This window comes from Dysgonomonas sp., from assembly GCF_035323175.1.
Classification (GTDB): Bacteria; Bacteroidota; Bacteroidia; order Bacteroidales; family Dysgonomonadaceae; genus Dysgonomonas.
This window is the reverse complement of the sequence record NZ_DAOKYH010000003.1, coordinates 71,040-128,710: the sequence shown is the minus strand read 5'-3', so window position 1 is coordinate 128,710 and position 57,671 is coordinate 71,040. Positions and strand designations below refer to the sequence as shown.

The 57,671-nt window shown below is 39.5% G+C and carries 51 protein-coding genes and 2 tRNA genes (2 of these 53 cut by a window edge); 19 read left to right on the top strand and 34 right to left on the bottom strand.

From position 1 onward, the window contains the following. The 10 genes from ribD to dut form a co-directional block, all read right to left on the bottom strand. Positions 1 to 661, bottom strand: partial view of a bifunctional diaminohydroxyphosphoribosylaminopyrimidine deaminase/5-amino-6-(5-phosphoribosylamino)uracil reductase RibD gene (gene ribD / locus PKC55_RS06260; protein WP_291128859.1) — the 5' portion only. Its footprint begins 386 nt before the window's first position; only the first 661 of its 1,047 coding nucleotides appear in the window; its start codon is at positions 659 to 661; its stop codon lies beyond the left edge, outside the window. 74 nt (positions 662 to 735) lie between these two features. Further along, complete coding sequence (locus tag PKC55_RS06255; protein ID WP_291128862.1) at positions 736 to 1,113, bottom strand: RidA family protein; 378 nt, start codon at positions 1,111 to 1,113, stop codon at positions 736 to 738. A gap of 26 nt (positions 1,114 to 1,139) precedes the next feature. Continuing rightward, entirely contained in the window at positions 1,140 to 1,880 is a 741-nt protein-coding gene (gene rlmB / locus PKC55_RS06250; RefSeq protein ID WP_291128865.1) for a 23S rRNA (guanosine(2251)-2'-O)-methyltransferase RlmB, read from the bottom strand. A 77-nt stretch (positions 1,881 to 1,957) separates the two neighbouring features. Beyond that, a complete protein-coding gene (locus PKC55_RS06245) occupies positions 1,958 to 3,643 on the bottom strand; it encodes an amino acid permease (RefSeq protein ID WP_291128868.1) in 1,686 nt (561 codons plus the stop codon). A gap of 87 nt (positions 3,644 to 3,730) precedes the next feature. After that, the gene (locus PKC55_RS06240; RefSeq protein WP_291128871.1) at positions 3,731 to 4,666 is read right to left on the bottom strand and encodes a GNAT family N-acetyltransferase; all 936 of its coding nucleotides are present in this window, start codon (positions 4,664 to 4,666) and stop codon (positions 3,731 to 3,733) included. Further along, positions 4,656 to 5,384 (bottom strand): sugar 3,4-ketoisomerase, encoded by a 729-nt coding sequence (locus tag PKC55_RS06235; RefSeq protein WP_291128874.1) that lies wholly within the window; start codon positions 5,382 to 5,384, stop codon positions 4,656 to 4,658. Before PKC55_RS06235 ends, PKC55_RS06240 begins: the two co-directional genes overlap by 11 nt. 5 nt (positions 5,385 to 5,389) lie before the next feature. Next, positions 5,390 to 6,691, bottom strand: a complete 1,302-nt coding sequence (locus PKC55_RS06230) for a murein hydrolase activator EnvC family protein (protein WP_291128877.1) — start codon at positions 6,689 to 6,691, stop codon at positions 5,390 to 5,392. Next, positions 6,688 to 7,533, bottom strand: a complete 846-nt coding sequence (gene lolB1, locus PKC55_RS06225) for a lipoprotein insertase outer membrane protein LolB1 (protein WP_291128880.1) — start codon at positions 7,531 to 7,533, stop codon at positions 6,688 to 6,690. Before lolB1 ends, PKC55_RS06230 begins: the two co-directional genes overlap by 4 nt. Continuing rightward, the gene (locus tag PKC55_RS06220) at positions 7,530 to 9,311 is read right to left on the bottom strand and encodes a tetratricopeptide repeat protein (protein ID WP_291128883.1); all 1,782 of its coding nucleotides are present in this window, start codon (positions 9,309 to 9,311) and stop codon (positions 7,530 to 7,532) included. Before PKC55_RS06220 ends, lolB1 begins: the two co-directional genes overlap by 4 nt. Positions 9,312 to 9,330: 19 nt before the next feature. Beyond that, a complete protein-coding gene (gene dut / locus PKC55_RS06215) occupies positions 9,331 to 9,765 on the bottom strand; it encodes a dUTP diphosphatase (RefSeq protein ID WP_006843835.1) in 435 nt (144 codons plus the stop codon). Positions 9,766 to 9,965: 200 nt separating this feature from the next. Between dut and ribH the strand changes: the two genes are divergently transcribed. The 6 genes from ribH to PKC55_RS06185 all read left to right on the top strand — a co-directional run bounded on the left by ribH (position 9,966) and on the right by PKC55_RS06185 (position 12,371). Further along, positions 9,966 to 10,463: a 6,7-dimethyl-8-ribityllumazine synthase gene (gene ribH / locus PKC55_RS06210; protein WP_291128886.1), complete on the top strand. Its 498-nt coding sequence runs from the start codon at positions 9,966 to 9,968 to the stop codon at positions 10,461 to 10,463. 35 nt (positions 10,464 to 10,498) lie between these two features. Further along, positions 10,499 to 10,581: transfer RNA gene (locus PKC55_RS06205), tRNA-Tyr, on the top strand. Between the two features lie 25 nt (positions 10,582 to 10,606). Then, positions 10,607 to 10,679, top strand: a tRNA-Gly gene (locus PKC55_RS06200). Between the two features lie 605 nt (positions 10,680 to 11,284). Beyond that, positions 11,285 to 11,413 (top strand): hypothetical protein, encoded by a 129-nt coding sequence (locus tag PKC55_RS06195; RefSeq protein ID WP_324372312.1) that lies wholly within the window; start codon positions 11,285 to 11,287, stop codon positions 11,411 to 11,413. Between the two features lie 11 nt (positions 11,414 to 11,424). Then, the gene (locus PKC55_RS06190; protein WP_291128889.1) at positions 11,425 to 11,862 is read left to right on the top strand and encodes a hypothetical protein; all 438 of its coding nucleotides are present in this window, start codon (positions 11,425 to 11,427) and stop codon (positions 11,860 to 11,862) included. 167 nt (positions 11,863 to 12,029) lie between these two features. Then, positions 12,030 to 12,371 (top strand): hypothetical protein, encoded by a 342-nt coding sequence (locus tag PKC55_RS06185; RefSeq protein WP_135104594.1) that lies wholly within the window; start codon positions 12,030 to 12,032, stop codon positions 12,369 to 12,371. A gap of 95 nt (positions 12,372 to 12,466) precedes the next feature. Here PKC55_RS06185 and PKC55_RS06180 read toward each other — a convergent pair whose 3' ends face one another. Continuing rightward, positions 12,467 to 13,717 (bottom strand): SGBP N-terminal domain-containing protein, encoded by a 1,251-nt coding sequence (locus PKC55_RS06180; protein WP_291128891.1) that lies wholly within the window; start codon positions 13,715 to 13,717, stop codon positions 12,467 to 12,469. 404 nt (positions 13,718 to 14,121) lie between these two features. Between PKC55_RS06180 and PKC55_RS06175 the strand changes: the two genes are divergently transcribed. Both PKC55_RS06175 and PKC55_RS06170 read left to right on the top strand, forming a co-directional pair. Beyond that, positions 14,122 to 15,384 (top strand): ABC transporter permease, encoded by a 1,263-nt coding sequence (locus PKC55_RS06175; RefSeq protein WP_291128892.1) that lies wholly within the window; start codon positions 14,122 to 14,124, stop codon positions 15,382 to 15,384. A 13-nt stretch (positions 15,385 to 15,397) separates the two neighbouring features. Beyond that, the gene (locus PKC55_RS06170) at positions 15,398 to 16,663 is read left to right on the top strand and encodes an ABC transporter permease (protein ID WP_291128894.1); all 1,266 of its coding nucleotides are present in this window, start codon (positions 15,398 to 15,400) and stop codon (positions 16,661 to 16,663) included. A gap of 115 nt (positions 16,664 to 16,778) precedes the next feature. Here the strand turns inward: PKC55_RS06170 and PKC55_RS06165 are convergent, their stop codons facing one another. Then, a complete protein-coding gene (locus PKC55_RS06165) occupies positions 16,779 to 18,446 on the bottom strand; it encodes a nucleoside kinase (RefSeq protein ID WP_291128896.1) in 1,668 nt (555 codons plus the stop codon). 112 nt (positions 18,447 to 18,558) lie between these two features. Then, positions 18,559 to 19,596, bottom strand: coding sequence for an aspartate--ammonia ligase (gene asnA, locus PKC55_RS06160; RefSeq protein WP_291128899.1), 1,038 nt, complete (start codon positions 19,594 to 19,596; stop codon positions 18,559 to 18,561). Between the two features lie 724 nt (positions 19,597 to 20,320). Here asnA and PKC55_RS06155 point away from each other — a divergent pair. The 3 genes from PKC55_RS06155 to PKC55_RS06145 all read left to right on the top strand — a co-directional run bounded on the left by PKC55_RS06155 (position 20,321) and on the right by PKC55_RS06145 (position 27,209). Next, positions 20,321 to 23,602: a SusC/RagA family TonB-linked outer membrane protein gene (locus PKC55_RS06155; protein ID WP_283686716.1), complete on the top strand. Its 3,282-nt coding sequence runs from the start codon at positions 20,321 to 20,323 to the stop codon at positions 23,600 to 23,602. 18 nt (positions 23,603 to 23,620) lie between these two features. Beyond that, positions 23,621 to 25,321, top strand: a complete 1,701-nt coding sequence (locus PKC55_RS06150; RefSeq protein ID WP_291130214.1) for a SusD/RagB family nutrient-binding outer membrane lipoprotein — start codon at positions 23,621 to 23,623, stop codon at positions 25,319 to 25,321. A 133-nt stretch (positions 25,322 to 25,454) separates the two neighbouring features. Beyond that, entirely contained in the window at positions 25,455 to 27,209 is a 1,755-nt protein-coding gene (locus PKC55_RS06145) for a hypothetical protein (RefSeq protein WP_291130217.1), read from the top strand. 87 nt (positions 27,210 to 27,296) lie between these two features. Here PKC55_RS06145 and PKC55_RS06140 read toward each other — a convergent pair whose 3' ends face one another. The 4 genes from PKC55_RS06140 to PKC55_RS06125 form a co-directional block, all read right to left on the bottom strand. Further along, positions 27,297 to 27,731: a copper resistance protein NlpE gene (locus PKC55_RS06140; protein ID WP_303887705.1), complete on the bottom strand. Its 435-nt coding sequence runs from the start codon at positions 27,729 to 27,731 to the stop codon at positions 27,297 to 27,299. After that, entirely contained in the window at positions 27,728 to 28,057 is a 330-nt protein-coding gene (locus PKC55_RS06135; RefSeq protein ID WP_252638373.1) for a heavy-metal-associated domain-containing protein, read from the bottom strand. Before PKC55_RS06135 ends, PKC55_RS06140 begins: the two co-directional genes overlap by 4 nt. A gap of 164 nt (positions 28,058 to 28,221) precedes the next feature. Then, complete coding sequence (gene gcvP / locus PKC55_RS06130) at positions 28,222 to 31,074, bottom strand: aminomethyl-transferring glycine dehydrogenase (protein WP_324372303.1); 2,853 nt, start codon at positions 31,072 to 31,074, stop codon at positions 28,222 to 28,224. Between the two features lie 17 nt (positions 31,075 to 31,091). Beyond that, a complete protein-coding gene (locus PKC55_RS06125; RefSeq protein ID WP_135104605.1) occupies positions 31,092 to 31,733 on the bottom strand; it encodes an MBL fold metallo-hydrolase in 642 nt (213 codons plus the stop codon). Between the two features lie 512 nt (positions 31,734 to 32,245). Between PKC55_RS06125 and PKC55_RS06120 the strand changes: the two genes are divergently transcribed. Continuing rightward, positions 32,246 to 32,557 (top strand): hypothetical protein, encoded by a 312-nt coding sequence (locus tag PKC55_RS06120; protein WP_291124940.1) that lies wholly within the window; start codon positions 32,246 to 32,248, stop codon positions 32,555 to 32,557. A 183-nt stretch (positions 32,558 to 32,740) separates the two neighbouring features. After that, a complete protein-coding gene (locus PKC55_RS06115; RefSeq protein WP_291124943.1) occupies positions 32,741 to 33,790 on the top strand; it encodes a bifunctional transcriptional activator/DNA repair enzyme AdaA in 1,050 nt (349 codons plus the stop codon). 66 nt (positions 33,791 to 33,856) lie between these two features. Here PKC55_RS06115 and PKC55_RS06110 read toward each other — a convergent pair whose 3' ends face one another. The 5 genes from PKC55_RS06110 to PKC55_RS06090 all read right to left on the bottom strand — a co-directional run bounded on the left by PKC55_RS06110 (position 33,857) and on the right by PKC55_RS06090 (position 36,983). After that, positions 33,857 to 34,510 carry an NAD(P)-dependent oxidoreductase gene (locus tag PKC55_RS06110; protein WP_291124945.1) on the bottom strand — a complete coding sequence of 218 codons (654 nt, stop codon included), beginning with the start codon at positions 34,508 to 34,510 and terminating at the stop codon, positions 33,857 to 33,859. Positions 34,511 to 34,584: 74 nt separating this feature from the next. Beyond that, positions 34,585 to 34,995, bottom strand: a complete 411-nt coding sequence (locus tag PKC55_RS06105; protein WP_135104609.1) for an RrF2 family transcriptional regulator — start codon at positions 34,993 to 34,995, stop codon at positions 34,585 to 34,587. 155 nt (positions 34,996 to 35,150) lie between these two features. Beyond that, entirely contained in the window at positions 35,151 to 35,591 is a 441-nt protein-coding gene (locus tag PKC55_RS06100; RefSeq protein WP_291124948.1) for a hypothetical protein, read from the bottom strand. Positions 35,592 to 35,634: 43 nt separating this feature from the next. Continuing rightward, positions 35,635 to 36,255, bottom strand: a complete 621-nt coding sequence (gene rsmG / locus PKC55_RS06095) for a 16S rRNA (guanine(527)-N(7))-methyltransferase RsmG (RefSeq protein ID WP_291124951.1) — start codon at positions 36,253 to 36,255, stop codon at positions 35,635 to 35,637. Continuing rightward, on the bottom strand, positions 36,255 to 36,983 hold the full coding sequence (locus PKC55_RS06090) for an RsiV family protein (protein WP_324372298.1): 729 nt from the start codon (positions 36,981 to 36,983) through the stop codon (positions 36,255 to 36,257). Before PKC55_RS06090 ends, rsmG begins: the two co-directional genes overlap by 1 nt. 512 nt (positions 36,984 to 37,495) lie before the next feature. Between PKC55_RS06090 and folD the strand changes: the two genes are divergently transcribed. After that, positions 37,496 to 38,377, top strand: coding sequence for a bifunctional methylenetetrahydrofolate dehydrogenase/methenyltetrahydrofolate cyclohydrolase FolD (folD, locus tag PKC55_RS06085; protein ID WP_291124955.1), 882 nt, complete (start codon positions 37,496 to 37,498; stop codon positions 38,375 to 38,377). Positions 38,378 to 38,488: 111 nt separating this feature from the next. On the opposite strand, the gene PKC55_RS06080 is transcribed toward folD, so the two are convergent. From PKC55_RS06080 to PKC55_RS06065, 4 genes are all read right to left on the bottom strand, one after another. Beyond that, complete coding sequence (locus tag PKC55_RS06080; protein WP_291124957.1) at positions 38,489 to 40,390, bottom strand: carbohydrate-binding domain-containing protein; 1,902 nt, start codon at positions 40,388 to 40,390, stop codon at positions 38,489 to 38,491. 169 nt (positions 40,391 to 40,559) lie between these two features. Then, complete coding sequence (gene rnc / locus PKC55_RS06075) at positions 40,560 to 41,432, bottom strand: ribonuclease III (RefSeq protein WP_283686734.1); 873 nt, start codon at positions 41,430 to 41,432, stop codon at positions 40,560 to 40,562. A 5-nt stretch (positions 41,433 to 41,437) separates the two neighbouring features. Beyond that, positions 41,438 to 42,700 carry a beta-ketoacyl-ACP synthase II gene (gene fabF / locus PKC55_RS06070; protein WP_135104616.1) on the bottom strand — a complete coding sequence of 421 codons (1,263 nt, stop codon included), beginning with the start codon at positions 42,698 to 42,700 and terminating at the stop codon, positions 41,438 to 41,440. A 21-nt stretch (positions 42,701 to 42,721) separates the two neighbouring features. Beyond that, positions 42,722 to 42,958 (bottom strand): acyl carrier protein, encoded by a 237-nt coding sequence (locus PKC55_RS06065; protein ID WP_135104617.1) that lies wholly within the window; start codon positions 42,956 to 42,958, stop codon positions 42,722 to 42,724. Positions 42,959 to 43,112: 154 nt separating this feature from the next. Between PKC55_RS06065 and purN the strand changes: the two genes are divergently transcribed. Continuing rightward, positions 43,113 to 43,685: a phosphoribosylglycinamide formyltransferase gene (gene purN / locus PKC55_RS06060; RefSeq protein WP_291124959.1), complete on the top strand. Its 573-nt coding sequence runs from the start codon at positions 43,113 to 43,115 to the stop codon at positions 43,683 to 43,685. Here purN and PKC55_RS06055 read toward each other — a convergent pair. Next, entirely contained in the window at positions 43,682 to 44,689 is a 1,008-nt protein-coding gene (locus PKC55_RS06055) for a hypothetical protein (protein WP_291124961.1), read from the bottom strand. The two genes, purN and PKC55_RS06055, sit on opposite strands and share 4 nt — an antisense overlap. A 220-nt stretch (positions 44,690 to 44,909) precedes the next feature. Between PKC55_RS06055 and PKC55_RS06050 the strand changes: the two genes are divergently transcribed. Next, the gene (locus tag PKC55_RS06050) at positions 44,910 to 46,550 is read left to right on the top strand and encodes a fumarate hydratase (RefSeq protein ID WP_135104620.1); all 1,641 of its coding nucleotides are present in this window, start codon (positions 44,910 to 44,912) and stop codon (positions 46,548 to 46,550) included. A gap of 98 nt (positions 46,551 to 46,648) precedes the next feature. On the opposite strand, the gene PKC55_RS06045 is transcribed toward PKC55_RS06050, so the two are convergent. Then, positions 46,649 to 47,728, bottom strand: a complete 1,080-nt coding sequence (locus tag PKC55_RS06045) for a baeRF3 domain-containing protein (protein WP_324372291.1) — start codon at positions 47,726 to 47,728, stop codon at positions 46,649 to 46,651. A gap of 228 nt (positions 47,729 to 47,956) precedes the next feature. Between PKC55_RS06045 and PKC55_RS06040 the strand changes: the two genes are divergently transcribed. Next, the gene (locus PKC55_RS06040; RefSeq protein ID WP_252638358.1) at positions 47,957 to 48,400 is read left to right on the top strand and encodes a carboxymuconolactone decarboxylase family protein; all 444 of its coding nucleotides are present in this window, start codon (positions 47,957 to 47,959) and stop codon (positions 48,398 to 48,400) included. A gap of 82 nt (positions 48,401 to 48,482) precedes the next feature. Here the strand turns inward: PKC55_RS06040 and PKC55_RS06035 are convergent, their stop codons facing one another. Both PKC55_RS06035 and PKC55_RS06030 read right to left on the bottom strand, forming a co-directional pair. Beyond that, positions 48,483 to 50,906: a sodium-translocating pyrophosphatase gene (locus PKC55_RS06035; RefSeq protein WP_135104623.1), complete on the bottom strand. Its 2,424-nt coding sequence runs from the start codon at positions 50,904 to 50,906 to the stop codon at positions 48,483 to 48,485. Between the two features lie 425 nt (positions 50,907 to 51,331). Beyond that, positions 51,332 to 52,093 (bottom strand): amidohydrolase, encoded by a 762-nt coding sequence (locus PKC55_RS06030; protein ID WP_291127020.1) that lies wholly within the window; start codon positions 52,091 to 52,093, stop codon positions 51,332 to 51,334. 170 nt (positions 52,094 to 52,263) lie between these two features. Here PKC55_RS06030 and PKC55_RS06025 point away from each other — a divergent pair, with 170 nt between their 5' ends. Together PKC55_RS06025 and PKC55_RS06020 are read left to right on the top strand one after the other, a co-directional pair. Then, positions 52,264 to 53,136 carry an AraC family transcriptional regulator gene (locus PKC55_RS06025; protein WP_291127022.1) on the top strand — a complete coding sequence of 291 codons (873 nt, stop codon included), beginning with the start codon at positions 52,264 to 52,266 and terminating at the stop codon, positions 53,134 to 53,136. A gap of 164 nt (positions 53,137 to 53,300) precedes the next feature. Further along, positions 53,301 to 53,690, top strand: coding sequence for a YybH family protein (locus tag PKC55_RS06020; RefSeq protein ID WP_303887733.1), 390 nt, complete (start codon positions 53,301 to 53,303; stop codon positions 53,688 to 53,690). Positions 53,691 to 53,784: 94 nt separating this feature from the next. On the opposite strand, the gene PKC55_RS06015 is transcribed toward PKC55_RS06020, so the two are convergent. The 4 genes from PKC55_RS06015 to PKC55_RS06000 form a co-directional block, all read right to left on the bottom strand. Beyond that, positions 53,785 to 55,017, bottom strand: a complete 1,233-nt coding sequence (locus PKC55_RS06015; protein WP_291127026.1) for a TlpA disulfide reductase family protein — start codon at positions 55,015 to 55,017, stop codon at positions 53,785 to 53,787. A 74-nt stretch (positions 55,018 to 55,091) separates the two neighbouring features. Beyond that, positions 55,092 to 56,204, bottom strand: a complete 1,113-nt coding sequence (locus PKC55_RS06010; RefSeq protein ID WP_324372287.1) for an Mrp/NBP35 family ATP-binding protein — start codon at positions 56,202 to 56,204, stop codon at positions 55,092 to 55,094. After that, positions 56,197 to 56,958: a tRNA (guanosine(46)-N7)-methyltransferase TrmB gene (gene trmB, locus PKC55_RS06005; protein WP_324372285.1), complete on the bottom strand. Its 762-nt coding sequence runs from the start codon at positions 56,956 to 56,958 to the stop codon at positions 56,197 to 56,199. Before trmB ends, PKC55_RS06010 begins: the two co-directional genes overlap by 8 nt. 90 nt (positions 56,959 to 57,048) lie before the next feature. Further along, on the bottom strand, positions 57,049 to 57,671 hold the final stretch of the coding sequence (locus tag PKC55_RS06000; RefSeq protein WP_291127011.1) for an ABC transporter ATP-binding protein. The gene runs 1,219 nt beyond the window's last position; 623 of the gene's 1,842 nt are visible here — the last part of the coding sequence; its start codon lies off the right edge, out of view — the gene reads right to left on this strand; the stop codon is at positions 57,049 to 57,051.

Here is a 57,671-nt window from a genome sequence, read left to right as displayed (position 1 = left end):
TTTTTCCATACCAATGTCGTGTTGTGAGCGACGGATTGTCTTTTATTGCCGTATTTGTACCTATCATAATTGCAGGAACAACTGCTCTTTTCTTATGTACAAGCATTTTCGAAAACTCATTCGATATCGGCGTTGGCTGAGGAATGTCTTTCTCGTCTCTGGCTTTGTCTATAAAACCATCCTGAGTCTGTGCCCACTTGAGGTATATATATGGTCTGCCTTTTGTTTGTATGGTAAAGAACTCTTTGTTTAGCTCCCATGCTTCCCGCTCCAATATTCCTACATCAACCTTTATGCCGGCATCTTGCAGCATCTTTATTCCTCGTCCCGAAACAGCAGGGTAGGGGTCGAGGCATGCGATTACTACATGCGGAATCTGATTGTCGATAATCAGTTGTGCACATGGAGGTGTTTTTCCTTGGTGTGCACATGGTTCGAGTGATACATAGATGGTAGACTCTTTGAGTAATGATTTGTCTTTCACGCTGGCGATGGCGTTCACTTCGGCATGGGCTTTGCCATACTCACGGTGGAAGCCTTCTCCTATTATCTTATCGTTGTGAACTACCACAGCACCCACCATCGGATTGGGACTTACAAATCCTTTTCCATTGAGCGCCAGTTGCAGGCAACGATACATATATTTTTCGTCAACAGTCATTCTTTTGAGTTTCTACAACAGAGAAACGCAATTATTACGAGGTTATTTTACTGTAAAGATTTTTTTATAAAATATTATTTGGCTGCGATTACTTCTATCTCCACCAATGCTCCTTTTGGCAGGTCTTTGACAGCAAAAGCCGAACGTGCGGGGAATGTTCCCGAAAACTGTGTAGCATACACCTCGTTCATTGCCCCAAAGTGAGCTATGTCGTTTAGCAATACGGTAGTTTTTACAATATTGTCGGTTGTAAGACCTGCTTCGGCAAGGATTGCTTTAATGTTTTTGAAACATTGTTCGGTTTGTTCCTTAGCGCCACCTTCGTGAAAATCACCCGTTGCCGGATCGATAGGAAGTTGTCCCGAAAGAAATACCATCCCATTTACTTCTATAGCCTGGCTGTATGGCCCTATTGCCGCAGGTGCATTATTCGTTGAAATTATTTTTTTCATTGTACGCTGAGTTTGAATGATGAAAATTATTTTATGCCCTTCTGGCGTATCACTTCATAAATCAGTACTCCGGCTGCAACAGATACATTGAGTGAGCCTATTGTACCAAATTGAGGTATTTTTACAAGATTGTCTGCTATTCGCAAGTTGTCGTTTGATACTCCCGTGTCTTCCGCACCCATTACAAAAGCTATAGGACCCGAGTAGTCAACAGATGTATAGTCGTCAGCACCACGCTCGGTGGCTGCAACTACTTTTATTCCGCTATTTTTCAGGAACTGAATTGCATTAGTAAGGCTTTGCTCCTTGCATACAGGAATTTTGAGCAATGCTCCTGCTGATGTTTTTATGGCATCGGCATTTACAGTTACACTACCCTTTGCCGGTATAACGATTGCATCTACACCCGCTACTTCACACGTACGTGCAATGGCTCCGAAGTTGCGCACATCGGTGATTCCATCCAGCACTAGAATGAAGGGGTCTTTCCCCTGCTCGTACAAGAAAGGAATGATGTCTTCGATATGCTCGTATGTGATAGCCGAAAGGAAGGCAATTACCCCCTGGTGGTTTTTGCGTGTAAAACGGTCGAGGCGTTCGTTGGGTACACGTTGCACCGCAATGTCTCGTGATTTTAGCAAAGCAAACAATTCTTTCGAAAGGTCTCCTTGAAGTTCACGTTTTACAATTACTTTATCTATTTCTTTTCCGGCTTCTATGGCTTCTATTACAGCACGTATGCCGAAAATCATTTCTTTCTCTTTCATTCTGTTATATTTAGGGTCGCAGACCTATTTGTTATTTTTGTATATGTGGCAACTACTATTCGTTGATAATGATAATGTTATACTAAATTTTTCGGGTTGCCTACCTCTCGTCTTTGCAATGCTAATTTACTTTTTTTGTATCCATATCCAAAATATATGATCAATCCGATTGCAAGCCATATAAGGAACATTACCCAGTTAGACCATCCCAACTCTGTCATCAGATATAAATTGGTAAGGATTCCCAATACGGGTAGCAACGAAAACTTATACCTGAATGCCGCAACAGACAATCCCAACCATATAGCCCAAAAGACTATCAGTAAGGGTTTGCTGACAATAACTTCTGTATAATCGGTTTTACCAATAAACAAAGATACTCCAACTATGAATAATATAAAAATGATATATTGCCCATTTATGTAGGGAACCTTAAATTTAGCCTTTTTACTTTCTCCTTTATGATCAAGAAACAGTACTCCCGAACACACAAGGATAAATGCAAAGAATGTACCTACGCTGGTAAGGTCGACCACAAATTGCATGTCGAGAAACAATGAAGGTATACAGACTACAATCCCTGTAATAATAGTGGAGAAGGACGGAGTCTTATATTTGGGATGAATTTTCGAGAACTTAGGCCATAGCAATCCGTCGCGGCTCATTGTCATCCATATACGGGGTTGCCCGATCTGGAAGACGAGTATTGCGCTTGTGATGGCAATTATTGCTGTAAAAGATATTACCCCTGCCACAAAGTCCATATTTACCAATTGGAATACGTATGCTAAAGGGTCGTCTACACCCAAGTTTTTATAGTTTACCATTCCCGTGAGTACAAGTGCTATTGCAACATACAATATGGTACATATCCCCAAGCAGTAGAGCATTGCACGCGGCATGTCCCGTTGTGGATTTTTGCTTTCTTCGGCTGTGGTGGATATCGAATCGAAGCCGATGAAGGCAAAGAAGACAGCAGCCACACCCCCGAGAACCCCTTGTATGCCATTTGGTGCAAAAGGAGACCAGTTTTCGGGTTTTACAAAAAATGCTCCGATAAGGATTACCGCAAGTATTATTCCTATTTTGAGATATACCAATAAATTATTGAGCGTTTTAGATTCCTTTATCCCCAAGAAAACTAGAAAAGTAAGTGCGGTAACTACAAGTCCCGCAGGCAGGTTGATCAGTATTTTTGAGCCGAAAAGTTCGGGGGCATTCTGATATATTTGGGCAGCCTTTAGTATGTGTGCAGGCAGGTCTGTGCCTCCATGCAGCACTGCATTATGGGCTTTGTACGCTGTGGCGTATCCTATGGCGAGCCAGTCGGGCCACTGTATGCCAAACCCTTGCAGCAGGGTGGTAAAGTACTCCGACCACGAAATTGCTATCACCATATTCGATACGGCATATTCGAGTATCAGTGCCCAGCCTATTGTCCATGCAAATATTTCGCCTAACGACACATAAGTGTATGTGTACGCACTTCCGCTCACTGATATCATAGATGCAAACTGAGCATAACACAGTGCTGTGAAGATACAGGCTATGGCAACAAAAACAAAAAGGAGCGACACTGCCGGTCCTCCATGAAAAGCTGCACGCCCTATCGTGCTGAAAATACCTGCGCCCACAATGGCAGCAATACCGAAAAGCGTCAGGTCTCTCACACCGAGTACTCTTTTCATTCCCGAGCCGATAGAATCGCCTTCACCGGAGATACTATCGATGCTCTTTTTTCTTATAAAAGAATTTAAATTCATCTATGTAAATATTCTTTTTCTATATTATAAAGAATTTGCAGATATAACAGGAAGCTTAATATATATCGCTAATTATAATTTTGATTTTTATAAATTGATTGTATAAATGTCATATACTGTGGCTCTCGCTCCGAAGCCTTCTTTTTGTTCTATGAGCCCCTCGTTGAGATACAGTCCACTGTCTTCGGTGGAAACCCCATAGTCGAAGTATTTCTTGTCGGGATATGCTTCACTTATTATATGGTCTACCAGTAAATCTGTGGCTCCCTTTTTCTTTCCCTCGTGTGATGCTGCAATGTATTGGATATGTGCAACTGTTTTGGTTTCGAAAATAAGGCAGCCTGCAACTATATCCTTATCCGCATTTTTTACGGTAAAGAGATGTATGTTTTTCGGGAATTTCTTTTTCAATAAAAGAATTTCTTCCAATGAATGCACTGGCTGTTTGTTGTATCGTGTTTGCAGATTGTGTTCCAAGATTTTCCAAAAACCTTCCCAGTTATCAGATTTCTTTACTTTCAGATCACTTTTCTCTGCTTTTTTTATTCCTCGTTTTCGGAGTTCAGAATATTTTATTTTTTCGGAGATGAGTATCGACGATGATATATTTCGTTCTGTAAGCTCCGCTTTGTTGCGAAAGAGGGCATACAGGTCTTCTTCTGCGGGTTGCTGATGATAGATATGAGGAATAGCTTTGTAAACAATCTTCTTTATCCCTTGCCTGCGAAATGTGACGGTCAGGTATTCAAATGCAGATAATATATTTTTTGCTTTTGTATCCTTACTCATTATCATACCGCCGTATGTCAATCCCTTGTGAGAATAAAATACTTTGTTTTCGAGATGTCCAGGCAGAAGGGCAATCAGTTTCCCTTTTTCGAAGAAGAGTAGAGAATAGTCTTTAAAGCGGTTGCCGTGATATTCTATAAAATCCCGATATAGAAGAAATGTGCCATTTTTCGAATTGCGAACAAAATTATCCCATTCGAGCTTGAAGTCGGACGTGTATATCTTAATTTCCATCCTGACGGTATTTGATGAAATCTGAATAAGAATGAATGTAATTCATAGGATCATACTCGTCGGATGCTAATGCCATACATCTTGCATTCGGCGAATACCCTGTCTCTACCGCCCATATACCCGGAGGAATATGAAGCCCGTAAGAAGAGCTATCAAGGGCAACTGTTTTTTTATTTATCCCGTCATTCAACTCTACTTTGAAATTGCCATTTATGGCGATCAGTATTTCGTGACAAAGCTTATGGGCATGCATCCCTCTTCTTTCTCCTGCGGGGATATCATAGATATAGAAAACCCGCTTTACGGTAAAGGGGATATAGTTTGCTATGTTTTTATTCTCCTCTAGAGGGATAAGCGCACAATCTGACACTGTATATTTTTTTGACGAAGAAGCCTTTTTAGTCGAAGTTTTAGATTCCTTATCGGATGATATAATCAAACCTATTGCATTTTCCGATATGTATTTTATCTCGCCTTTGTCTTGAGTATAAAATGCTTGGTGAGGTTTGTCGAGTGTATATCTTTTATTGTGAACGGATATTTCTACAACGCCTTGCAACGCAATCAATATCTGTTCGTTCTTTTCTAAGTCTTGCTTTTGCGTAATCAGCGAAACACAAGAGATATCGAACGGTATATGCTGCCCTATTTCGGCAAAGGTAAGCTTGCCCCGATGGTCTGTGATGGTTGGTAATTCGATAAAACTGTCTCTCTCCATATCCATTATCTTAGCCAAGGTTCAGGATTCATCTTGTTTGTACCTTGCCAGAGTTGGAAGTGCATTTGAGAGTAGCCCGTGTCGGGATCGGTATATACTTTACCCAACGACTGACCTGTTTTTACGGTATCACCTTGTTTTACATATATGCTCTGTATATTGCCATAGAAGGTGTAATAGTTTCCATGACGGACAATGATACAGGTATTATATCCCGGAATTGCGGCTACGTAAGTTACCTCGCCATTAAATACGGATTTGGCATCGGCTCCCGCTTGAGATCGGATGTCTATACCTCCGCTTGAGGTGGTTACATTCCATTTGCTGTGCTGGTGTGTACCAAAACGTGTGGTAATGGTTGCGTTTCCAGATATAGGGTAAGGAAGTCTACCTTTATTTGCCGCAAAGTTGTTCGATAATGTTATATTTTCGGGAGTAGAAGTGGCAACAGGAGTACGTGTTGTTGTTCTGCTTTCGCTCGATCTAGTCCGAGTCTTACTCTTATTATTCGTTGTCGCATTATTATTTTTCGCTGCTTCTGCACGCGCTTTTTCTTCAGCTATTCGTTTTGCTTCACGTTCCTGACGGGCTACCTCTTCGGCGATGAGCTTCGCTATCTGTCTGTCGAGGGCTTCGGCTTGATTTCTCTTCTGAGTCAGTATTTTTTGGAGGTCTTTCTGTTTGCTTTGTGCTTCGCTAACCTCTTGCTGATAATTTGTTTCTTCTTTCTTTAGCTTGTCTTGTTCCGAAGAGCGAAGGTTGATTAGCGTCACCTTTTCGGTCTTTACTTTCTTCAACGCTTCTTTTCTTTCTTTGAGCGTTTCGCTCTTTTCTTTTATCTCGTCAGCCTGCTGGCTTCTCCACTCCGAGTATTCTCTCAGATAACGCATTCTTCGGTACGACTCGGTGAGTGATTTGCCCGATAGGATAAACAGCAATTTGTTTTCTCCTTGCCTGTTGCGCTGCATGGCATCGATGGCTTTAGCGTAATTGGCTTGCTTTGCTTTCAGTTCGGCTTCGAGGATTACAATTTCCTTCCCTATTTGTATTTCTTCGGCAGAGATACCGCTCACCTCCTGTTCGAGAAGTCCTAATACTTTTTGGCGCGAAAATATTTGGTTCGAGATCAGCTTTATTCTGTCTAGCAGGTTTGTTGTCGTTTTCTTTGTTTCACGCAGTAGCTTGTCTGTGTTTGAAATCTCACGCAGGGCATCTTTCCTTTGCTGCTCCAGTTCTTTTATTTTGGCTGTTTGAGCAAAAGAAGAAATACTAATGACGAGTGTGAGTAAGAGAAGTGTTTTTCTCATTTCAATTTTATGTAAGCTCCTATAATATCTGAAAATCCAACTTTTTTATATTTAGAAGGAATCGATGTATCTACACTAAAGTCTTTATCTATATCCAGATTGTCGTATGAAATATTGATGTTGGCTTGTTTTTTTGCAAAGCTAACCTTTGCTTCCATATTTGTCGGGTATACATGGTTGTTGTCTTTGATAAAGTTGCTGTAATCCCATTGAATGGAAACATTCTTTTTCTCCTGACTGATAAGGGTAGATATAATTCTGTCGGACGCATCAACCTCGAAGTTATACAACAAATCGCTTTTACCTTTTGTTTGCATCAGGTACGTATCGTTTGTTGAGGTAACTTTAAACTTTCCGAAGTCTTTATTTACGACCTCTTTATATCCGGGAATAAATAACCTGTTGGTAAACAGTGCCTGAAGGTTGTAGTAATTGAAGTCGAAGCCTGCAACGACTTTCGAGTCTTTGTATCGTTCGGCCATGTATTGTTTTTTTAGGCGGTCTATGATAACTATACTGTCGGGCGTGAAGTTGATACGCATAGCCTCTCCTCCTATAAACGGTATTCGTACCGAAGCCTGAAGTATACTATCTTTTATTATTTTAAATACCGCAGGAACTTTTTGAGACGATTTGCCCGATTTGAACTCGATGCTGCCCTTTGTGGTCAGCGTTTTATAATCGAGCTCCGATTTCAGGGCGTCGGCAATCACTTCATTGTTGTTCTTCTCGGCCAATGTGCCTCCTGTAGTCAGTGTCTTTTTCGATCCGCAACTGCTGATTGCAAAAGGTATTGCCAGAGTGACAAATGCTATAAGTATATATCTGTTGGATAGTTTCATTTTTCGACAAAGTAAGTTTTTGTTTCAATTTTTTTGTCCAGCGTTTTCGATTTGCTGTCACCTTTCTCTTTTGCCTTTATCCAGTATTCCAGTGCTTTTTCGGTCTCTCCGGTTTTGTATAGTACATCGCCGTAATGCTCGAGTACTTCACTGCTGATTTCTGTCTTTTTTTCTTCGCTATACTTTATGGCGTTTTCGATATATATTTTTGCCATTGTGTAAGCTCCTTGCTCAAACAATACCCATCCGTAGGTATCCAAATAGGTAGGGTTTGTTGGTTCTGCTTTTACTGTAACGCTACTCATTCTCTCTGCCTTGTCCAAGTTTTTTCTGGCTACGGAAAGGAAATAGCTATAATTATTGAGCACACCCATGTTGTTAGGGTTATACTCTATCGCTTTGTCGTAGGTAAGGAATGCACTGTCGAGCTTGTTTAGGTGGTAATACAAGTCACCTATTTGCCCGTAGAAGTCGGATAGAAGAGATACGTTTTCTTCGTCTACATATACCACTCCTTTTTGCAGTGTTTCCAGCGCAGTATTATAATCATCTTTCATATACTCCGAAATACCCAAGTAGAAGTAAAACTGAGGTTGTTCGGGGTTGTATGATATGGCTTGCTTACAAACTCTGATTGTCATGTCTAAGCTATCAGGAAATGCTGTGCTCAGCAGTTGTTCCCATCCTACAGGATTGGTGGGGTTGGCTTCTGCAAATAGCTGATATTGGAATCGTGCTTCGTCTTTTTTGTTTTGCATCATCAGCAGATTGCCATACATAAGGTTCAGCTTCGGCTCTTGCGGATGTTGTACCATCAACGAGTCGAACAGTTGATTGGCTACCTTTGTGTCCTGTCTGTTTTGCTGCAAAGTGCCTACATACTGAGCCAGAATAGCTAACTTGGTGTCGATTTCCATCTTGCGGCTCATAAGGGCTGTATGAAGTTCTTCTTCGGCTGCCTCTTTGTTGTTTGTTCTTTCGTAATATTCAGCAAGTGACGATATCAGATAAGGATCTTCGGGGTCGATGGATTTTGCTTTGCTGTAGACCATGTACGCCTCATTATTTTTCCCCGCTTGTAAGTATAAGTTGGCAAGCAATATCTGATATTTTATTTCGTACGGATATTTGTCTATATACTTTTGTATTTCTGCAAAAGCCTTGCTCTCTTGTTTTATTGCTGTATACAGTTGGTACTTATGCAGGCTGATCTTTTCGTTCAGTCCTACTATTTGCTCCAGCTTGTCGAGGGTCGATATCGCCTTGTGTATGTTTCCATCCTGGCGATAGGCTTCCGACAGATATACATATAAGTCCGAGTTGTCGGGGTTGGATACAAGAAGCTTTTCGAACTGTTCTATAGCGTCGCTATATTGCTTAAACTCTAAGCAAAGGCTTGCATAGGCCATGTTGTAATAGAAGTTGCTTCCGTCGTAGCTTGTAGCCTTACGATAAAAATCCAACGCCTTATTTTTATTATCCAGCGAATTGTAATAGTTACCCAATTCGTAATACACATTGGCATTGGTAGAGTCGATAGCCAAGCAGTATCCCAAAAGGTCGAATGCCGAATCAAATTTACTTGTCGCTTTGGCATTCATAGCCTCGTGAAAGTAATAGTCAAATTTACGCTTGTCATCTTCCGACAGTTTAGCCATCGGCAGGTCTTGAGCTTGAGATACGACACTGTTTTTGACAGTCTTCTTCTGTGCCGATAGATCGGAGAATGCTGAGACAACAAATAAGAAGAGAAGGACGCTGTATATAGTTCTTTTCATATAAGAATATAGTTCTTTTTTATTTTTTTCCTGTGTGCCCAAATCCTCCGTCGCCACGCTCAGTCTCACTGATTGAGTCCACTTCTTCCCATACTACTTGCGCATGCTGGGCTATAACCATCTGGCAAATTCGTTCACCATTGTTTATAACAAAGTTGTCGTTGGATAAGTTGACTAAGATAACGCGGATTTCGCCCCGATAGTCGGCATCTATTGTTCCCGGAGAGTTAAGTACGGTCAATCCGTGTTTAGCTGCCAATCCGCTGCGAGGGCGTATTTGCGCTTCGTAGCCCTGTGGGAGCTCCAGATAGAGCCCTGTAGGAACCATCGTTCTTTCGAGGGGTTTTAGTGTGATCGGATTTTCTATATTAGCCCTGAGGTCTACTCCTGCTGAATAAGGGGTGGCATACTCGGGAAGGGGATGTTGCGATTTATTTATGATTTTTACTTTCATTGCAATGATTTGTAATACCTTATTATATAGTGTGCGAAATTAGTTAAATCTTTGCAATCTACTTCGCTAATTGATAAAAATTAAGAATTAAAGAAGTTGTTTAAAGTTTTTAGATAAAGCTTTTGATGGATAAAGCTTTTTTGAGTTTTGGATATTTGTTTACAATCGGTATCTTTGCAGCCTAACAAAATATATAAAAAATGGCAACAGCATACCATAATTTATCATCGTACGATCCGGCTACAGTGCCCAGTGGAGCAGAAATGACAGTCGGTATCGTGGTATCGGAATGGAACGAGAATATAACAAAGCCTTTGCTTGACGGAGCGTATAGCACATTGAAGAAGCATGGGGTGAAAGAAGAAAATATTCTGATCGACTTTGTTCCGGGAAGTTTTGAGCTTGTTTTTGGCGCAAAACATCTGGCAGAAAATAAGCCGGTGGATGCCGTTATCGTTATCGGATGCGTAGTAAGAGGAGATACTCCACATTTTGACTATGTATGCAGTGGCGTAACTCAAGGTATCGCAGATATGAATATTCGCTATGATATTCCATTCATATTCGGACTTTTAACTACCGACGACATGCAGCAGGCTATAGACCGTGCCGGAGGCAAGCATGGTAACAAAGGGGATGAATGCGCAATAACTGCGATAAAAATGATAGATTTTTACCGCAGAAATTTGGAGGAATAAATAAAAGTATTACCTTTGTATCCGCAAAGCAAAAAGGGCAGTTACCAAAGCGGCCAACTGGGGCTGACTGTAACTCAGCTGACTTACGTCTTCGGAGGTTCGAATCCTTCACTGCCCACTTTTTGAGATGCAAATTATACATTGCGGAAGTAGCTCAGTTGATAGAGCATTAGCCTTCCAAGCTGAGGGTCGCGGGTTTGAGCCCCGTCTTCCGCTCTGATAACAGAAAAGCAATTACAGAAATGTAGTTGCTTTTTTTGTCCTAAAAAAATACTGCTTTTAGGTGTAAAGTTAGCAGGGTATTGTAAGAACGTTAACACAACCACGATTATGGGTATTGAGATTGTACATGAATTTTACAAAAAGCAGATCGCTTACTACAGAAGTGTGAATAAAGTTGTCAATGGTTCTGTCTACAGAAATTCTTCCAATATATCAAATTCAGTATTTAAATAAGGGGGGGGGTATGTCTTCTGTTTGGAGATGTGACTTTTTGTGTGAAATTGCAAGCAAAATAAAGAATTATAAGGAAGCGTATAGCCAACTATTTGTTCATTAGTGAATATTGATATGATAATTTAACAAATTCGTTTTTTATCGAAACTATTGATTTGAAATATTTTGAAGGGTCGCGCATTTCGTCTAAATTTGTGTTAATTCTAATCTGTCAGCGGATTGTATTGGGATTATATAGATTTTAAACGAGAAGTGTTAAGGTATTATCCCATATTCGGAAAATCGCCAAATTTTAATCGCATAGGGGTAGTAGCAATTGGCTCTCACGTTCATTTGGTTTATACGTTTTTTAGTATGAATTATATATGAGCGTGGGGTTAGTTGTCTATCTATGCGATGGGTGTTTGGCGATACCTCTGAATGTGATAGTACGGCTGATTCCCACGCTTCCATATATATTTATCCTGTCTTTCGAAGGGAACAGAAAGGCGTAAATAAAATAAAAATGGACATTAAAAATGAATTCTACAATTGTTTACAAGAGAGAGGTTTATTTCCTGAGTGTCATGTTGATCGCTTTATCACTTTTATTTATAACGGAAATACATTTAGTATTCGTCCGCTTCATAATGTTGTTGGAGCCGATATCGAGAATGTAGTTTGTATACCTTTAGAGACTGAAATGTTCAGCCTGATCCTTTATAACCTGCATAGCTACGAACTACCCGAAGACAAGAGAGAGGAGATGCTTAATATTGCAGCAAATATTAATTTGAAATATAAAGGTATTAAAACAATTCTGGGTATCGATGACGATTGTCATGTTGAAATTCATCTGCAATTATTGAATAGTTTTTCGCGAGAATTGAAGAATAATTTGGAGAAAATTCTTGATAACATGATATTGGCGAATAATGAAATTTCCGGATTGTTAGAATCATAATAATATAATCCCAAGAGGGTTTGTTATATCTTATAAGAATCAAAACAAACTGAAAGGATAAATTCTTGTTTGTTATTTTTCTTACTATATTTTTAAAACTTTTACATTTAAACCTTTTCTTCGTATTTTTGTCTTAATAACAAGGATACATCATAAAAATACATGCTATGAAAAGGATACTACTGAATAAATTCTTCCTGTTTATTTTATTCTGTACGGTTGCTCTATGTTCTTGTGGAGTGTGGAGTTTAGACTCGAAAGTAAAACAACTCAGATTGGGTATGACCAAGCAAGAGGTTGTGAATGTGTTGGGTACGAGCTATACACACCTTGAGGCTGTTGCGGTTCCCGAGGGTGACTTGGAGACAATTGCATACTCCGACAACTTGTATGGAAATAGCTATACAATTCGTTTTCTGAATGATAAATTAGTAGAATGGTTTGCCGGTACTCCCAATAGGACTCCTGTACCTGTTGTTGTGCCTGTGCCTCATTCCGGGCATAATTAATTGTATGCGATGCGGACTTAGCTTCAATAGCTAAGTGTTAAGGACATATCAAAAGCGATTACATTTTTGGTTTGCAATCGCTTTTGTTGTATTTATTATTCGTAGAAGAAACTGACGCTTGTTTTTACACCTTCACTTGTATAAGAATAGTGGTAGAGGTTGTATGTGATGTTGTATTGATTTTTATAATTTATTGTTTCTTTGAGTTGTCCGTCTTTGGTGTATGTAGTTACAGAGGTAATCTGCTGAGGATTTGCCTTGGCTGGTGATACTGTAAACAGAGATAACCATTGTTGCTTGAAACTGTCTTTAAATGCACCGTTTCTGTTTTCGAAAGTCATTGTTTCGAAGTCTCCGTTTGCGTGCGTATACTTTATTATATTCCCCTGTTTGTCATATTCAAATTTTTCGGTATCTCCATTGCTTTTTGTATACTCGGTTACTTTTCCCCAATCATTCAATTTTATTTTAGATACCGCATTTGTTGCTTTATCAGTGAGGTTAACCGTCTTATTGTCGGGATAGGTAACATTCAGATCGGATATAACACTTATTACTTCCGGCTCGTTTTCTTCAGTAATGAGTATCTCACTTACTTTTCCCTTGTCGTAGATAAATTTGGTTATAAGTCGTGGTGCTGAATGCCCGGTGGCATACTCTTGTATTTCTCTTGCCCAGTTGTATGAAAAATAATAGCGGGTTGACTCTTTATCCACTGTTTCTATCATTGTAGCTACTGCAACGGGGGTGGCTCTTGAAATAGCATCATATATTGTAACCACATACTCAACCTTGCTGCCGTCTTCTGCTGTAACAGTATATTTTACAGGATTCGTAAAGTCAACTTCTGTTCCCGAAGCAGGATATATTGTTGCACCTTCCGACACGGTTATTGTAGGCGTTATTTTAGCCCAATCTGTATCCACAGGAACTTCGGCGTCTACCGTGTTTTTTTGCCAATCCACGTCGCCTGAGTTCTGACCGATCTTGAAAACAAGGATGTATTTATCTGATGATTTTGCCGTGGTTATCGTCACAAGATACTCTTGCTGAGAGCCATCCTCTGCCGTTACTGTGTATTTTACAGGATTGGTGAAATCCAGTTCCATATCTGAATTCGGGCTGACGGATGATTTGGGCGATACTTTAATCGTTGGCTTTATCTTTTTTAAGTCATTTCCCTTCGGCAGTGTTAGACTTACAGTTTTATTTGTTTGGTCTATTGTAGCTTCTATAGCGTTTACACTAAAAGCTCGGATCTCTTTAATGTTACTTTGGGTATCGTCATCGCAGGCTGTAGCTGTTGCAATCAATAATATCAGATACAAGATTTTTTTTAGTCCCATGATTAGAAAATTTAAATTTTAGAGGTATTAGGCTCTGCTAATTTCTATATGCTTAATTCTCAATTAGCGGTTAGGTTGTCGGGTACTTTTGTGTATCTGACATGAACGATGGTTATGCAAATTTAAAACTTTAAGGTTGTTTAGCGAACTATTTGTATGTTTATTTTTATTGTAATTTTCGAATTTGATAAAGCATAATCGTACAAAGTGTCCGAAATCGAACACTGATTTATCGTTTATTTATTTGTTTATTAGGTGTTTATATTTTTGGCAGGACGTTTGATTGTATACTTTGAAATAAATATATCGACCGATGATTAAGTAATAATGTATGAGGATAAATATAAGCAACTCTATTTTGTTGTTCGTTTTACAGAGCAGTAATAAAATAAAAAGCATTGAGTATGTATAAGCAGTATTTTAAACAAGCAATCGCCGGGCTGAGGGAAAATCCTCTAGTAGGCTTTTTTACTATTTTGGGTACTGTTTTAGCTGTAGCCACAATGATGATTTTGGTCTTGACTTATCAGATAAAAACGGCTTCTTTTTCACCGGTTTCGGAACGAGATAGAATGCTTTATATAGACGTAATAGAAGGTCTTAATAAAGATAATGTAGGGTATAGTGGAGGCGGAATGGGATATAATATCGTGCAGCAGTGTTTTTATAAAATGACAACTCCGGAGCTAGTGACAGCTGTTACCTCTAGTGTGACACAAAAGCAAGCCTCGGTTCAGGGCAATAAAAAGATCAGGGAATGTGATGTAAGAGGAACGGATGTAAACTTTTGGAAAGTATTCGATTTCCATTTTATAAACGGAACCTCTTATACAGAGTCAATGTTTGCTTCGGCTATGCCGGTAGCCGTGATAAGCGATAAAGTGGCACGAGAATTTTTCGGAACAACAGATGTTGCCGGTAAAACCATACAATTAGACTATGTCGATTATAAAGTCTTAGGAGTTGTAGCTTCTGTAAGTGATGCCGTAAGTGAAGCCTATGGTGAAATCTGGACTCCTTATTCGCTGAATGATGAGGTGATGAAAGCTGACTTTGCCGAAGGGATAGGTGGTGAGTTTCACGTATTTATGTTAGCTAAATCTAAGAGTGATTTTGATGCCATACGCCAAGAAGCCCAAAGTAGGGTGGCTACTTTTAATTCGGGACAGAAAGAATTCAAAGCCAATATATGGAAGCAACCTATTACGAGTATTCAGCGCATGTTTTACTATGTGCAGGGCGACCATCTGGATGGCAATTTCTCGGGAATGCTCTCGCTTGCTGCTTTATTTCTTTTCTTGCCTATATTTAACCTCTTGGGTATTATGTTTTCTCAAATAAAAAAGCGAAGCCCCGAGATTGGGTTGAGAAAGGCTTTTGGTGCAACATCTACAAAGATTATCGGGCAACTTATTATAGAGAATTTTGCAATCACCTTTATCGGAAGTGTTATTGGGGTGGGGGTGTCTATCTTATTCTTATATATGGCAAAAGATAGTTTGTTGGGGTATCCCGATGTTAACGTGCATTGGTCTATGATTCTGAAACCTACTCTTTTTTTTGCCGCCATATTAGTTTGTCTGCTCATTAATATCCTGTCTACCATCTTGCCTGCATGGAGAATAGCCAAAGCAGAAATCGTAGAGTCATTAAATACTGAGAATTAAAAAACAATTAACGATGATAAAGAATCTTTTTAAACAAATATGGATAGAGCGTCGGCATAATGGTTGGCTGATATTGGAGTTGATTGTTGTGTTTCTCTTTCTGCTGCTTATGTCCGACTTTTTGTATGTCAGGGCTAAAAACTATCTGGAACCTAAAGGCTTTGATATAGATAATACTTATGTGCTGAAACTAAAAGCACTATCCCCTATTGCCCCTAATTATGTTGCGCCCGAGCAGATTACACAAACCCCAACGGAATCATTACTCAGCTTGCTGGATAGGATAAAATTATATCCCGATGTAGAAGCTACGGCAATATCTTTTCATTCGGCGCCTTACTCGATGGGAGGTGTGTGGGCCTCGTTGAAAGTGGATTCTGTTATCACAAAAGCTATTCGCAATAGGTATGTCACTCCTTCTTACTTTGATGTATTTCGTATCCGTACAGCTGATGGTAAGCCTATTCGGGTTCAAGAAAGCGGGCAGAATCAAATTATTCTGACACAGGATATTGCAGAGCAGCTCTATGGGAGCGCAAATGCTGCCATAGGAAGGGATGTTTTTTTTCCCGAAGAGGGAGGTCGAGGAACGAATCCCAACCGGGTTATAGCTGTTAGTAGCATAATGAAGCGTCAGGAGTTTTTCCCATACGAGGGGGCTTTCTTTGAGATTATAACAAATTCAAGGCTCGAAGATTGGAGCAAAGACAATGATGTAACCAGAGTTGATATTTCTATTCGTGTTAAGTCGGGAAGTGCTCAGCATTTTCAGGATAATTTTCAGAATGAGATGGGCGACCGTCTGCGAGAAAATAATCTTTATGTAGCGTCTGTTACACCTTCTTCTAAGTTTAGAGAGGATGTTGTAGGAAAAGAAATCAGGGAGTCTATCCTGCCTATGGTTTATGTCGTCGTTTTTGTGCTTATTACTGTGTTTCTGGGTGTTTTCGGAACATTCTGGTTGCGAACATATCAGCGTCGAAGTGAGATTGGTATCCGTATGGTGGTAGGAGCAGATAAGGGAAAAGTGCGTCTCCATATGATATTGGAGGGGTTGTGCCTGATGTCTTTGTCTATCCTTCCCGCATTTATTGTGTATATAAATATGCTTATCGGTGATGTGTTAGACGTTTGGCGAGTTCCTGTTTCTATCGAGCGTATATTGATTGCGTTGGTAGTTGCGCTGATGGTGATGATATTAATTATTGTAGCGGGGATATTGTGGCCCGCCAATCGGGCAGCTTCTATACAGCCTGTTGAGGCTTTGAGAGCTGACTAGGTATTGGAATTTAGATTGCATTGATCATAAAAATAGTCGCAAAAGAGAATGTATTCATTTAAAATGACAAAGTAAGTAATACTATTCTTCCTTTTGCGACTCTTTATTTTATATCCTAATACTTGAAGCTGCTTCCTCCAAGAAACTCCCTCAATAAAGATGTAGGAGGTAATTCTTTGTCGTTGATGTAGTTGAAGTATCTCAGGAATTTAAGTAGCCGGTGGGCTTCCGCATATTCGGGTGCGCTGTTGGGTACTTGCATCAATACAGGTTCTGCATGACGGCGCAGTGCTGCCAGTTCGTACATCATAGCCGAATTGAACATTACATCAGCATTTTCCTGATATGGGAAAATCCATTTATCCTCACCTCTGCGTACGCTCTGCCAACGCGAAATCGTGTCGATTGCCGAATAGCTTCGGTATTTGTAGTCGCGTATGAGTCTGCGCAATAGTCGGTTATCTGCCGTTGGTATCCAGTTGTGGTTGTCTAACGAAATGGTAGTGAGGGCAGATACATATATCTTATATTTCTGGTTGTCAGGTATATCTCTTGTCAGTTCGGGGTTAAGTCCGTGAATGCCTTCGATTACAAGGATTGAGTTTTCTTCAAGCAGGAGTTTGTCTCCTTTATACTCTCGTTTTCCCGTTGTGAAGTTGAATGTCGGTAAATCTATTTCCTCCCCTTTCAGTAATTTCTGAAGGTCTTCATTAAACTTAGCTATATCCAACGCATATAGCGATTCGAAGTCATAATCTCCATCTTCGTCCAAAGGGGTTAATTCCCTATCTACAAAATAATTGTCGAGCGATAGTCCTACCGGCTTTAAGAGATTTACCATCAACTGTACTTCCAGCCGCATTCGGAATGTTGTTTTTCCCGACGATGAAGGACCGGATATAAGTGCTACCTTGACACCCTCTTTTGCCCGTGCAGCTATTTCGGTAGCAATATTTGCTATCTTCTTCTCCTGATAGGCTTCCGATACCTTTATGATATTAGGCATTGTACCCATCTTATTCGCTTTGTTCATATCGCCCACATTGTCGAGCCCAATGATATTCAGAAACTTGAGATGCTCTTTGTATACATTGTACATTTTATCTTGCGAAATGACAGGTTCTAGTTCAATCGGGTTGCTTCGGTTTGGTACACGTAGCAACAAGCCATCATTGTAGAGTTCGAGCCCGAAGAGGTGAATATATTTTGTAGAAGGTACGAGGCATCCGTAAAAATAGTCGACCGATCCGTTGAGCCTATAATATTTGGAGTATAATTCTCCCGAACTTTCGAGAAGTAAGGCTTTGTCTTCAAATCCCCTGTTTCGGAACATTTTTACTACCTTATCGGTTTCTTCCTCAACGGCTTCGAAGCGCATATCGGCCTCGATATATTGTTGCATTTTTGTCTTTATGGCCACTATTGCTTTTTCGTCGATCGTACCCCGGTCACTGATCTTGCAAAAGTAACCCAGCGATATGGGATGCTCGATATAAAGCTGAGCTTCGGGGAAAGTTTCGGAAACAGCTTTTGCCAGCAGAAAGCAAAGCGAGCGTACATAAGCCCGCATGCCCGATGGGCTTGTTAGGTCTACAAAGGTTACCGTTTTGTTGTGATACACGCAATAGTCTAGAGGCTCGGTTTTATTATTGACTTTTGCGTTTACGATGGTAGATTCTGACTTGACGTCAAAGCCTTCCAGTATTTTTATAAGATTGCTTCCTGCAGGAAAGTCCTCATATGTATTTGTGTTTGTACAAAAAATCGTTACTTTTTTCTCCATAATCTGAATGTAAGTTATAAACATATCGAAGGATGTTCTTCGTTATAAAAAACATCCTCCAGATTATAAAGTTAAGTAAAAATATTTATTTAAAAAACATGCCTGTGCAGAACTATATTAATGGCATGCCCAGCTTTAGTGCTTCAGAGCACATTTCTTTAGGCCATAGTCCGGCTTGTATCTCTCCGATATGCCCTTTTCTGAGGTAGAACATACATAGTCGCGATTGTCCTATTCCTCCACCTATCGATTGTGGAAGCTCTCCGTTTAGCAAACGCTTGTGGAAATAAAGTTCTTTTCTCGATTCCTGACCTGATATTTCAAGTTGCTCCAATAGTACTTCTCTATTTACACGTATTCCCATCGATGACAGCTCCATGCCTTGTTCCAAAACAGGATTCCATACGATAAGATCTCCGTTCAGTCCTTTATATCCGTTTTCGGATTTGGTAGTCCAGTCGTCATAGTCGGGAGCTCGCCCATCGTGTGGTTTTCCGTTGCTTAGTGCTCCACCAATACCAATGATGAATACGGCTCCGTATTCTTTTGCTATTTTGTTTTCTCTCTCTTTTACAAGGAGATCCGGATACATTTGCAATAACTCTTCTGCATGTATGAACTTTATGTTGCAAGGCAAAATAGGAGTGATAGTAGGGAATATTTCATATACTAAATACTCTGTTCTTACCAATGCAGCATATATTCTGTTTACAATTTGTTTCAAGAATTCTAAGTTTCGGTTTTCGGGAGACATAACCATTTCCCAATCCCACTGATCTACATATAGTGAATGCAGATTGCCCAGCTCTTCGTCTGCCCTGATGGCGTTCATGTCTGTATATATGCCAAAGCCTTCATTTATATTGTAGTCGGCTAGGGTCAATCGTTTCCATTTGGCTAATGAATGAACTATTTCGGCACGCTCGTCACCCATGTCTTTTATCGGGAAATTTACAGCTCTTTCTACGCCGTTGAGGTCATCGTTGATGCCCATCCCTTTGAGAACGAACAAAGGAGCTGTAACCCTTCTTAAGCGTAATTCGGAAGATAGATTTTGTTGGAAAAAATCTTTAATCTGCTTGATGCCCATCTCTGTTTGCTGTAAATCTAAGAGAGCATGATAGTGTTTGGGTTTAATTAAGTAGCTCATTTTTATTAATTTGCCTATTTACGTGTTAAATGATTTGCAAAGTTAGGCTTTTTGTGTTAATGTGAAAATTTTATGGGCTTAAAATATGCATTTTGATCGTTTTGATGGTCTGTTATTATTTTCTTTGTGAAGAGTTTATCGTTAAATTATCTTACACTATTTTCTATATATTCTTAATATTGCGTCGAATAGACAATTCTGTCTTATGTCGATATTGTCTTTGTTTTTGCTTGTTCACTTACTTTATATATTATGCGTTAGTAATCTCGTGTATATTTGTTGTTTGAACTTTATTTAGATAAATTTGTTTAATTTTTGTACTATATACGAAGTCGATATAGTGCTATCAACTTGTCGAAATCTTGTCAGTTTTAATGAAATTTAACTTCTATTTTTGTGTTTGTAAGTTGATCTTAAATAATTGTCTCAAAATGTTAAGATGCTTTATTTTGATAATTAGCTGTTGTATTGTTTTTATACAGGAATAAGCATTGGAGAGGTGGTTTAAGAAAGTTGTACCAAATGTAGTATAGCTTTATTCTTAAGAAGACATTGTGACTAGTAGTTTTATTAAATATGAAAACAGCATGTGGGTGAAATTGTTTTCGTTAAATAAAATCGGATAACCTTTTTGTATTGCTTATTTAGAAGCTTACTCAGAGCTTTTGAGCAATCAATTTTATTACTTCTTTATTATTAGTGAGGAACTTTAATTTTTTTTATTATGAATGATTACCTAAAGGAAAGGAAAGTTGGTAAGGGCATATTCAGAATATTGCTTTTGTGCAGTATTTTACTTTGTTCTTTTACCATTGTTCAAGCTCAGACAATTACGGGTGTCGTAAAAGATGCTAACAATGAGCCTATTATTGGAGCGAGTGTTGCCGTGAAAGGTACTACTACAGGTACTTTGACCGACACAGAAGGGAACTATAAAATATCAGCAGGGTCTAACTCTGTTTTGGTATTTTCATTTATTGGTTATACTTCGAAAGAGGTGTCGGTAGGTTCTCAAAAAGTTATAAATGTAACTTTAGAGGAAAGTAGTCAGCAATTGGATGAGGTTGTTGTAACGGCTTTAGGAATGAGCCGCGATAAAAAAGCTCTAGGGTATGCTGTAACAGAATTGAAAGGAGACGAAATATCTCGTACCAACTCTGTTAGCCCGGTAGCTGCTTTGCAAGGAAAAGTTGCAGGGGTTCAGATTAATATGGGTTCTAGCGGTCCACAGTCTTCAAGTAGAATATTAATTCGTGGTAACTCATCTTTGGGTAAGAACAATCAGCCTATTTTTGTTATCGATGGAGTAATTATAGACAATGATATCACTGATGGTGTAGAGTGGGGGCCAGGTATGGACTTTGGTAATGACCTGAAAAACTTAAACTCAGACGATTTTGAATCGGTTTCGGTTCTAAAAGGTGCTGCCGCAACAGCTCTTTATGGATCTCGTGCCGCAAATGGTGTTGTGTTGATTACAACTAAAAAAGGTAAGCAAGGGGAAGGTTTAGGTATATCCGTTTCTCAATCTATGATGTGGGATAAGGCTTATAGCTTTCCTAAATACCAAAATGTTTTTGGCCCGGGTATTAATTCGGCTTGGGGTTTGAAGTCTGATGGCTCAGAAGATCGTACAGCTAATGATAATGGCATGAACTTTGGTCCAAAGTATGATAATCTCCCTTATACACATGAAGGATATGAGACTTTGTATACAGCACGTCCAAATAACGTGAAGCAAATGTATCAGACCGGTAACTATTCTAATACTAACGTCGCTATACAAGGGGGAGATGCTAAAAGTTCTTTCCGTACATCGTATTCTCATCTAGCTTCTGAAGGTATTACTTTCAATAATAACTACAAGAGAAACAGTTTTAGTATAAATGCTAGCAGAGAGATTAGTAAATATGTAAAAGCTGAAGGAGGTGTATCTTGGGTTCAATCAGATACTAAAAACCCTACTTATCAGGGAGGTAATAAGTCTCCTCTATATGACTTTATGTACAGAGTAAACCGCGATTTTGATACAAAATATTGGCTTCAAAATTATCGCAACTCGAAGGGTGACGGATACAATTCTACAGACCCTTACGGATATAATGGTTATCTATGGGATATGCTTGAAAACGAATATCGTCAGAAAGAAGATAATATAAGAGGAAATTTAAAATTTGACTTTAAAATAACAAGTTGGTTAACGGCAAAGCTATCCGGAGATTTTAACAAGTTATTAACTACCAGAGAAAATAAGATATTAGCTTTGGGTAGTAAAAATTACGAAGGTGCTGAGTATAGACTAAATCAAAACAGAAAAGATCAGTACTCATTGACTGCAATGTTATCGGCTACTAAGAATTTCGGTGATTTTGGATTCAACGGATCTGCAGCTGTAGAACAATGGGATACCAGAGGTTCTTATTCTAAAGGTGTGACAAATGGAGGTTTGCGTGTGCCAGGAAAATTTGATATTACGAACACTGTAAATCCTGCAACCCAATCATCAAGATCAAACTATAATAGAAAAAGGATTAATAGTGTGTACGGTTTTGTAAATATGGACTGGAAAAATCAGGTGTATCTTGATATTACAGGACGTAATGACTGGTCTTCAGCTCTTATGTATCCTGACGGATCTGGAAACGTATCATATTTTTATCCATCGGTAAGTGCTTCTTGGTTGGCTACAGAGTCTCTTAAAGGTATTCTGCCAACAGCAGTGTCGTTTGCAAAATTAAGAGCTTCTTATGCTATTGTGGGTAATGATACAGATCCTTATGCAACAAGCAAAGGTTATTATATGATAAACGAAGGTTATCCTGTATATACTTTAGGTGGTACTAAGATTAATAATCCATACTATGTGTTTGATACAAATGTTCTTCCAAATCCTGATTTGAAACCGGAAAAACAACACTCTATAGAATTAGGTGCAGATATCAAATTTATAAATAACCGTTTTGGAATTGATATTACTTGGTATAAAACGAATACAAAGAATCAGATTTTACCAATTAATACAGCACTAGAAACAGGTATGACTGATAAGCTTATCAATGCCGGTAATATTCAAAACTCTGGTTTTGAAATCGCATTGAGTGCAACACCAATAGAGTCAAAAGATCTAAAATGGGATATGACTGCTACCTTTACCAGAAATAAAAATAAAATAGTTGAATTAGCTCCTAATGTACCTATTTTCCCAATTGAATATAATGGTATGGATGCTCATGCTTATGCGAGTGTAGGTGGATCTTATGGTGATATATATACAGATTATGCATTTAAACGTAATGATAAGGGAGAGAAGGTTTTAAATGAGAGTGGAGCATGGCAGAGAGCTGGCGTACGTACAAAAATAGGATCTTTACAACCTAAGTTCTTAGCAAGCTTTAGTACTACAGTTCAATATAAGAGTATTGTATTGAATGTATTACTTGATGCACGTTATGGTGGTGATATTCTTTCAGCTACTTATAACTATGGTATGGCTTCTGGAGCTATCGCTTCTTCTTTGAACGGACGTAGTGAAGAATACGGAGGTTTGGCTCGCAAATTGGCTGATGGACGTACAGTATATGATGGAATGATTCCTGATGGAGTTTTTGCTGCAGGTATTACTAAAAATGGACAAGATGTCGGTGGCATGTCTTACCGTGAAGCTTACGAGAAAGGATTAGTCGGACCGATTGCTGCACATCAATACTACGATAATCTTTATAGCTGGGGAACTGGAATACGTGAAGCTTCTCGTTTCGAATGTTCTTATGTAGCAGTACGTGAAATATCCATTAGTTGGGATATTCCAAGAAAATGGTTGCAAAAAGTTTATGTAAAAAATGCAGCATTTAGCTTAGTCGGACGTAACTTAGGCTACATCTATAATAGTTTACCTGACAATATTAATCCGGATGTAACGTCTACAAACCGCAGTACTCAGTTTGTAGAACTAGGTGGTTCTCCTCTTACAAGAAGCCTAGGGTTTAAGCTTAATATTGGTTTTTAATGATAAAAAATGACAATTATGAATAAATATATTAAACCGTTTTTTGTATTATTGATTTCAGGACTTGTACTCTTTAGCAGTTGTACAGATGGTTTCCTTGAAACAAATACAAATGTGGAAACAACAAAAGACGTTGAACCCGAAAGATTCTTATACAATGTACAAGTAAGCACAAAATCTAGTTCTTGGGAATGGTATTATGATTACTATGCTGCACAAATGAGATGGATGCAGTATGGGGTACGTATTATAGGAAATACACGTACAACTTACACTATTTTCAATTCCAATATTGGAGAACAACGTTATAGATTGTGTTGGTTGAATACAGGTTCTTATGCTCGTCACTTGGAATATTATGTGAACAAAAATATGCCGGATAAAGCAGCTCAATATTCTAATGTAATAGAAGCAGCCCGTGTGACTCTTATATATCAAGGGATTATTACTTCAGATTTCCATGGGTCTTTAGCATATACTGAAGGATGGGGATTTAGAAGTGGAAGTAATATTGAAGAGCCTAAATTCGAAACCCAAAAAGAATTATATGATATTTGGGATGCAGAGCTGAAAGCTGCGATAGCAAAGTTTAAATCAAATCAAGATCAGGTGTCTTTTGCTAACTATGACTTAGCGTTTAGAGGTGATGTGACTAAATGGATTAAAACTGCGAACGCTCTTCGTTTGCGTATTGCTAATCGTTTAATGAAAAGAGATCTAGCTAAAGCAAAAGCTATTGCAACAGAGGTATTAGCTAGTCCAGATGCAGAGCTTCCTACATCATATACAGATTCGTTTGTTTTCTGGTTAGAGATGAAATACTCAGATAATGGAGATTATCAAGCTGTTGAAGACCTTATCCGTGCTTCAAATGGTATGATGAATTATTTGAATAAGTATAATGATCCACGTAGACGCATGTTCTTTAGAATAAATAATTTGACCCCTGAATATGTTGCAGAGTACAATACACAAAATCCAGATAACAAAATATCGGCTGAATTGATAGGGCAAAGATGGTTGGGAGGAACTGCGAACTATGATTTAGTAAGTACTAGCGATTACGAGAAAATTAAGTTTGATCGTAAAACTCTTGACCCATCTAATAGAGCCATAAATATGCAAGCAGTGAATCGTCCTCAAACTAGACTTTTCTCAGGATCATATGATGGAGGAAATGGAGGAACTTGGTTTCCTAATATCACTCAGGCAGATTTCAGCTTTATGGCTGCAGAGTTTGTGTTAGAGGGTGTTGCTAGCTCTAAAACTGCAGAGCAATGGTATACTGCCGGAGTTGAAGGTTCTTTGAGACTGTGGAACTATGTAGGTAACTACTGTGAGATACATGATTACACAGCGATGACTGATGATGAGATTTCTACATTCATGAATCAACCTGATATCAAGTGGAATCCTGCAAAAGGAAAAGAACAAATATATGTACAAACATATATTGAAGACTTTAAAAATTCAAACGAAGGTTGGGCTTTATGGAAACGTACTGGATATCCTTCTACAAACTCTTCAATATTAGCTTTAGAAGAATGTACAGTAGATAATGTTAAACAGACACCTCCGAGAAGATATCGTTTTGCTATACCTTTGGAAGGAACTCCTAACTATGCAAACCAAAAAGAAAAATTGGAAACAATGATGGCTGATCCTGACTTTGGAGATCCAGCTAGTGAATTTGGTCGTATATGGTGGGATAAAAAATAATCAATTATCTCATCCTCGAATGTGGAGATGATAAAAAGTACTAATGTCTAAAAAATACCTCCTGATAATTTCAGGGGGTATTTCTTTTAAATAATCTTATGTATAATAGTATTAACCCGTAAATTATTAAGCCATGAAAAAGCGTATTAAGATTTATTCGTTATTTTTTATTGTTTTGTTTATCGCTGCAAGTTTCAGTAGCTGCTCTGATCAAATTGATGATTATTCAAGTGAGAGTTTAAAAATCTCACCTGTACTAAAATCTTCTTTTGATGGATATTTTGAGTGGGATAGAGTCAATAGCATACAAACAAAAAATCCCTACACTTCAACTCCGATAACATTAACTCTGCCTTGGACAAAAGGTAGCACCCAAAATATTGGGATACCTTCAAACTGGCTGGATGCCAATGCCGAAGATGTAACATATAGTAAAAGGTATTATTCAAGAGAAAAAGGATGGGAGTTGGTTTATAGTAATTTGCATTTAAACACTTCTTCTAAATACTTTGCTATATATAATAAATATACGGGCATTTTAAGATTTTTTCTATATGAAATATCAAATGGGTCGGGATATGGGACTACTGCTTCCTTCTGGGGTATTGCAACAGATAAGCCGACTAGTTTATTTAATTTTACAACTGGTTTTGCTACAGGTCAAAGTTTACTTGTTCAGGGACCATCTCAAATTATTACACCCAAAGGGACTTTCACTGGTACTAATTATTCAGGGATAGGTTATAAAGATAATAATTGGTATGGAATAGAACTAGAGTGTGCATATGATCCAAGTATTACGCAAAATAGCGGACATAATTTTTATATTAAAGGCTGGGGTGTTAATAAAATAACACTTACTGGTAATGCTACAACTACAGGCTCAATAACAGGTACATTGAAAACAACCGCTCCTAATTCTTCTGGACTCAATTTGAGCTTGAGTGACATGTTTAATAAATCAGCTTCTGTATCCTCAATGATAATTGATGATAAAGCATTACCGGAGCAAGTAGGTAAAAAATTAGATGAAGGTATCAAGAAGAATGACTCTTTTTCTAAAGGACTATGGAATAATATTAAGAGTAATGCATCTAAGTGGATCTCTACAGGCTTACAAGCTGGTGCTGAAAAAGGTATTGCTGCAATTTTATCTGGCGGTGGCTCAGCTATAGGTGACGCTATTGGTGGATTTGTTAATTCTTTGATCGGAGGAAAAAGCCAAGAGTCCATAACAAAAGTAGACTTATCTATAAATTCTACAACAAAGATCTCCTTAGAAGGAGAAACTCCGTTAGTCGGTTGGGGAGCTATATCTGCTCTTCCTGTACCTGGTAGCACATCTAATGTAAATGATATGCCGCTATATAATAAAAATTTAGGAGTTTGGAATCTGCAAGAAACACCTGTTGTTACTGTTAATATGTATACTGCGACTACATGGCTGCCTATTAGTTATTATTGTCAATATAAATACGTATTGAATACTCCTAAAATAGTCTTAAATCCGGAAATAGCATCTAAATTTGATATAAAGAATACAAAATTTGATTTAGCTATGACATCCTCTGTTGTTTCTACTTGGGGAGTAACATCTGTTGAACCTGCTGCTTTGATTAACAATATCGAATATTATAAAACAATGAATAACTCTTATAGTTTTAAATCTAAAATAATGAAAGCAGAAACCGCTAGCTATGAGTATGGAATTTACACTTGTAAAAATGTAACTGTAAGAGTTTCTTTTGACTTAGTAGATAAGAATAATTCAAATATCGTATATTCTTTTTCCAAATATTTTAGCGTACAACCCCAAAAAGGGATTGATTATCAAAGAAATGACGTTTATCCAGAAGGAAATGGAAATATAATACCATTCCCTATCTGATAATAAGATAGCGATAATCGCTTGAAAAAAAAGGAGACGTCTCTAACGAGAGACGTCTCTTTTTTATAATTTGATTTTATATTTACATTATTGTTTTTTCAGTACATACAGCTCTGCCATGTCTCCTGTTATTTTTTTACCCTCCATATCCAATTGGGTCAAGGTATTTTCACCAACAAAATATTTGCTCGGAGCATCCTTTATTCCTTCCAAGATTACAGTATTGCCTTCATTATTCCAGCTATACTTGCCTTTTTCTTCAAAAGTTTCTTTCTTTCCGACATATTGAGTCTTCTTAACGAAGGTGCTGTCACCCAGTTCTATAGTGATATTCATGCCTTCTCCGCTGGCAGTAGGAAGTTTACCTGTGTATGAGCCCATATAGTCTAACGAGGTTCTTGCATTGTGTGTATCAGCTATCAGCGTACTGTCAGCTTTAGGCTCTTCCTGTGGTTTTGGGGAGCTGCCTCCACAACTGTACATTAGTCCCACTACTGCAATGGCTATTAATAACTTTTTCATTTTTTCGCTTCTATTTTCTTATCCGTCTTTACTGCTACTTCATATCCCAGCTTCTCGATAGCTGCCTTCAGTTTATCAACAGTGGTTTGGCTATTTTTAAATTCGATAGTCACCGTTTTGTCATCAAGGTTTACCTTCATATCGGTTACACCTTTTTCAAAAGCAATATTCTTTTCGATACGCTTCTGGCAGTTTTCGCAAGTCATCGACACCGTGAAAACTACTGTTTCTTTGTCACTCTTCAAACCTTTCTTATCTTGTGCATTTAGTGTAAAACCGGCACTAAGCATCAATATAAAAGAGATTACAAAAATTTTAGCATTCATAGTTCTAAGTTTAGTACTCTGTTATAAAACAGATGTTTATTTATAAAGTTTAAAATAATAATACTTTTTAGAGTCTGTTAAAATTTATACAGACTCTTCGTCGCTGATAAATACATTATCTTCTTTGCCTATGCAGCAACTACAAAAAGTATTTCAAATATCTTTTATCCCATGTCGCAAAGACATGTCACCAGATTTCTATCACCATACGCATTGTCTACGCGTGCCACGTTGATCCAGAATTTGTTTTGTTTTACAAATTCGAGCGGATAAGCAGCTTTAGAACGTGGATAAGCATGTTTCCATTCGTCGGCACATACTTCATATTCGGGGTGAGGTGCATTCACAAGAACATTGTCTTCTTTCGAGTATGTTCCGTTTTCTACCTCCTTGATTTCTTCCCATATCTGGTTCATTGTATCCACAAAACGGTTTAGCTCCGATAAGCTTTCACTTTCGGTAGGCTCTATCATCAATGTGCCATGCACAGGGAACGAAAGAGTAGGAGCATGGTAACCATAATCCATCAATCGTTTTGCGATATCCGATTCTGTAATACCTGATGTTTCCTTCAATTTGCGGCATTCAAGGATAAGCTCGTGGCCTACTCTGCCTGTTGTACCTCTGTACACTATTCCATACGTATCTTTTAGGCATTCTGCCAGATAATTGGCATTCAATATAGCAATTTTTGTGGCATGCGTCAAACCTTCTCCACCCATCATGCGGATATAGCCGTAGGTAATAGGTAATATTCCTGCGCTTCCGTATGGTGCAGATGCTACCGTATTAACGGTGCTGCCATCCACTTCGGGATGATGAGGAAGGAATGGTATAAGGTGTTCTGCAACGCAGATAGGGCCTTCGCCCGGGCCGCCTCCACCGTGAGGAATGGCAAATGTTTTATGCAGGTTCAGGTGACAAACATCGGCTCCGATAAAGCCCGGATTGGTAAGTCCTACCTGTGCATTCATATTCGCTCCGTCCATATACACCTGTCCGCCTTTTTCGTGTACAATCTTGCACATCTCTCTGATCTCTTTTTCGAAGATACCATGAGTAGACGGATATGTGATCATACAACCCGCCAGATGATCTTTATGTTGATCAGCCTTTGCTTGCAGGTCTTCTACTGCTATATTTCCGTGGCTATCGCACTCTATCGTTACGGTTTCGTATCCTGCCTGAATTGCTGATGCCGGGTTTGTACCGTGCGCCGATGCCGGGATAAGAATAATATTACGATGCCCTTGTCCGATGCTTTCCAGATATTTGCGGATTGTCATCAATCCTGCATATTCTCCTGCTGCACCCGAATTAGGCTGGAAGCTTACGCCTGCAAAACCTGTGATTTCTTTCAGATATTCGCCGAGTTCTTCTATCAATTCGTTGTATCCCTGAGTCTGCGACTTAGGAGCTAGAGGGTGAATGTTTTGAAATCCGCCCAACGAAAGAGGGAGAAGTTCAGAGGCTGCATTCAGCTTCATTGTACACGACCCCAGAGAGATCATCGAATGAGCCAAAGAAATATCTTTTCTATCGAGGCGTTTGATGTAACGCATCAATTCTGTTTCGGTATGATAAGAGTTGAAAACCTCATGTTGAAGGAATTCGCTCTTACGAAGGAACTGATCATTTATTGTTATTTTTTTAGGAAGATCGTCTATCATAAACACTTCCATACGTCCTGCTGCCATAGAGAATACGGCAAGTAATTCGTGAGCCTTGTACTCTGTTATTGTTTCGTCTATGCTGATACCTACTTCTCCTGCTTCGTAATAGCGCAGGTTGATGTCACGCATCTCGGCAAACTCACGAACAGTATATTGCGATACTCCGCTCGGTAAGCCTATTTTGAGTGTGTCGAAATATTGTTCGTTCAGTATTGTATATCCCAGTTCTTTCAGCTCGTCTGCAATAAGTGCTGTAGCCGAATGTATCTGAGTAGCTATGTTCTTTAAGCCTTTTGGTCCGTGATATACAGCATAGAATCCTGCCATTGTGGCCAACAGTGCTTGTGCTGTACAGATATTGGATGTCGCTTTTTCACGTTTGATATGTTGTTCACGAGTTTGTAGAGCCATGCGATAGGCCGGTTTGCCATAGGCATCTTTCGATACGCCGATGATACGTCCCGGAACATTGCGCTTAAACTCCTCCTTTGTTGCAAAGAACCCTGCCGAAGGACCTCCGTAAAACATAGGAATACCAAAACGCTGGCTGCTGCCGAATGCAATATCTGCACCCCATTCTCCCGGAGGAACAAGCAGCGTAAGTGCCATCAGGTCTGTAGCTACAGATACCTTGCAGTCGATGCTGTGTGCCTTTTCGGCAAATGCTTTGTAATCTACAATATTCCCGTTTGAGTTAGGATATTGGATAATTGCACCAAAAAATCCGTCTGAAAGATCGACCGTATTATAATCACCAACTACCACCTCAATGCCCTGTGGTTCCATGCGTGTGCTAATCACAGCCAAGGTTTGCGGGAATATATTTTTATCAACAAAAAGTTTATTTACATTATTCTTTATCTGGTCGCGTGTGCGGAGATTAAACATCATTGTGGCAGACTCAGCTCCGGCTGTGGCTTCGTCAAGTAGCGAACAGTTAGAAAGAGGCAATCCGGTAAGATCGCTTACAGTGGTCTGGAAGTTCATCAACGCTTCGAGTCTTCCCTGCGAAATCTCCGCCTGATATGGAGTATATGAAGTGTACCATACCGGGTTTTCGAATACGTTACGGAAGATAGGGGCAGGGCATACGGTATCGTACCATCCCATGCCGATGTACGATGCGCAAATACGATTCTTCGACGCCATCAGAGCCATTTCCTCAGCATATTCGTGTTCGCTTAATGCTTCCGGCAGATTAAGACCGTTCTGCAATCTTATATTTGCAGGGATGGTTTGATCTATCAGTTCATCCAGCGAATTGACGCCGATTTTAGACAACATTTTTTTTTCATCTTCTGCATTGATGCCGATGTGGCGGTGTTGAAATTTTTGGGTCTCCATGGATTCTAAGTATCGTTTTATTGTAAATAAAAATTGTTTCTAGCTTCTTCTCTGATTGTGGTCAACGGCCCGTGACCCGAATATACCACTGTGTCGGGTGGTAGTTTCATCAATTTCTCTTTTATGCCGTCTATCAGTTGTTTGTGGTTGCCTCCCGCCAGGTCGGTACGTCCTACACTACCTCTGAACAATACATCGCCTACAAAAACACAACCGGCTTCCTGATTGTAGAAAACAATGCTGCCCGGCGAGTGTCCCGGTATTTGCATTACTATCAGCCTTTGATTGCCAAAGGTTACAACATCATTTTCGTTCAGATATTTTCCCACCTTGGGTATTCTCGTGTCTTCATTTGTGAAGCCAAACATTTGTAATTGGGTAGGGAGTTGTTCGAGTAAGAACTCATCACCCTTGTTGGCCATTGTTTCCAGTTTGAATTGTTCGTAAATAAAATTATTTCCGAATACGTGATCGAAGTGTAAGTGTGTATTTAGTAGATGTTTTACAACTAACTCATTGTCTAAGATGAAGTTCAGCAAAAGCTCTTTCTCATCTTGAAAAAAACAACCCGGATCAATGATAACGCACTCTTTTGTTTCATCATATGCAATATATGTATTCTCACTGATGGGGTTAAATTCAAATATTTTTACTTCCATATATATATTAGTAACTGTCTGTTAAAAAAGATTCTACAATGTATAGTCATTGCTCTCGCAAAGTTACCAGTTTTTACTCAGAACTAATATTGTAGGCTTGACTTTTTATCAGTTTGATAGGAAGTTTACAAGTTGTTAACTAATTTATTATCGTCATTCCTGAAATTAGATGTTATGACAAATGGTTTAGGTGTAAAATGTTTATATTCATTTGTTTAAATCAATTGTAATTAAGTGCTGTCTTTTAGAGCTTATCCTTATCCCTTTTATGAAGGTGTAGTATATTCTTTTGGTATTATTTTGTATGCAATGGCAGCGATTATTGTATTAATAGCTGTCTGGTTGTACGCCCTTATACCTAAAAAAAAGAATGTTCTATAAGCATTAGATAAATGCGTAATGTGAATTTTGTTTAAAAGGAATAATTTCTTAAAATATTTTTAAGCCTCAGTAGTCTATATAAATAGAGCGCTCTTAATAAATAGATTGTAAAATGTAAAACTGAATAAATTATGAGAACAAGAGGTTTTGGAATGGGGTTCTTTGGTGGAAACCCTTTCGATAAAGATGCAAGAAAAGAATTTAAAGAATCATGGTCTAAAATGACAGATAGTGAAAAGTTGGAGCTTATGAACAAGCGTATGGAAGGTCTTGATAATCACGAAGACCATTTCTCTGTTGAGGCAATAGACTCCCGTTGTGAAAAATGGATGAGTATGTCGAGCGATGAAAAACAAGCATTTGTTGACGAAAAGAAAAAAGCTTTCGAATGTCGTATGCATGGTATGCACGGAATGCACGGACATTTTGGTTTTGGACAATAATCAATAATTATATCAGAGAATCGGTTGTGATGGTATCATTGCAACCGATTTTTTTGAAGACTAACTTCGATATGGAAACAATTTCAAAGTATTTGAATCGGTAAGGTTTTAATTAAAAATACATGTAAATTTATCGGTTGTAAAGAAATATATCTATTATTAGCTTTGCTATAAAAATAGGATATGAAAAAAGACGATATATTTTATGAGGCATTGGTCGCCAAAGACCCTTCATTCGAAGGAACATTCTTTGCGGGAATAAAGACGACAGGTATATTTTGTCGTCCTACATGCACTGCCCGCAAGCCAAAAAGGGAGAATGTAGAGTTCTTCGCTTCTGCAAAAGACGCCATACTCAAAGGTTACAGAGCCTGTAAAGTTTGTCATCCGATGGAGAAAGCAGGTAGCACTCCAGAATATGTAGACCATGTATTAAGGCTTTTGGACGAAGACCCATCTTTGAAGCTCAAAGATTACGACCTGTTGAAGTTGGATATAGAGCCAAGTAAGATTCGTCGTTGGTTTCTCAAGAATCATGGTATCACTTTTCATGCCTATCAACGTATGTACAGGATAAATACTGCATTCAAAAAATTGCAGACCGGCACATCTGTCACCGATATTGCTTTCGATTCGGGCTATGAGTCTCTCAGTGGCTTCAACGATTCGTTTAAGAAGGTGTTTGGTGTATCTCCCAAAAATAGCAAAGAAAAGCACGTCATAGACTTCACTCGTATAGAAACAGATTTGGGAACAATGGTAGTTTGTGCTACGGATAAAGGAGTCTGTTTACTCGAGTTTTCGGATCGGAAGGGATTGGAAACTGAACTGAAACAATTAGCCAAGTATCATAATGCTAATATTGTACAGGGGCAGAACAAATATTTCAAACAACTGAAAGAAGAATTGGACGCCTACTTTGAAGGGAGACTGAAGGAATTTAAAGTTCCGTTGGATATATCCGGCACAGATTTTCAGAAACAAGTATGGCAAGCACTTGTTGAAATTCCCTATGGCACTACTTCTTCTTATCTCAGACAGGCGGAAGTCCTAGGTAAGCCATCGTCAGTAAGGGCTGTGGCTAATGCAAACGGGATGAATAAAATTGCAATTATCATTCCTTGTCATCGGGTTGTAGGTTCCGACGGGTCGTTGACTGGCTATGCGGGAGGATTGTGGCGCAAGCGGAAGCTTATTGATCTGGAAAAAGATAATAAACAAAAATTATCCTGAACGAAAAGGAATGTCTCTTTAGCGAGAGAGTCCTCAGTACGCTCAGGATAATGAAATTATATAGGATTAATATGCTGCGGTAAAGCGTTGGCGGGAAAATTTGTGGTTCTCAATTTCGTCAACAATAGCTACAGACAGATCCTCAACAGACAGGATAGATTCTCCGTCTTTGTCGAATACAGGTTCGTCTGTTCCCAATCGATACTTGCCTGTCCGTCCTGTTTTGATGCCTTGGTGCATATTGATGGCAGGCGAAAACATTGTCCAATCCAGTTCAGTTTCTTTTTTCAAGATATTCAGATAGTCTCTTGCTGCGGTAGCTCCAGGTTTTATTTCTTCGGGAAAACCTTCACCGTCTACAAGTTGTTTGCCGTCTATGTAGAGGCTGCCTGCTCCTCCGATTGTGATATAACGTTTTACACCTGCTTCTTTTACAGCTTTCTGTATTGCTTCCGATCCTTTAATAAAATCGTCGTATATATTCGGGTTAGTCCATCCGGGATTAAATGCGCTTAGCACAAGATCGTTGCCTTTAAGAGCCTCTACCAATGCTTTCGTATTTGTAACATCTAAAGCAACTGTCTTAGGGTTTCCGTTTTTTACCGGAATTTTATCTGTAGAGCGTGCAAATGCTGTTACTTCATAACCTCTGTTTACTAACTCTGTCAACAAGTGTGAACCTACGAAGCCTGTGGCTCCTATTAATGCTATTTTCTTCATGACTTTCTTTTTTATTGATTAATTAATTTCTTTTATACTGTATGTTTCCGTGTTACAGTTATGTTTAAATTTTTTTATTCAAATCTATTACTGAAATCAGCTAACGTTTGGTTAGCCAATCGGCTTATCATTATATCTTCAGCTTCTTTATTCAGGTCGTACAAATGCTCATTTATTTGTTTGCCAACAGGGCACTTCGGGTTGGGCGATGCCAGTTCGTTGCCCAGAATGGAATGTGTGCTTACAATCTTATATACGTCCGAGATGAATATTTCGTTGGCAGGTCTGGCAAGCATACACCCTCCGTTTTTACCCTCCTTACTTATAACAATATTATGCTTGCGAAGGTTTGATAGCTCTTTCCTTACCAATACAGGATTGATATTCATACTCCCCGCTAAAAAATCGGAAGAGAGCAGCTCGTCCGGAAACTTGGAGAGTAATACTAATATATGCATTGATATGACAAATCTGCGATCGTTCATTCTGTAATTATATTTATTACAGTACAAAGGTAGATAAAAATTTTACACTACAATATAAAAGTCAAGAAAAATATACTTTTTTCTTATAGGGAAGAGATGTTTCCTTTGTCGGTATGACAGGCAACGATCATTCGTGTAAATATTGCAGAAAACGCTTAAAATATTTTAATTGCACGGGTCTCTTGCAATTCCATCTTTACTATTTTCTCATTTAGGAATGTAATTACAAAATCTTTGGTAGGTGAATTTGTTCCGTCTGTATATGGATATATTACGGCGATAAACTCTTGTGTGCCTCCGATACTTTTACTTACGGTCTTTGATACTCTGATATTCGATTTGTCGGGAAAAATATACTGGTTGAATGTGGGTTTCCATATTTTTATAAAGGGCTTAATCGCTTTTTCACTCACATTCGCACTCTTGTCAAACAGGGTTAATAAACTATCAATCTGATCTGATTCTGCAAAGCGTAAAGCTTTTCTGCCTATTTCCACTTCATTTCCCGGAGCAGAGTCAATACCTCTTGTTGTAGTCTGATTGAATTGGCATCCGACAAAAAAGAGGCATAGAAAAACAACGAGTAGATTTTTCATCGCCGATAAATTTAAGGTTAGTAATAAGAAGTATTTTCTTATCTCAGATCAGCACATAAACGATCTTCTTTGTCTTAAAGTACTCTTCTTCGAAGTACATCGACAAGTCGTCAGCCTCGGCAGTTTTCTTGAATGGTTTTAGTTCCCCTTCCAAGTTTCCCCCTTTGAGACATATCAGTCCGTTTGGCAGAGCATTTTGCTGTTCTTTCGATACGTTTTTCCGTATGATTTTCACCAAATCGGGTAGAGGCATTACTGCGCGGCTTACTACAAAGTCGAATTGTTCTTTTACCTCTTCGGCACGACAATGGCGAAATTGAATATTTTCTAATCCGATAGCGCTCGAAACTTCTGTGGCAACCCTAATCTTCTTCCCAATGCTGTCTACCAACAGGAAGCTACACTTAGGAAACAATATGGCGAGCGGTACTCCCGGAAAGCCACCTCCTGTACCTACATCCATAATCTTCGAGCCGTCTTTGAACTGAATCAGTTTGGCTATTCCCAACGAGTGAAGTACATGGTGAGTATACAGATTTTCGATGTCTTTGCGTGAAATTACATTTATTTTAGAATTCCAATCCGCATACAGATCGTATAGAGCAGCAAATTGTTGTTTTTGCTTTTCTGTAATATTAGGGAAGTATTTAAGAATTATATCCATTATTTTCCTGAGAAGCTAGAAATTGGAGAATTATCTTTTAATATCGGGTACAACTCACTGTATGTAAACGGAACTTTTATCGTGCCCAGCGATGGTGCTGAGTATTCGCCCTGATTGAATAGGTAAGTTATTCCTTTATCGTCGATCGAAAAATTATTGTTGGCTGCTATGTCTTCTATTCCCCAATATCCGAATTCAAGAAGGTCTTCGGCTGTTTTCACATTGTTCTGTGCTATGATCTTATCGGTAAGCATTGTGTTGAGCAGCTTTTTATATTCGGGGATAAATATGTCTTTCTCTGTAATTACATTTCCTGTCTTCAGGTCTATATTCACATTTTTGTAGAATGTAGACGAATTAGCACCACCTTTAAAGTCCATCGATGATGTTTGGTACGATATGATACCCCCTCTATCGAATATCACTTGAGAGTTTAGCGTTTTATAGAACGAAAAATAATCTTCACTATCTTCCGAGCTTTCCCAGTCGGGGAACTGCACTTGTGCCGCCTCCTTGTAGTTCGCAATGTAATTGGTTACATATTTATCTACCGCATTTGCCGGCGAGAGTGATTCCGAAGACTCGTCTTCAAACAGAGCATAGTTAAACTCTTTTTGTATCTTGGCGAGCATAATACTGTCTTCATATTTTGCAGGGAAGATATAATTTATTTTTATAGAACACGAAGGCTTAGTGGAGTCGTTATCCAAATGGTAAATCTTTGACACACTAATAGAATCGTACACTATATTGTTTACTGTATCCGTTTTTTTGTTTTCGCATGAAAAAAATAAAATGGAAAATATAAATAATAAACTGATATGTGTAGAGGTAAATTTCATATGAACATCATTTAGTTTCTACTGCTGTATATACTACTAACGTTAAATCTGTGCTAATAGTTTTTTATTTCTTTTCATGAAGCAAATATACGACAAAAAGGAAAAGGGATACCTTTTTTTGTTAATCTTTTATGAAGTAATTTTTCAATAGAGTGCCTCTAAGACATATTTATATTAACTTTTTGGTAGTATGAAGTTTCTGTCAATTAACAGCTATTTGCTCCTATTTTTATATCTTTGTGGCATCTAGTAGTCAGTAATAATTATTGACGTATCTTGTAGGGGTAGCCCTTGTGGTTACCTACTATTGGTCGGGCAGGGACAAGCCCAGCCACTACATATAGATAAATATGGCTGTAAATTTTACAACTTAATAATTCTTATCTAAAGCAATTTATATGCAATTAATCGATGGTAAAGCCATATCGGCTCAAATGAAAAAAGAAATAGCCGAAGAGGTCGCAAAAATAAAAGCCGCAGGAGGTAAAACGCCTCATCTGGCAGCAGTATTGGTGGGGCACGACGGCGGAAGCGAAACTTATGTTGCCAGCAAAGTGCGTACATGCGAAGAGGTAGGCTTTAAGTCGTCTCTTATACGTTTCGAGGATAACGTAAGCGAACAAGAACTTTTGGCTTGTGTAGATAAGCTCAACAAAGATGCCGACGTTGACGGGTTTATCGTTCAATTACCATTGCCAAAACATATATCGGAACAGAAAGTAATAGAAGCGATTGACTACCGCAAAGATGTAGACGGATTTCATCCGATCAATGTGGGGCGTATGTCTATCGGTTTGCCCTGCTTTGTGTCGGCAACACCGGCGGGGATACTCGAATTGCTGAAACGATACGATATTCCTACTCAGGGTAAACACTGCGTAGTGCTCGGTCGTAGCAATATTGTAGGAAAACCGGTTGCGAACCTGATGATGCAAAAAGGCTATCCGGGCGATGCCACAGTAACCGTATGCCATAGCCACACACCAAATATAAAAGAAGTTTGCCAAAGTGCCGATATTATTATTGCTGCATTGGGCGTTCCCGAGTTTCTGAAAGGAGACATGGTGAAAGATGGCGTTGTAGTGATCGATGTAGGTACTACCCGTGTGCCTTCTGCTGAAACTAAATCAGGATTTAAGCTCAAAGGGGATGTTGCCTTCGATGAGGTAGCCGCTAAAGCATCGTTTATCACACCTGTACCGGGTGGGGTAGGGCCTATGACAATTATTTCCCTGATGAGAAATACATTGCTGGCAGGAAAAAACGAAATATACAAGTAATATTTTTCTGAGAAGAATGATCTTATAGAGTGGGGCGATCGTTTCACTTATAAAAAAATAAAGGCTGCTTTTCACAAAGCGGCCTTTACGATTATTTATCCAATAGTAAAATCACGGACGACCTCCGTTCCCTCCTGTTGAGGTTCCGATGCTGGTAACCATCGAACTTGGTGTGAAAGTTATAGCTGTCGTTCCTTTTGAATATGTTGCCGATGAATACAGTCCGTGGAAATTGCTGCCGCCTGACACACTGCCCCCTTTGTAAACCGTATACGTTACATCCGACTTCATATCGGGAGAGCTGAATAATAATGTCATTTGGTTGTATGTTCTAGGTACTTTGTAAGTTAATATTCCCGTACCATCGGACGCCTCTATATGTATCAGATCGCCCGAAGTCCCCGTTGTTCCGTAAATAACAGATCGCTGAGTACTTACACCTGACGTAGGAGTACTGGTTGCTCCACCCGTACCAACAAGAATACCACCTGTGATTTTGAACGTATTGTTGTCGCAGTCGAAGCCTTCTTCCGGTGCAGTTGTCCCCGAGGATATGATGGTGCCACCAGTTATAGTCATTGTTCCGTTCGAGTCTATACCATCATTTGAGGTGCTGTAACAATATATGTTTCCTCCGTTGATGGCTATGTGATTGGAGGCATTGATACAATCGTCATAGGCTTCAATTTCGATTGTACCATTATTGATTGTCAGAATTTTCTTGCTTTCCAATCCCTCGGCTTCTTCTTTGGTTGTTTTGATGATTATAGAACCACCGTTTACGGTAACATTGCCGTCGCTTTTTATGGCTTTGGCTGCCGTATCGTCCGAGCCGTATTTGAATAGATCCCCGGTAGTAGATACATTTATAGTTCCATCGTTGATGATGAGGTCTCCATCTACACTGATGCCTTTTCCCCCTGCGCCGGAGGCTGTTATATTTATTACACCTTTATCTATTGTGAGGGCGCCATCGCATTTTATGCCCGCCGCAGATGATATGTCTTTGTCGTCGGTATCGTAATACGCACTGCCTGTTGTTGCCAGTGTAAGCTCACCGCCTCCGATGGTCATATTGCCTCCGGCATTAAAAGCTTTTGCCGCAAGCCCCGAAGTGCTGATGTTTATTGTACCTCCTGTGACGCCGATTGTACCGATGTCACTTTTTATGCCTGCTGCTTTCTGTCCTGTGGTAGTGATATTTATAGTGCCTCCACTGATGGCTATAGACGAGTCTATCGATGTATCTGTGTCTTCGTAAGAAGCTACAATGGCATCGTCGTCGCTTTTTATAGTGATATTTCCATCATAAATTTTGATGTAGCCTTCGTCGCAGTCTATACCATCGCTCGAGGCTTTGATGTTGAGTGTACCTCCATCCATTCTGAAATAATCTTTGGCGTGGATACCGTCACTTACTGCGCCGGATATGGTGATGTTACCTCCTTTTATACGGATGTAGTCGTCACTGCTGATTGCGTGCTTGTATCGTCCTATAACAAGTAGGTTTCCATTTCCCTGAAAATTGAGCTGTCCCTCGCTAAAGAAAGCGCCTTTCATGTCTTCGTCGTTGTAGGCTGTGTAAGTGCTGCTGTCTACCAGTCGGTTAGACGTTCCTCCCACTAGCATTACGGTCACTTTTTTACCCGATTGTACGTTCAGCGCAGGGCCGTCTGTGCTTATTATACTGACTCCATTGAGTCCCAACCCGAACTTGTAATCGCTATAAATTTTGAAAGAACCACTATTTATCGTTCCCGAAAGTACATAGTTGATTTCTGTGGTTGTATTTGTAGATGTTACCACCACATTTCCGTTCGATTGGGTTATGCTTACCCCTTCATTCTCGTAAGGGTTTGTAATCGTTACAATGTTGTCGGTATAGGCAATAGTTACGGCATCCACAAAGGTTGTATCCTTTGTGTTGGTGGCGAAGTCTTCATCAATAAGGATTTCTTCATCATCATCCTCATTAACAGGATCATTGTCGTTACTACACGCTATTAGAAGCATGCAACATGTTGTAAAAAATAAAATAAAGATTTTTCTAGAATTCATATTATTGGTCTTATGTGAATTAAGACAATAATATTATAATCTTTACGAAGAAAATACAAGCAAGTTCGACAAACAAGGCCATTTGTTCGATGAATATTGCTAAAATGAAGGATGAAATATAGAGTTACTTTTCCGAAACCGCTTCGGATTCGGTTTTGGCTTCCGTCTCCACTTCCGTTTCCGCTTTGTCTTGCATATTCACATATACTTCATTTTGCAATTGTTGTTGTTTCTCGTACAGTTGCAGTATGTGGTTGCGGAAATTGTTGTCACGTTGAAGCTTGTTGAAAGCTTCTTTTGCTGCCTTTTGTTGCGATTCTTTCTTCGAGTAGCCTGTACCCAATCCGGCTTGCTCGCCGAGTATCACAACGGCAGTTTTGAAAATAGGGGTGTTATTTTCGTCTACAAAGCTGTCGACGAGATCGAAGCTGACTGATATTTTTTGCTTTTGGCTCCATTCTATCAGTCGCGACTTGTAGTTTGCCTCCTGTTCGGCTACTGTATCAATATTCAGGTGTTCTTTGATGAGTCGTTCGAGAACAAACTTCTTTGACACCCTATATCCCTGATCTAAATAGATAGCACCTATCAATGCCTCCAGTGCATTACCATACATGTGGGTATTGGGTGTTGTATTGCGGGCAGATGTTTTTATTAGCTTGTCGATACCCAGTTCGAGTGCTAATTTGTTTAAAGTTTCACGTTGGACGATCTTCGAACGCATATTGGTAAGGAATCCCTCCTTCTTATATTCAAACTCCTTGAATACAATATCGGCAACAATAGCATCGAGGATGGCATCGCCCAAAAACTCGAGCCGCTCGTTGTTGATCCATTTGCCGTCTTTCAACTTTATAGAAGACGATTTGTGCAAAAGAGCTTGCTCATAGAGCGTTATGTTGTATGGATAGAACCCAAATATTTTGTAAAAAGAAACATAAGGCTCCTTCCCTCTTTTAGGAAGAAGCCTTATTCCACGATATATCTTTCTAAGCACGCGACTTATTTCTTGAACTTCTTTACTATTATACAAGCATTATGTCCTCCAAAACCGAATGTGTTTGAGAGTGCTGCGTTTACAGTCCTTTTCTCAGCCTTATTAAATGTTAGGTTCAGCTTATAATCAATTTCAGTATCTTCGTCTCCTTCGGTGAAATTGATTGTTGGCGGAATTATATCATTCTGTACCGACAGTACGCAGAAGATTGCTTCCAATGCTCCCGCAGCACCTAAAAGGTGACCTGTCATGGATTTTGTAGAACTGATATTCAGGTTATAAGCATGCTCACCAAATACCTCTTTGATTGCTTTGATTTCTGATGGGTCGCCAACCGGAGTTGATGTTCCATGTACGTTTACGTAATCAAGCTCACTTGGGTTCATGTGGGCATCTTCAAGCGCATTTTTCATTACTAGTTTCGCTCCCAGTCCTTCGGGGTGTGACGCTGTGAGGTGATAAGCGTCGGCAGACATTCCGCCTCCTACAACTTCAGCATATATTTTTGCTCCACGTGCAAGTGCATGCTCCAATTCTTCGAAAATAAGACATGCCGAACCTTCTCCTATTACAAACCCGTCGCGGCTCTTGCTGAACGGACGAGATGCTGTTTGAGGAGAATCGTTACGTGTAGACAAAGCTGTCATTGCATTAAAACCACCAACACCCGCTGGAGTGATTGCTGCTTCTGCTCCTCCGACTACCATTACATCTGCCTTGCCCAAACGGATTTGGTCGAATGCGATGATAGAACTATGTGTAGATGAAGCACAGGCAGAAACAGTTCCAAAGTTAGGTCCACGAAGACCGTGACGTATCGAAATCAATCCGGCTGCAATATCCGAAATCATCTTAGGGATAAAGAACGGGTTGAACTTAGGTCCCATATCTTCGTGAGTATAGTAATATGCAACTTCTTCTTCAAAAGTCTTGATACCACCTATACCTGCCGAAAATATAACACCGATTCTGTCACAGTTTTCATTTTCAAAATCAAGTTTTGAATCTTTTATGGCTTCTTCGGACGAACCGATAGCCAGTAATGTATATCTGTCACACTTGCGGATTTCTTTTCTATCCATCAATCCTGACGGATCGAAATCTTTAACTTCGCAAGCAAACTGTGTTTTAAATTTTGACGCATCAAAATGAGTAATAGGTCCAGCCCCACTCATTCCTTTCAAAGCATTCTCCCAAGTAGTTGGGACATCGTTGCCTAACGGAGTTACCGAGCCTAGACCTGTTACTACTACTCTTTTAAATTCCATAAATGACTATTGGAAAAAAGATTATTTTGCATTTGCTTCAATGTAAGAGATAGCATCTCCCACTGTAGCGATTTTTTCAGTCTGATCATCTGGAATAGAAATACCGAATTCTTTTTCAAATTCCATGATTAATTCTACTGTGTCAAGTGAATCTGCTCCCAAGTCATTTGTAAAGCTAGCAGTATCAGTAACTTCAGACTCTTCAACACCTAACTTATCAACAATGATTGCTTTCACTTTTGATGCTACTTCTGACATAATTTTTAGTTTTGATTAATAATAAATTTTTTATTTTTAATTTTGTCGATGCAAAGTAACAGTTTTTTATCTATATGTTACAAATATTTTATGGATAAAATAGTTAAAATTGCACATATTTTTTACTTGTGTGCATAATCGCTAAAAAACACTCATGATTAAAATCGCTATTTTTGCCTCAGGTTCAGGGTCTAATGCCGAGAACATAGCAAACTACTTCGCAGAGAGTAATACTGTTTCCATTCCGCTTATAATATCAAATAAGAAAGATGCTTATGTGCACGAGCGTGCAAAGAAGCTGGGAATACAATCGGTTACCTTCTCCAAAAACGAGTTCGAAACATCTGATAATGTGATCGATTTCCTGAAAGAGAATAAAATAGACTTTATTGTTCTCGCAGGTTTCTTGCTCAAAGTTCCCGACAATATATTAGAAGCATATCCCGGTAAGATAGTGAATGTCCATCCCGCGCTTTTACCCAAATTCGGCGGTAAAGGGATGTATGGCGACAATGTTCATAAGGCTGTGGTAGAAGCCGGAGAGGCTGAGTCAGGCATCACGATACATTATGTGAATGAGAATTACGATGAGGGGGCTATTATTTTTCAGGCAAAATGCCCTGTGCTGAAAAGCGATACCTATGAAGATGTCGCAAAAAAAGTGCATACACTTGAGTATACGCACTTTCCTGTTGTTATTTCCAGTGTCTTAGATCAGACCTTCTAATTCGATTGGTTTTCTGTATTGCCTTCAGGCTCGTTTACTTTCACCTCCTCGTTGTTCACCGTTCTGGCTCTTACGATAGTCCGGCGGTCGCCACTAAGTACTGAGGTGTTATCTTTCTTTGTTTTAATATTCTTATCTCCTGCACCTTGTGTCGGTTGCTGAGCGGGATTGTTCGTTTTTTGCTCTGTCGTTGTCGGTTCGGGCTGATATACAGGCGATGTTACAGTCTGTTGATTGTCGTTATATTGCTCTGCCCTGTCTGCCTTTATTCTTCTTACAGAACGTTTAGGTGCTTTTTCCTCTTTTCTGTCTGTTGTTTTGGTATTCACCGTTGGCGTTATCGGTGACGGATACACATAATTGTCGGAGCTCTTTTCGGTTGCCCACAGATTGAGCTTGCTGATTGCCTTGTCGGTAACGGTAATCCATACTTCGCCATTCGGATTGCCCGATGCTGCATTTTGTATTATAAAATCACGCTTAATTACATCGTTAGGTGATAGTCGATCTACAACTTCGGACTGTACCCTTGTACCATTGATAAAGTATAAAGGTTTGTTGCCGTACTTAACATATTCCTGAGCCAATTCGTCGGCAGATTTTTTCAGCATTTCCTGCTGGATGCTATCCGCTATTATGCGTGCTCTCTTTTCTTTGTCGCGGCTATCTATATTTGCTCTCGATAGGCGATAAGCTAAGCTTGTGTTGCCCGTTTTCAACAGAATCTGGTCTTTTTCTATTTGTCCTATCAGCCTGTCGATATCCATAAGTGCACCTTCCAGCGAGTTATAGTCTGACTTTAGGATAGCTGAAACGGAATCTGCATCCGCTCCCATTTTATTAAACAAAAATTTGTTCTGGGGGTCTTTTTCGCCTCTGTTGCTAACGATCAGCGTTGTGTCTTTTGTAGTCACTATATATTTGTTTCCTTTTTTCTGGGCATAAGCTAAAAAAGGAAGTAATGATGTTATCAAAACGAGTATGATATATTTGCTTAAATTCATTTGTTTGTGTTCGCTTTTGAAATTTATATATACGTCAATATTCTTTTACTTAAGTATATAATGCGCAAATATACAAGATTTTTCGTGAATGATAATGGGTCTTACATTTTTTAGTATAAATAAGGTGGCTTTTTAATTTTTTATAAACTTCTTATGCTTGAAACACTGCCTTTATTTTCGTACTTTTGCGTAAAATAAATCAACTATTAAAATATTAATCATGGCAACACCATCATTTAAGTACCAAGAGACGTTTCCATTAGAGAAGGATACCACAGAGTATTATTTACTCTCGAAAGATCATGTTTCTACAGCTAATTTTGAAGGACAAGAGATATTGAAAGTACAACCTGAAGCTCTTACTTTACTGGCACAACATGCTTTTCACGATGTAGAATTCTTATTACGCCCCGAGCATCAAGAGCAAGTGGCAAAGATATTGTCTGATCCCGATGCCAGCGACAATGATAAATTTGTGGCGCTTACATTCCTGCGCAACTCCGAGATTTCGGCAAAAGGGGTGCTCCCTTTCTGTCAGGATACAGGGACAGCCATCATTATGGGTAAGAAAGGACAAAATGTGTGGACAGGCGGCAACGACGAGGAAGCCTTGTCGAAGGGTGTGTACAATACATTTACCGAAGACAACCTGCGCTATTCGCAAAATGCGCCTCTGGATATGTACAATGAGGTGAATACAGGAACGAACCTGCCTGCGCAAATAGACCTGTATGCCGTAAACGGAAATGAATATAAATTCCTTTTTGTAGCTAAAGGTGGTGGTTCTGCAAACAAAACATATCTCTATCAGGAAACAAAAGCATTGCTTACGCCTGAGAAACTAGAGCCGTTCCTGATCGAAAAAATGAAATCGTTGGGTACAGCAGCATGCCCTCCTTACCATATCGCATTTGTTATTGGCGGTACATCAGCCGAAACCAATCTTAAAACCGTTAAGTTGGCTTCTACTAAATATTATGATGGTCTTCCTACTTCGGGTAACGAGGGCGGACGTGCGTTCCGTGATTTGGAAATGGAAGCCAAATTATTGAAGGCTGCTCAGGAGCTTGGACTTGGAGCGCAATTTGGCGGTAAATTCTTTGCTCACGATATCCGTGTGGTTCGTTTGCCTCGTCACGGTGCATCTTGTCCTGTGGGCATGGGTGTTTCTTGTTCGGCCGACAGAAATATAAAAGGAAAGATCAACAAAGACGGTATATGGCTCGAAAAAATGGAAGATAATCCAACAAGGCTTATTCCCGAAGAATTGCGTAATGCCGGCGAAGCAGGAGGTGTGAAAATAGACCTCAACCGTCCGATGAAAGAAATACTTGAAGAGCTGTCTAAATATCCTGTTTCTACACGTTTGTCACTCACCGGTACAATCATCGTAGGACGTGATATTGCCCATGCTAAACTTCAGGAGCGTATCGATAAGGGCGAAGGGCTTCCTCAATACATCAAAGATCATCCGATCTACTATGCAGGGCCTGCAAAAACGCCTAAAGGATATGCAAGCGGTTCGATGGGACCAACTACAGCGGGACGTATGGACTCGTATGTAGACGCATTCCAAGCTAATGGCGGCAGCATGATAATGATTGCTAAAGGTAACCGTAGCCAACAGGTAACAGACGCTTGTCACAAGCACGGCGGATTCTATCTGGGAAGTATCGGCGGTCCGGCTGCAATACTTGCTCAGAATAGCATAAAGAGCCTTGAGTGCCTCGAATATCCTGAATTGGGAATGGAAGCGATATGGAAAATAGAAGTAGAAGATTTCCCTGCATTCATCTTGGTAGACGACAAGGGTAACGACTTCTTCAAACAATTGAAACCGATTAACTGCTCTATGAGCTAATATATACTATAAGCAAGCAGTCTATGTGTATGAATAAGCGGATATCATTCATTTGATATCCGCTTATTTTTTTAGGGAAGATGCCACTTTTACATAACTTAATATCTTGTTTTAAGGGCTATCTTGTCCAATTCCTTTATTTCGTCTTGCATGGTGAAAAATACTTTTCCGCCTTTCGATATCACTTCCCATGCTATATCGCTCACAATATCATCGATTACGTCCGGCTGATTCGCCTCTTTTGCCAGTTCGAAGTTTCGCTCATCTATCATTCTTACGGGTTGCGAAAACTTGTCGTATACGATCAACATCTCGCCATTTCCATCTATTGCAGCCCTGTAGATTTCCTGCAAATCGGTAAGAACTTTATGCTTCGATATTGCTTCTTTCATTTCTACAATGGCTTCCGACCTGTGTTCATGCATATACTGCTTCATTATCTCCCAGCCGGGTTTGACTACATCGTGCGGCTTCGAGTTGTTGTAGTCTATCGATGTGTATCCTATATAGATGTCGGGCTTATCGGCTACTTGCATCAGTCTACTGAAATTCTCTTCGGTAGAAACAACAACACACTCCAGCTCGGTTTCCTGATTCACTTTCACCACTGCTTTATCAACCTGATTGAAGAACTCACGGATGAGGTCGTCTACACGTTTAGCATTGCTTCTCTCTGCCCTGTTGGGTATGTAATACGGCGATCCTTCAAACGGAAATCCATCGCTCTTTACTTCTTCTTCAATTCCGTCTCCTAATGCTTTATATAGCTGTACCCCTCCTTGCGATAATACAAGTATCAGGTACTCTTTGCTGCGGTTGTATGCTTTTATTAGGGGGCGCAGATTGAACGTGCTTCGAATGTTTAGCCTATCTTCGGGTACAGTCCACGACGTTCTGATGATTTCCTCCGTATCGTTCGATAAGAATACATGAAGGCTATCGAGATTGTTGTTCTCGTTCACTCTATTTTCTACAGTCGCTATCTTCTCCAGAAGGGGAGCTACTGTTCTTTTTCCATATTCGGCAACTATTTGCTTTTCTGCTTGCGAAAGCAGGTTTTTCAACAATATTTTATCTTTATCGCTGGCAGGGCGTGTTCTGTGTGTATTAAGAGAGATACTAACACAAGGCCCTGCTTTTACAGTTGCCAGTTTTTTTATCTTTTCTTTTAATGCCATAATATATTTATTTTTTAATCACGCTAGTAATATACGAAAAAAAGCCGTTTTTTTCAATCTGTGAGATTGAGAACCCCTTTGAAATAGCTTCTTTTTCATAAGATTATGTTTTTTTAATCTCTTTTTCTGTCGATGGATAGAGAAAGATCTCTTTCTTAAACCAGTTTAAGATTCTAGTCTATCGGAATGGCTAATTTTGTATTACTAATTCAAAAAAAGATATCGAAAATGGAAAATAAAAGATTGAATATGTACAAAGCTGCTCCCGAACTATACAAAGCAATGATGTCTCTGGAAAATGCTTTACAACAAACATCTCTGACTCCTATCGAAAAGGAGTTGATTAAAATAAGAGCTTCGCAAATCAATGGTTGTGCCTTTTGCCTGAACATGCATACCCGTGATGCTCGTAAAATCGGGGAAACCGAACAACGTATCTATTTGTTGAACGCATGGCATGAAGCAGGTAACTTATATTCTGAAAGCGAGAAGGCAATACTTCGCCTGACAGAAGAGGTTACCCTTATCAGCAAAGGCGGTGTTTCGGCTGAAACATATCAACAAGCAGAAAAGATATTGGGAGTGTCTAAACTTGCTGAGGTAATAATGGCTGCGGTAGTTATCAATGGCTGGAACAGGATTGCCATATCCACAGAACTGCCGATAGACTAATCGCCTAAACAAACAATAGGGACAATCTTTACCGATTATCCCTATTTATTATATACAAACTTCAATATTTTACATCAAATTGTTATGCAGTCTTTATCGGAATCCTCATCCGATAGAATGAGCGCCAAACAAATACCAAGCCCAGAATTAAGAATGGTATAGCGATAAATATAGAATAATCGCTGTCAGGGTTGGAGCGCATTTCTATACAGATTTCTGTTGCCAACAGACCAAATAGGGTAGAGAACTTGATGATAGGGTTCAACGATACGGACGAGGTATCTTTAAATGGGTCGCCCACTGTATCTCCTATTACTGCCGCTTCGTGCAGAGGGGTATTCTTTTCTTTCAGGTCTACTTCTACTACTTTCTTAGCATTATCCCAGCTACCTCCCGCATTTGCCATGTAGATGGCTTGGAACAATCCGAATACGGCGATAGACACAAGGTAAGCCACAAAGAAGTTCGGATCGAGGAATGCAAACGCCAATGTAAGCGAAATAAGGGCAATAAATATGTTCCACATTCCTTTTTGTGCATATTGGGTACAAATCTTCACCACGGCGATAGAGTCCTTTATATCGGCTTCTTTTTTTGTGATGTCGAATGTGCGTTTGATGAACTCTACAGCACGGTAAGCTCCTGTGGTAACGGCTTGCATAGAAGCACCGCTAAACCAAAAGATAACAGCACCACCACAGATCAGCCCGAGAAGTACCGGAGCATCGGTTAGGGACAGTTTCAATAAACCTACTTTTTCGAGCAGTAGAATAATGGAGAATATCATCGTTGTAGCACCTACTACGGCTGTTCCGATCAATACCGGTTTAGCTGTAGCTTTAAAGGTATTACCTGCCGAGTCATTTGCTTCGAGAAAATGTTTTCCGTTTTCGAAATTAGGCGTAAAACCATATTCATTCTTTATCTCTTCAGATATATTCGGAATGCTTTCTATTTGCGACAATTCGAATACCGATTGGGCATTGTCTGTTACAGGGCCATAGCTGTCTACGGCAATGGTTACAGGGCCCATACATAAGAAACCGAATGCAACCAACCCGAATGCGAAGATAGAGGCGTGAGGGCCTAATATGGCATCCAATCCCATCTGTGCGGTAAAGAATGCACCTGTCATCAGAGCTGCGATGAGCAATCCTGTCCAGAATGCTCCGAAATAACCGGCTACAATACCCGATAGGATATTCAGTGACGGGCCTCCTTCGCGAGAAGCGGTTACAATTTCTTTCACATGTTTCGATTTGGAACTGGTAAAGAACTTCGTAAACTCAGGAATCAATACCGCAGCAAGTGTACCGCAGCTGATAATAATTGCCAATTTCCACCAAAGGCTGCCATTTGCCGGGTTGCCTGTGATTTCTACCATATCGCCTAGCAATAGGTGGCTCATAAAGAAGCTCGCAGAGATACAAAGAACAGCAGCGATAATGATGAGGCGCATTAAAGGAGATTCGAAGTCGAATTCCTTTTTATTTCCGTATAGTCTTTTCGATATAGCCTGATTGATAAAGAATGCACAGCCTGACAAGAAGTCCATCAAGAAACGCATTCCGAATATCCATACTATCAGTTTAGCCTGAATATGCGGATCTTCTACGGCTAATGTGATAAATGCAATCAGAGCAACCCCTGTTACACCGTATGTTTCGAATCCGTCGGCTGTAGGGCCTACACTGTCACCGGCATTGTCGCCCGTACAGTCGGCTATCACACCCGGATTACGAGGATCGTCTTCTTTCACCTTGAAAACAACCTTCATCAAGTCAGAACCGATGTCGGCAATCTTAGTAAAGATACCTCCGGCAATACGCAAGGCACTTGCTGCAAGCGATTCGCCAATAGCAAATCCCAAGAAACAGATACCTACTATTTCGCGAGGCACAAAAAGAAGAATAATAACCATAAGTACCAGCTCAAGAGAGATGAGGAACAGACCGACGCTCATGCCGGCCTTCAACGGTATATTAACGACATCCAACGGACGTCCTTTTAACGAAGCAAATGCGGTGCGTGCATTGGCATAGGTATTTACGCGAATACCAAACCATGCTACAGTATAAGACCCTGCCATACCCACAACCGAGAATAACAAGACTTGGATAACAACTCCGAAAGACTGCCCGATCAATCCGAAGAAGTAGATGCATAGCACAAGGGCAATCAATGCAAACAACATCAGAAGGAATTTACCTTGCTGGATCAGATATGTCCGGCAAGTGGCGTAAATAGTAGCAGCAACTTTGAGCATAGAGTCGTGAGCAGGTAATCTCTTGACCTGACGGAACAAGAGAAGACTGAAACATAATGTTCCAGCAATGATCAGTGCACCATAAAATAAAAAATCCCATGAAGTAATCGCAGTTCCAAAGATGTGGAAGGTGCCCTCATGGAGATCAGGAATCGCCAGGTCGGCTTCGCTTGCAAACGTAGATAGGTTAACACCAAGAAGCAGACCAATCAGTAGACCAACATTTTTTAGTTTTTTCATGATAAAAAATTGTATTTAGATAGACAATAACAAACATACTCTCTCCCTAAAATACCAACTGAAAATATGTTTGTTTATCAGTTTCCGCTCCGAACTAAAAATTGTTTTGAATTTACAAAATTTAATCCTTTTACTATCTATTTTTTGTTGATTTTCTTACCGTTAAAAAAACGTTTTAAGTAAAAATAACAATGGAGGAGTTAAATTAACATTTGGCTCGCCTCCATGCTTGTTTTGTGATGTTTTTTATATGTTAAACAACATATTTTGCTTAGTAATAAGCTAATTACCTTGATGAGGTGATGAATGCCTTCAAAAATTATTGTTGCTTGAGATTGTTTCGATTTAACAAATTGCAGTTGTAAGAAATAAGGATTTCTTGCGATAAACGGATGAGATGCTTCGTCTCTCCGTTTGACAAAATCTTATATTAGTTTAAATTGATCTGCGTCTTGTAACGCAGGAAATTTACTTCTAAACCTGATTAAATCCTGCATATCGATTGTTCCGCTTACAATACCTTCTTCTGCTCCGGCTTCGGCGATGGTTTTTCCCATAAAGTTATAAAGGGCTGTTCCTCCGCTGTATTGTACATAAGGGTCACTTCCCGTACGGTTTACGGCTGCTACATAACAAACGTTTTCTATGGCACGGGCTCGCACTAGGGTATTCCATGCATCCAAACGTACGGTAGGCCAGTTGGCTACATATATTATCATATCATAGTCACCCCTGTTGCGCGAATAAACAGGAAAGCGCACATCATAACATATCTGCAACAGAATGCGGAAACCGAGGTATTCTACAACGACTCTTTCTTCTCCGGCGGTGTATTCTTTATGCTCTCCCGCAAAGGTAAACAGATGGCGTTTGTTGTATGTCACATAGCTTCCGTCGGGTTTGACGAAATAAAGACGGTTGTAGTATTTTCCATTCTCTTCGGTGGCTACACTTCCTGCCAAAGCCATATTGCGGCGTAAGGCAATGGATTGCATCCACAGCAGTGTGTCTGTATCAGCCTTTTCGGCAGCACCTTTGGGCGATGTGCAAAAACCGGTGGTGAACATTTCGGGTAAAACGACAAGGTCTGTAGAATCTGATAACGAATCTATCAAATTCTCGACATGATCTCTGTTGGCTTCAGGCTTCTGCCATAGGATGTCGGTTTGCAGCAATTTAATGTTCATGTATATCAGATATTTATTTGATGATATTAGCTTCGAAGTTAAAGATTTTCTATAAAAGAAAAAAGTTACATTTTGTAAAAGTCTATTTTAATTTCAGGCAGAAATGAATTTTGCTTTTGCTTCGTATCATCTGTAACGATTTTTTGTAGATTTGTATATTGTTAAAACGAATGAAATCAATACCTCTATATAATTTTCATAAAACAAAATACGGAGAAGAACTCCTTATCGATGTTGTCAGGCTTGCGGATATACAGAAGTATATACAAAAAGATCCTGTACACACATTATCTTATTATGACATTACTTTTATAGAGAGTGATAATGTGGAGTTTGGTCTCAACAATAGCAAATACACGTTGGATCGTGGCGATGTCGTTTTCTCAAAGCCGGGAGATGTGCGTGCATGGATAAAAAGCGAAAATACGCCGGATGGCTATGCACTAATCTTTGAAGGTGAATTTCTACTTTCTTTTTTCAATGATCCGCTCTTTCTGCAAAGCCTTTCGTATTTCGGAACACAAAGAAAGATTCATAAGGTAGATATTACTGCTATAAAGGAGCGGATAGCATATCTAGTTGGCAATATAACAGCCGAAATACAAGACTATCAGTCGAAAGACAAACATATATTAAGGGCATTGCTTTATGAAATACTCATGCTCCTCGACCGTGAATACAAAAAGCAAAATGAAGTTGAAGGCGAAATGCAAGTAACGCCGAGCAGGCATGTCGACTCTTTTGTAGAAGCGGTAGATAAAGATTTCAGGGAGTTTCACGACACAGCGTATTATGCCGACAAGCTGTGTATAACACCCAATTATCTGAATGCAATCGTGAAAAAGGCGATGGGTGTAAATGCAAAGCTTTATATTCAGAATAAGATACTTGCGGAAGCAAAAAAGAAGCTGGCCTATTCCAGTTTGTCTGTATCTGAAATAGCCGAGCATCTTAATTTTGAGACATCTTCTTATTTTATTCGCTTTTTTAGAAAATATACCCACTCTACACCGCTGCAATATCGCAATAGTGAAAAACGTTGAAAAGTGCTATTTTCTCCGTAGTTTATATCCTGATAAATAGGTAAACGATCTCTATTTTTGTCTAATAAATATCTCTTTTATTAAAATGAGTCGGGAGTCTTTCTTACACTCAGAATGACAGAGAAGCGAAATGATAAAGAATACATAATCTAATAATAAAAAACATGGATAAAGAAATCATCAAGAACAAGATCATCGAAATGGAAGTTGCTGCTTTGGAATTGTGGAACAAAGGGAACCCTGACGGTTATCTGGCTATTTACTCTCCTGACTTTACTTATTTTGATCCGTATCAAGAAAAAAGGCTTGACGGCTTTGAGAGAATAAAAGAGTTGTATGAGAGTATGAGAAATAATTTTCAGGTAGAGCGTTACGAAATGATAGACCCTGTGGTGCAAGTATATCCGCAAACGGCTGTACTGACATATAATCTGATTTCTTATTCCGGCGAAGAGCTTTACCGATGGAATTGTACCGAAGTGTATCAATTGAACGACAAGGCTGAGTGGAAAATAATCCATAACCACTGGTCGCTGATAAAACCGTTGGGGTAATAATATTTCTAGTCCTCCTGAGTGTAGCGATAATCTTTGAGATTCTTCGCTCCGCTCAGGAAGACAAAGAAGATAGACTTTTTATAGTTTACGTTTATTTTTTTAGTAAGAGTTTTTCCAGCATTGCACTTATCTCCTTATCATTTTCCTCACTCGTTCCTTTCCATTTTCCTATTATTATTCCATTCTGGTCGATAAGTAAATAGGTTGGAAAAGAGTCAATATAATATTTGTTTTTTACATCTTCTTTATTTGTATTCCCTTTTGCTGATTCTTCGAGATTTTGTACATCTAATATTTGAGGCCAGTCTTTCAAATTATGCTTTTCTACTGCATCTAGATAGGGCTCTTTTTTTGATTCTGATGCTATACCAATGATGGTAAGGCCTTTTTTATTGTATTTTTTGTGTATCTCTTTCAGAAACGGAATACCTTGCAGGCAAGGCCTGCACCAGCTACCCCAAAAATCGAGTAGCACATAAGATTTTCCTCTATAATCGGACAATCTTACCGTATCCCCACTAATAAGACTATAAGTAGAAAAGTCTACGGCTTTTTGCCCAATATTTGTTGTTTCTTTCAGAGCTTTTTCATCATCAATATCTTGTATCTGTTTCAGGGCGAGGAGTCCGAGTTGCGATTTTTTTACCTTGGCAGAGAGTTCATTATACAATAGTTTTGCACTGTCCGTAGGAGAATCATAGACTTCGGCTCGCTTTATAATGTAAAGCAGTTGTCCCGCCGCTATAAATGAATTAGGATGATTTTTTATATATTCTATATTTATCTTCTCTAATTTATTATTGAGAAGCAGTCTGATTGGATCTAGTTTCTCTCTCTCTTCTTGAAATACTTTGAAATTCTCTTCATTTGGGTTCTTCTCAAGCTGTCGCACCAATGGTTCAATCTTGTCATAGACTAAAACTCTGAGGCTGTCTTCCAAACTAGCTATTTGCTGTTTCAAAGGTTGGTATTCTTTTTCCGAATCGGTTCCTGTCAGCTTATAATCGAATAAGTTTTTGGCAGATAGGGATAATTCCATCTGTTTGGGTTCTATGTATATAGATATGGCATGAAATGTATTAAATATAAGATCGGCTTTAGTCAAATCATTTATATGCAAATCGAATGAAAACTTTCCGTCAATTATAGAACAGGTATCCTCGATATGCCTCCATTTGTCATTCTCAAGAGTCCAGTATGAAATGGTAACAATATCGGAGATTGGATTGTCAATTTTGCCTACCAAAGTAGCTTCTTGCTTAGAAGAGGTGCAGGCGGAAAAAAATAGTCCGCAAAAAAAGATAAGGTATAAGAGTTTTCTCATGATAATAAATAATTAAAGCCTTACATAGCTCTAAATGTAAGGCTTTATTTGAAAATAAATAAATATTTCTTTTTTTATCTATTATGTATTTCTACTTTTTGAGTAGGGGCTTTTTCTACATTACGTTTCTCTACCGAGCTGATAAAGTTATCGGCAAGATGCGCAAATGCCATTCCCGTGATCGTATTTTCGTTCAATGCTACAGGCACACCCTTGTCACCACCTTCGCAAATGCTTTGTACGATAGGTATTTGTCCTAGTAATGGTACATTCATTTCTTCCGCCAGATTTTTTGCACCTTCTTTGCCGAAGATGAAATACTTGTTTTCAGGCAGTTCGGCAGGAGTAAACCATGCCATGTTCTCTACCAGCCCGAGGATAGGCACATCTACCTTTTCGTTGGTAAACATATTGATTCCCTTGCGGGCATCAGCAAGCGCAACTTGCTGAGGGGTGCTGACCACTACCGCACCGGTTATTGCAAGCGTTTGCACCAGTGTGAGGTGAATGTCGCTTGTTCCGGGTGGGAAGTCGATAAGGAAATAATCGAGTTCGCCCCAGTTGCCGTCGTTTATCAATTGCTTCAATGCATTCCCTGCCATTGCTCCACGCCATACCACAGCGTCGTCTCTGTTGACAAAGAAACCTATCGAAAGCATTTTTACGCCATACTTTTCTATCGGAACGATGTATTCTTTTCCATCAATCGGTTCAAGAAACGGGCGAGCTTCTTCTTCGTCAAACATTTTGGGTAACGAAGGCCCGAAGATATCGGCATCGAGCAAGCCCACTTTGTAGCCTTTCTTGGCAAGGGCAACCGCCAGATTTACCGATACGGTGCTTTTGCCTACACCGCCTTTCCCGGACGATATGGCAATTATATTTTTTACCTGAGGCAGAGCTTTCACCGGTTTGGGTGCTTCTACCTGTTGGGTTTTTACTTCAATATTTCCTTTTATGTCGACATTGGGGTCGACGTAAGTCAGGATAGCTGTTTCGGCAGCTTTCACTATCGATTTGATAAACGGGTCATTCGCTTTTTCGAAAAGTAGAGAAAAGCTTACTTTCATTCCGTCGATGTGGATATCGTCAGACACAAATCCCATTTCTACGATATCCTTCCCTGTGCCGGGATAACGCACATTGCGCAGTGCGTCGATAATTAATTTAGGATATATATTAGCCATTTTTAGTTGATTGATTTAATATATTACTTCGCCCAAAGCTGCGATAGTCGTCTTTTTCGATCTCTATGTCGGGTTCTATCCAGTGGTCGCGATGTTGACATTCAAATTTTATATACTTGATATTTAAACCCCTTGCCAGCCATTGTTGTTCATAGTAGGTTTGTATTTTAAGTATATCGTCCACAAGCTGAGAGTGATACAGATCGTCCGTTTCGAACAGTACAGGCAAAGCGTTTACTTTCACCATCTCGCTGGTGTAGGTATACATAAAGTTGCTGTCTGTTTTGAGATGTACAATACCCTTGTCGGACAAAATCTCACGGTACAGCTTCATAAAGCGGGTAGAGGTCATCCGCTTGTTTACCTTGCTCATTTGTGGGTCGGGGAAGGTGATCCATATTTCCGATACTTCGCCCGCTGCAAAGAAGTGCGTTATCAGTTCGATGTGCGTGCGCAAGAATGCTACATTCTGCATACCGACTTCGATAGACTGCTTTGCCCCTGTCCACATGCGTGCACCTTTTATATCTACTCCTATGAAATTCTTATTTGGATACAGCTTTGCAAGCCCTACGGTGTATTCGCCTTTGCCACAGCCCAGTTCGAGGACTATCGGGTTATCGTTTTTGAAGAAAAGCGAGTTCCACTTTCCTTTCATCTCAAATCCTTTTTCCTGCAAAACGGCAAACGGATATTGGAATACGTGCGGGTATTCCTCCATGTTGGCAAATTTGGCAAGCTTATTTTTTCCCATTGATTATTAATTAATAATTGATAAATGTGCCGATGTGCCAATGGTATAAGAAATCAAAATTGGCAATAGGCATATTTTCACATTGGCATATCAAAACTGCTGCATGTCGCACAGTTTACGGTAGTAGCCATTCTTTTCGAAAAGCTCGTCGTGATGTCCACGTTCTACAATTTCGCCTTCGTGCATCACACATATTTCGTCCGCATTCTTTATTGTAGAAAGGCGGTGAGCGATAACCAGCGTGGTGCGGTTCTTCATCAGGTTGTCGAGAGCATCCTGCACCAGACGTTCCGATTCGGTGTCGAGTGCCGATGTGGCTTCGTCGAGAATCAGTATCTGAGGGTTCTTTAGGATGGCACGAGCTATACTGATGCGTTGGCGTTGACCGCCCGACAGTTTGCTGCCCCGGTCGCCTATATTTGTGTTGTATCCATCTTCGGTGGCAATGATAAAGTCGTGGGCATTGGCTATTTTGGCTGCCTCTACCACTCTTTCCATTGTGGCATCATCTACGCCAAAAGCAATGTTGTTGTAGAATGTATCGTTGAAAAGGATTGCTTCCTGATTTACATTACCCATCAGCGAGCGGAGGTCGTGTATATCGGCATCCTTGATGTTTACATCGTCGATATAGATACCTCCCTTGTTTACGTCATAAAAACGGGGTAGGAGGTCTGCCATCGTCGATTTGCCCGAGCCCGATTGTCCCACAA

Coding starts and splice junctions, on each gene's coding strand:
- PKC55_RS06255 (WP_291128862.1), bottom strand. CDS start 1,113: ATGAAAAAAATAATTTCAACGAATAATGCACCTGCGGCAATAGGGCCA.
- rlmB (WP_291128865.1), bottom strand. CDS start 1,880: ATGAAAGAGAAAGAAATGATTTTCGGCATACGTGCTGTAATAGAAGCC.
- PKC55_RS06245 (WP_291128868.1), bottom strand. CDS start 3,643: ATGAATTTAAATTCTTTTATAAGAAAAAAGAGCATCGATAGTATCTCC.
- PKC55_RS06240 (WP_291128871.1), bottom strand. CDS start 4,666: ATGGAAATTAAGATATACACGTCCGACTTCAAGCTCGAATGGGATAAT.
- PKC55_RS06235 (WP_291128874.1), bottom strand. CDS start 5,384: ATGGAGAGAGACAGTTTTATCGAATTACCAACCATCACAGACCATCGG.
- PKC55_RS06230 (WP_291128877.1), bottom strand. CDS start 6,691: ATGAGAAAAACACTTCTCTTACTCACACTCGTCATTAGTATTTCTTCT.
- lolB1 (WP_291128880.1), bottom strand. CDS start 7,533: ATGAAACTATCCAACAGATATATACTTATAGCATTTGTCACTCTGGCA.
- PKC55_RS06220 (WP_291128883.1), bottom strand. CDS start 9,311: ATGAAAAGAACTATATACAGCGTCCTTCTCTTCTTATTTGTTGTCTCA.
- dut (WP_006843835.1), bottom strand. CDS start 9,765: ATGAAAGTAAAAATCATAAATAAATCGCAACATCCCCTTCCCGAGTAT.
- ribH (WP_291128886.1), top strand. CDS start 9,966: ATGGCAACAGCATACCATAATTTATCATCGTACGATCCGGCTACAGTG.
- PKC55_RS06195 (WP_324372312.1), top strand. CDS start 11,285: ATGAGCGTGGGGTTAGTTGTCTATCTATGCGATGGGTGTTTGGCGATA.
- PKC55_RS06190 (WP_291128889.1), top strand. CDS start 11,425: ATGGACATTAAAAATGAATTCTACAATTGTTTACAAGAGAGAGGTTTA.
- PKC55_RS06185 (WP_135104594.1), top strand. CDS start 12,030: ATGAAAAGGATACTACTGAATAAATTCTTCCTGTTTATTTTATTCTGT.
- PKC55_RS06180 (WP_291128891.1), bottom strand. CDS start 13,717: ATGGGACTAAAAAAAATCTTGTATCTGATATTATTGATTGCAACAGCT.
- PKC55_RS06175 (WP_291128892.1), top strand. CDS start 14,122: ATGTATAAGCAGTATTTTAAACAAGCAATCGCCGGGCTGAGGGAAAAT.
- PKC55_RS06170 (WP_291128894.1), top strand. CDS start 15,398: ATGATAAAGAATCTTTTTAAACAAATATGGATAGAGCGTCGGCATAAT.
- PKC55_RS06165 (WP_291128896.1), bottom strand. CDS start 18,446: ATGGAGAAAAAAGTAACGATTTTTTGTACAAACACAAATACATATGAG.
- asnA (WP_291128899.1), bottom strand. CDS start 19,596: ATGAGCTACTTAATTAAACCCAAACACTATCATGCTCTCTTAGATTTA.
- PKC55_RS06155 (WP_283686716.1), top strand. CDS start 20,321: ATGAATGATTACCTAAAGGAAAGGAAAGTTGGTAAGGGCATATTCAGA.
- PKC55_RS06150 (WP_291130214.1), top strand. CDS start 23,621: ATGAATAAATATATTAAACCGTTTTTTGTATTATTGATTTCAGGACTT.
- PKC55_RS06145 (WP_291130217.1), top strand. CDS start 25,455: ATGAAAAAGCGTATTAAGATTTATTCGTTATTTTTTATTGTTTTGTTT.
- PKC55_RS06140 (WP_303887705.1), bottom strand. CDS start 27,731: ATGAAAAAGTTATTAATAGCCATTGCAGTAGTGGGACTAATGTACAGT.
- PKC55_RS06135 (WP_252638373.1), bottom strand. CDS start 28,057: ATGAATGCTAAAATTTTTGTAATCTCTTTTATATTGATGCTTAGTGCC.
- gcvP (WP_324372303.1), bottom strand. CDS start 31,074: ATGGAGACCCAAAAATTTCAACACCGCCACATCGGCATCAATGCAGAA.
- PKC55_RS06125 (WP_135104605.1), bottom strand. CDS start 31,733: ATGGAAGTAAAAATATTTGAATTTAACCCCATCAGTGAGAATACATAT.
- PKC55_RS06120 (WP_291124940.1), top strand. CDS start 32,246: ATGAGAACAAGAGGTTTTGGAATGGGGTTCTTTGGTGGAAACCCTTTC.
- PKC55_RS06115 (WP_291124943.1), top strand. CDS start 32,741: ATGAAAAAAGACGATATATTTTATGAGGCATTGGTCGCCAAAGACCCT.
- PKC55_RS06110 (WP_291124945.1), bottom strand. CDS start 34,510: ATGAAGAAAATAGCATTAATAGGAGCCACAGGCTTCGTAGGTTCACAC.
- PKC55_RS06105 (WP_135104609.1), bottom strand. CDS start 34,995: ATGAACGATCGCAGATTTGTCATATCAATGCATATATTAGTATTACTC.
- PKC55_RS06100 (WP_291124948.1), bottom strand. CDS start 35,591: ATGAAAAATCTACTCGTTGTTTTTCTATGCCTCTTTTTTGTCGGATGC.
- rsmG (WP_291124951.1), bottom strand. CDS start 36,255: ATGGATATAATTCTTAAATACTTCCCTAATATTACAGAAAAGCAAAAA.
- folD (WP_291124955.1), top strand. CDS start 37,496: ATGCAATTAATCGATGGTAAAGCCATATCGGCTCAAATGAAAAAAGAA.
- PKC55_RS06080 (WP_291124957.1), bottom strand. CDS start 40,390: ATGCTTCTAATAGCGTGTAGTAACGACAATGATCCTGTTAATGAGGAT.
- fabF (WP_135104616.1), bottom strand. CDS start 42,700: ATGGAATTTAAAAGAGTAGTAGTAACAGGTCTAGGCTCGGTAACTCCG.
- PKC55_RS06065 (WP_135104617.1), bottom strand. CDS start 42,958: ATGTCAGAAGTAGCATCAAAAGTGAAAGCAATCATTGTTGATAAGTTA.
- purN (WP_291124959.1), top strand. CDS start 43,113: ATGATTAAAATCGCTATTTTTGCCTCAGGTTCAGGGTCTAATGCCGAG.
- PKC55_RS06055 (WP_291124961.1), bottom strand. CDS start 44,689: ATGAATTTAAGCAAATATATCATACTCGTTTTGATAACATCATTACTT.
- PKC55_RS06050 (WP_135104620.1), top strand. CDS start 44,910: ATGGCAACACCATCATTTAAGTACCAAGAGACGTTTCCATTAGAGAAG.
- PKC55_RS06045 (WP_324372291.1), bottom strand. CDS start 47,728: ATGGCATTAAAAGAAAAGATAAAAAAACTGGCAACTGTAAAAGCAGGG.
- PKC55_RS06040 (WP_252638358.1), top strand. CDS start 47,957: ATGGAAAATAAAAGATTGAATATGTACAAAGCTGCTCCCGAACTATAC.
- PKC55_RS06035 (WP_135104623.1), bottom strand. CDS start 50,906: ATGAAAAAACTAAAAAATGTTGGTCTACTGATTGGTCTGCTTCTTGGT.
- PKC55_RS06030 (WP_291127020.1), bottom strand. CDS start 52,093: ATGAACATTAAATTGCTGCAAACCGACATCCTATGGCAGAAGCCTGAA.
- PKC55_RS06025 (WP_291127022.1), top strand. CDS start 52,264: ATGAAATCAATACCTCTATATAATTTTCATAAAACAAAATACGGAGAA.
- PKC55_RS06020 (WP_303887733.1), top strand. CDS start 53,301: ATGGATAAAGAAATCATCAAGAACAAGATCATCGAAATGGAAGTTGCT.
- PKC55_RS06015 (WP_291127026.1), bottom strand. CDS start 55,017: ATGAGAAAACTCTTATACCTTATCTTTTTTTGCGGACTATTTTTTTCC.
- PKC55_RS06010 (WP_324372287.1), bottom strand. CDS start 56,204: ATGGCTAATATATATCCTAAATTAATTATCGACGCACTGCGCAATGTG.
- trmB (WP_324372285.1), bottom strand. CDS start 56,958: ATGGGAAAAAATAAGCTTGCCAAATTTGCCAACATGGAGGAATACCCG.